Raw genomic sequence first — 49,556 nt, forward strand, 5'->3', positions numbered from 1 at the left:
GATGGTGATTTTAGGTTTGAGTTTCATACAGGTAAACCCTAATTAAATATTTTGTAGTTACTCAACAATTCTTCTCCAATATACCATATTCTGTTAATATAAAGTTTAGATGCGTTCGCCCTGGGAGGGCGAGGCCGTGACAATGTATCCAGACTGGCGTTCACCCGATCGCTATTCTACCAAACTGCAATTGGATTTGCAAAATGGCGATCGCATAGTACAGAAAATCACTTTTGGCAGCAATGGTAACGTTATCAGTTCTAGCGGCAGCATAGACGGTTCTGTGATTAATTTTAACGAAGGTGCAACACCCGTGCAAGTTTTGCTGCTTCCCGATGGAGGTTCTTGCACTTTTCCTGTGAAAATTGAATCCAGAAAACCTATATTTTTTGAGGCCGGTTGGTTGGTAGAACCTGACTTGCGATTTCGGATGATTCGCAGTTACAATGACAAGGGTGAATGGGTAAGTTTGACTTTAGTTACTGAACGCAAAATTAGTCATTAGTCAACTCGTACCACTAAACTACGTTTGTAGTGAGGACTTTAGTCCGCATCTTTAATCAGAGGACTAAAGTCCTCACTACAAACCTTTTTGATTATTTTATTGTGAACAAAAGCGAAGGTTATTCGCCGACCTTTGTTTCCTGCGTTTGCGATTGAATCACCGCACTCCAATCATCATCATTATTAACCACAGCTTCCAGATGCTTGTGTCCTTCCCCATCACTTTTAGCTGCTGTTTCCAACTCTTTGCTAAGAGTAGAATCTGCCATTGCTTTCCGCAATTTTAGCTTCTTTTCCTCATAAGCTTGTTGCTCCGCAGCCGACATTGCCGATCGCGCTGCTTGACCCACCGTACTCGCCCACATCTCGCTCTGTGCGCCATTTCCAGGCGGAATACTGCCGAGTTCTGCTATCCAAGCATCCCGCAAACTTTCCATTTCTTCCCGTTTTGGGAATTTAAAAGTTTGCACCCGCACAAAAGCACAATTTTCCGCGCCGTTTTGGGCAATGTGACCGTTGATTGAAAGCAGAATGTTTCGCGAATAACCTACATATTGAGTGTTGCCAGAACAGTCCGTAACAGCGTAAACACCGGCAACTTTCGCATTACTTGCTAGAGCGCGCCAAGTATCCATCGACATTACTTGCGTACCGTCATTTTCTAATTCAGAAATAGCAGTAGATGCGCTGTGTTCTGAGTCTGAACTGTATAAAAAGTTGTGCAGTCCTTCATGGGCGACAGGTACATTTTGATGTTCAATTGCTACGTCTCGATCGGCATTCACTTGATTGGCTTCCATAAAACTCAATTTCTCACAAAGGGGTAATTTTACTAATGAAATCTGTCGTATTATAAGCTACTCTGCATTCAAATTGTATATCAAGAAATCATCAAAATATTGTGGGGCGATGCTCAGAGCATCACCCCAAATATGCAACTTAAATGCGTAACAGCTTATCAGTGGAGTTTCTAACTTGCTGCAATTTGTAGCAATTCATCGTCAGTCAATTTAACTTCGATCGCCTTTACAGAGTCCTCAATGCTCGATAATTTTGTGGCGCCGGGAATCGGAACGACACAGGGCGATTTTGCCATCAACCAAGCTAATACTATACAGTAAACTGAAACGTTTTTTTCGGCAGCTAATTTGGCGATCGCAGGCATATCTTGCAAGCTAGTGGCCCGACGGCTTCCCCCCAAAGGACTCCAGGGGAAAAATGTCAGTTTTTCGGCTTCGCAATATTCCAGTACGCCGTCGGATTCCGGCTGTCTGTGCCACGGATTGTACTGATTCTGCACCGAGACAATTTCTACTGTATCGCGGGCGCGTTTGATCTGCTCTACAGAAAAGTTGGAAACTCCGATAAATCGAACCATTCCTGCTTCTACTGCTTCTTTTGCGGGTGCTAGGGCTGCTTCGATTGTATAGGCTGGATCGGGCGAGTGGTACTGCCAAAGGTCGATCGGCTTTTGAGCTCCCAAAGCCTCAAAACTTTCGCGAATTGCCTGCCGTAAATGGTGGGGATTACCGTTGCGCGTCCAGGCACCTTGAGGGCGCATCAAGCCACCTTTCGTTGCCACAGTAACGGCCCGAATATCTCCCGTATACTCTTGCAAAGCTTTGGCAATCAAATGCTCGTTGTGGTGTTTGTCAGATTCATCTTGGCAATAAGAATCTGCGGTGTCAATCAGAGTAACGCCCAAATCGAGGGCACGGTGAATTACCGCAATTGCTTGCGCTTCTGGCGGTCGGCCGCTTAACGACATCGGCATACCACCCAGACCGATCGCACTGATATTAAAATTACTGTTGCCCAGTTTTTTTCTTTTCATTCGTTGGCCCTCGTTTGTGTGGTTGATTGAGAGTTTAGATTTTAAGGATATGTAGAAATTTTACTGTTTTTTTTAGAATATAACTAGATAGGGAAAAAAAATATTTATCCGTCGGCTGTACTGCATTCAAAATGTAGATTTTCATGTATAATTCCCGACTGGTCAAACCTTCTCTCGTTTTTTACCAAAAATAATTGGTTTGAAGCCGAAACCGCGATCGGAAGAAATCAAAAAAAGACGATTCATTACTCAAATCCTTTTCCTTCTTTCTCAAATGCTGTCAGCCGTCAACTGTCAGCCGTCAACTGTCAACTGTCAACCGTCAACTGTCAACTGTCAACTGTCAACCGTCAACTGTCAACTGTCAACTATCAACTGTCAACTGTCAACTGTCAACTGTCAACTGTCAACTGAATGAATTAACTCGAAGCACTGGTGTAAAAGCGGAGTGCAAATTGCCAGAAGTACCGGGAGAAAAATAAAAGCCCGATCGCCAAAAATCCTGCCCCTGCGATCCAAACAATTTCACCTCTGCCCAGCATGGCTTCTGCCGGCACAGTCGTCAAGAAGGCAACAGGAACTACAAAGGTAAAGAAAAATCGATAAGCTGCGGGATAAGCTGCCATCGGAAATCTACCCGCTTCTAACAATCCTCTCAGGACTTCGGTAACATTGTAAATCTTGACAAACCAAATGCTGGTTGCACCTAACATAAACCAGATACTGTAAAGAGTAATTGTTCCGAATAACAGCGGTATTGCTGTTAAAAAATAGTTACCTATTCCTACTCCCAATTTATTCGCAGCATACAGCAGCAATACAGTGCCGAAGATTAAATCCGGGATTCCCCAAGGAGAAACAGTGTTTGCAGATAGCCAGAATTGCGAACTGATGGGTTTGAGGAGGACAAAATCGAGAGTACCTTGCTGGACTCGATCGACAATACGGCTGAGGTTGGGCGCCAGAAAAGTTGACGAAAACCCCTGCAAAACCGTAAAAATGCCGAGTACAACTAAAGCTTCTTCCCACGAATAGCCAGAAAAGCTGTAGCCAGTACGGTAAAACAGCGACAGGCCAAACCAACTACCAGCAAGGTTTCCGAGGCTGCTGAGGGTTGCGAGGACAAAGTTGATCCGGTATTCGAGCTCCGCTGCGATCGCTGCACCCCAGAACAATTTCAGTACGTGCAAATATCGTCCCATGTTTATCGCCATTTTTTGCCGTTGAAATACTTAAATTCCTTCATATTTTAAAGGTTGTGTGAAGTTAAATGCTTTATGGCCCACACACTTCATTATAACTTTAAGTTATTGGTACTGCATACTTAAGTAATTTCACTGAGAATAATTATTAAGTTATTTAACAAATCTTCAGTAAAATTTACAATTTATTAATTTAAGTCAATTTCAGGCTGATACTTTCTGCCACTTATTAAGCAGAATTCATCTTTAAACACAAATAATCACTTGATACATTTGAAATACTGATATGTTACAATACTTCATATTATAAATTTTTTAAAATCATCTACCTATATCCAAAAGAGACGATTAGGATGGTGCATACGTATTCAAAAGTACGTAATCAAAAGAAATAGGTAACGAGGAATACGTAACCATACTTACCAAGCTCGATTCCATAATATTGACTTAAGTAACAACACCTAAGGTAACAAAAACATGGATGCTTTAACTTTATCCAGACTGGGCGTCAAACACACCAAGAGTGCAGTAGCCGAATCGCTGCGGATTAATACAGGGGTAGACATGACAACCCCAGTTACTTTTTACGGGATTGTCAACGAGCACTGCAACGTGAAATGCCGTCAATGCGAGTATTGGCGGCTTAAAGAATATAAAGACGAAATGACCATCGAAGATTGGCAAAATGCCCTGTTGAGTGTCAAAGAATTTATCGGCGAATTTTCCATCAACTTTAGCGGTGGCGAACCTTATATTAAGAAAGGTTTTCTAGACTTGCTGACATTTGCCAACAAAAATGGCATCCACGCCGGTGTCACCACAAACGGCTACTGCATGACTCGGGAAAATGCAGCGAAAACTGTAGCGGCGCGTCCTTTTAATGTGAATATGTCCGTTGACGGGCCGAACGCAGAATTGCACGATTATTTGCGCGGTCAACCCGGATTGTTTGACAGACTTTCCAAAGGAATCGGTTATCTGCGGGAAGAACAAGAAAAACAAAACGTCCTGTTTCCAATCAACGTCAAACCAACTATCAATCGGCTCAACTTCCGCCACCTAGAGGAAATTGTAACGTGGGCGAAAGGAATTGGAGCCACGACGGTGAACTTCCAACCAGTCAACCGCTGGACACCAGAAACCTATTCGGAATTGTGGGTAGAAGAAGAAGACAGGGAAGAATTTTCACAGGTAATTGAGCGCTTAATAGATATGAAGAAAAACGGCGCACCAATTATGAACAGCGATGAAGTATTGCGTTTGATGGTTCCTCACTTCCAGGAACAAAAAGCTCCTGATTCGACTCGGCCTTGTCGTGTTGGACTCCGCAATTACTGGATTGATACGCGCGGCGATGTAAAATTGTGCGATGAATATCCGGTGATTGGGAATGTGAAAGAAGCCAGTGCTCGCGAGATTTGGTACGGCGAAAAAGCTCAGGAAGTCCGCCGCGATACTTTGAATTGTGGCAAGTTGTGTCTGATTACTTGTGTGTCGCAAAAGACGATTTTTGACAAGGTGAAAATGGGCATGAAGTTATTGAAGAATTGAGGTTTGAGAGTGTTAAAATTGCTGGTGTTCATGGTAGCCGGGTTTTGGTAAAAAACCCGGTTTTTTGTTTGATTAATTGTATTGAGGTTTGTAGTAAGGACTTTAGTCCTCAATTTTTTAAAGAGTTATAGTTGTAGTGTGTGTGACCGCGAAAAATCCTGATACATACCAGGGACTATGAATTGTCACGCACCCTTTTCTACCATTTTTACATAGTTTTCTGAGATTGGGTAAGTTTAATTCTCTCGCTGCGTGGCGAGAAACCGGGTTTCTGCGACAATTTTCGGTGGAGTACGAGAAATAAGGGAATCAACCCGGTTTCTGGGATTTGGATGCGTTGAATTCTCTCGTTGGGTGGCGAGAAACCGGGTTTCTGCGACAATTTTCGGTGAAGTACGAGAGCTCGGGGAATCAACCCGGTTTCTGGGATTTGGATGCGTTGAATTCTCTCGTTGGGTGGCGAGAAACCGGGTTTCTGCGACAATTTTCGGTGAAGTACGAGAGCTCGGGGAAGAAACCCGGTTTCTGGGATTTGGATGCGTTTAATTCTCTGGCTGGGTGGCGAGAAACCGGGTTTCTGCGACAATTTTCGGTGAAGTACGAGAGCTCGGGGAAGAAACCCGGTTTCTGGGATTTAGGTAGTTTAATTCTCTGGCTGGGTGGCGAGAAACCGGGTTTCTGCGACAATTTTCGGTGAAATACGAGAGCTCGGGGAAGAAACCCGGTTTCTGGGATTTGGGTGGTCAAAAAGAATTATATAAATGCGACTTGATTATTATTAAAAACAAGAATATCTCCCGATTAACAATCGGGAGAACATCAAAACTACTCCACAGTCCAAGGACTCAAACAAGGAGTCCAAGCACTTAATTCTTCAGGTTTAAACCAGAGACTAATTTCCTGATTTGCAGTTTCCACAGCATCAGAACCGTGAATAATATTGCGACCAACATTCACAGCCAAATCGCCGCGAATTGTTCCCGGTTCAGAATTCAGAGGATTTGTCGCGCCAATCATTTTTCTCGCCGACGCCACAACGCCGTCCCCTTCCCACACCATCGCCACCATCGGCCCGGAAGTGATGAAGTCTACCAGTCCCGCAAAAAACGGTCTTTCTTTGTGCACAGCGTAATGCTGTTCGGCTAGTTCGCGACTCGCCGTGATTAGCTTCATCCCAACTAGGGTAAAGCCTTTGGCTTCAAAACGACCGATAATTTCGCCGACGAGTCCGCGCTGTACGCCGTCGGGCTTAATCGCTAAAAAAGTCCGTTCCAAGATTAACTCCTATTGTTTTCTTAACCGATCCAAAAGACAGAGTAGCTCACAATGCACCTAAAGGCAATTCTGGGAAGAGCAAATTGTTATTTGTAGACTTACAGGACTCACGCATTAATTAGGTATTTCTGTCACGGCCAGCTACCCCTTGCGATCGCAAAATCTGTGTGTTTATCGCAGGATCTATTTTTCATCGGTTCTGCTTAAGTTCTGACTTAGATCGTGTCCGTCTAAATACTTACCTGGGCTACGGTTATCACAGCAGAGAAAAGTAGTCTCAGACCCCTGCGATTGCTTCACTTCAATGCCTTAGGTTCGCAATCAGAGCTTGTAATTTCACCTGATATGATGCAAATCACATTGTTTGGTGACGGAAAACACGCTGAATATACGATCAAAAATACAAAAATGTATGATCGCAAACACAATTACTTAGACTCACAAACATAGATAATTAATGAAGGGATCGAGATTATCTTGATAACAGGCACTTCGAGGAAAAAGCTATGAAAGAGATTATGGCATTCATTGCACAAAAAAAAGATGAGTTTGCAAAATTGCCGTTATTTGAATTTCTAGCTAATAAACACATTCACCCGAATCAACGACTAATTTTTGCACCTGTACTGGATCCTTTGGCTATGGGCTTGAGTGATTTAAACAAGTACGTTCTCCGAGACTCTTCCAGCAATAACAAGGTTCAGGAACTGATCAACAAATATACTTACAAAGAAAACTACTACTGGTACGGGTATCTGCAACATCTAGAGACATTGGGTTTCAACAAATTAATGAGTTACGGCGACTTCAGGCTGCTTTGGGGTGAAGAAACTAAAAAAACTCGATCGCTCTGTTCCGTCCTCGAACGCTATGCTTGGAAAGCCTCTCCCATTCAGAAACTGGTGTTAGCCGAAGCCTTGGAAGGAACCGCCACAGTTTTTTGTGAGGCGGCGCTAGCAGTGATCGTGGAATTAGAGAAAATCAATAAAAAAGAATATGTTTATTTGGGAGAAAGTTATGTTGGTTTGGAAAATCATCAAATTTTAAATACACCGGAGATGTTGCAAGTTTTAGCAGAGATAAAACTTTCTGATGCGGAACGCCAAGCAGCTTTAGAGTTAGCACAAAATGTATTTGAACTATTTACTGAAGCGATGCACGAGCTATTTGGACACAGCACAACAAATTCTTGCAAAACTGTGCTACAAGTATCCTCGATTTCTGCGTTCGATCGCACTCTTGACTGTTTAGACGTTTGTTAAGAAGACCGTTGAAACCGCGTCTATACAAGCACTCACCCCACGAGAGAAGACGCTCGCGAATGGAATTCGCACGCCAAACAAACAAAACCCGATCTCAGAGGGGTTGAAGAGCCGGCAGTTAAAATTATGTTACCTTCTTCAGTCCGCGGAGGCGGACATCGTTTGTGTAGATGCGAATTCCATTCGTAAGTCTTATTTTGATAATTAAACAATCACTAAGTTATCTCGGTGTACTGCGGTTTCTACGCCTGCATAGCCTAAAATTTCAGCAATTTTATCTGATTTGCAGCCTTTGATTTGTCTCAACTCTAAGCTGCTATAATTCACAAGTCCCCTGGCAATTTGTTTGCCTTCTCCGTCGCACAATTGCACGGAATCATCAGCTTGAAATTCTCCTTCTACTCGAGCAATTCCCGCAGCTAACAGCGATTTTCCACCGTGGGAAATTGCCTTGACAGCACCCGGATCTAAATACAGTTTTCCGGCTGGAATTAAGACGTTGGCTATCCAGTGTTTTCTAGCGTTGACTGGGCGCGGTTGCGGCTCGAATTGAGTGCCGATCGCCTCGCCGTTCAATATTTTCTCAATATTACCAGGAAAGCAGCCGTTGGTGATGACTGTGCGTACTCCTGATGCTGTGGCGATTCTGGCGGCTTCAATTTTTGTCACCATTCCGCCGGTTCCCCAACCGCTGCGGGAATCTCCTGTTTGTACGTCCAATTCTGTGAGTTGTGCCATACTTTCTACTAGGGCGATCGGCTGTGCGTCGGGATTGCTGCGCGGATCTGCTGAATACAGTCGATCGACATCCGTGAGCACAAACAACCAATCTGCTTCAACCAAACTCGCTACTAGCGCCGAAAGCGTGTCGTTATCCCCAAATTTGAGCTCGTCTACTGCTACTGTATCGTTCTCATTGACGATCGGAATTACGCCCAATTTGAGCAGTTGCTGAAACGTATTGCAGGCATTAACATACCCGTTACGGTGTACTAAATCGCCTCTGGTGAGCAATACTTGGGCGATCGGCTGTTGTAGAGTAGTGAACAAGTCATCGTACACGCGCATCAGCCGCCCTTGTCCGACGGCGGCCACAGCCTGTTTCAGAGCGATATTTCGCGGGCGTTCCGTCAAGCCCAAGCGCGCGCAGCCCACTCCCACCGCACCGGAAGAAACCAACACTACTCGATGGCCTTGTTGCTGCAAACCGGCCAAAATCTCGACTAATGTAGCAATCGTTGAGAGAGCTAAGTTCCCGGTAGTCGATCGAGTAAGTGTCGAAGTTCCTATTTTAACAACAATAGTTTGGGTCATCGGTTATTAGTTATTAGTTATTAGTTATTACTTATTAGTTATATTATCTGCGATCGCAGGCCCGCAATCAAATTAATTAATTTGTAGTGAAGAATGCAAGTCTGCATAGTGAGCATCCCCGACCATTGTATAATTGCCGAGCGGGGACAGCACTAATTTCAACTGTCAACTGTCAACTGTCAACTGTCAACTGTCAACTGTCAACTGTCAACTGACTAATTTCTGCTATCAAGAGAAGCACCCAAAGCTTGAGACACCCAAACTTCAAAAGAACGCACCGGATACTTGCGAAGCGCATAGCCAGCATCAACCATTGGCTCAACTAAAATAGTAAACATACCCAAACGATTTCCCGCCAAAACATCAGTAAAAAGTCGATCGCCCACCATCGCCACCTGTTCCACCGGCAAATTCATCGCCGTCACCGCTTTTCGCAACTTGCGGCGCGACGGCTTAGCCGCACCAGTGATGTAAGGTAGATTCAAAGACTCAGCAATTCGACCGATCCGAGTCTGACTTAAATTATTGCTCGCCAACCACAGCGATACTATGGGTTTAATTTCTGCCACCCACAGGCTGAGTTCCTCAGAAGCATTCATTGCTGTAATGGGAACGAGGGTTTCATCCACATCCAACACTAATCCTTTAATATGATATTTCTCAAGAATATCAGCCGTTAAATTTACGATCGAATTGCCTAGAACTAAGTCTGGCTGTAGTAGTTTTCCCCAAGTCATAATGATTTTAGATTTTAGATTTTAGATTTTAGATTGAGAAATAAGAAGCGGGAAGTTAAACATTCAAAAAGTCAAAAGTCAAAAGTCAATAATTATGGCTTTTGCTTTGTAATATCGTTTTCGTTTGCATCCGAATCAGCATTTTCGGAGTGTAGTGTTCTCCCGCTTGCTCATGAGAAGCCTCAAACGCTCGGTATAATTCCGATGTGCCCGAATCCGATCTAACTTTTGACTTTTTACTGATGTATAGCCTTTCTTACAAAGATGAGGTATGACTAACAGCTTGTATAACCAGTTAGAACTAAGAGGGCCCAAGCCCAACAACGTACCTCATCTTTCGCTAGATCCGCTGTATTAGTCGTTGCTCATCTATTGACCCGATCGCACTTTCTGGTCAACTTGAGCCACAGCAGCATCGTGTTCCGCCTGAGTGCGGCTGAAAATGTGAGTGCCGTCGTATCGAGCCATAAAATACAGGTATTCTGTATTTTCAGGAGCCAGAGTTGCTTCGAGACTTGCGATTCCCGGAGCTGCAATAGGAGTTGGCGGCAGCCCTACATTCATATAGGTATTGTAGGGAGAAGGCGTTTCTACCTGCTTAAAAGTCAGAGGTTTCTCCTTCGTTTGTCTGATGCCGAGGGCGTATTCCACCGTCGGATCGGAACCCAATTTCATGCCCTTATTCAAGCGGCTGGTAAATACCCCAGAAATGCGATGGCGCTCGGAAGCAACCACAGCTTCTTTTTCCACAATACTCGCCAGCGTCACCCACTCTTTCAAAGAAAGCTTAGTATTGTTCTGATTTTTTTGAAAGACCGGCAAAGCCAGCCGCTCGAAACGGCCTAGCATTTGTTTGATCACAGCTTCCGGGCTGACTGCATCGCCGTCTAGCTGATAAGTATCCGGGTACAAAAACCCTTCCAAATGAGGCAAGCCACTGGGCAGCCAAGGGTAATCAGCGTAGGGAACTTGACTCGCCGCCGCCATAAAATCCTTAGCGGGAAAAAAACCTTGGGCTTCAAAATAAGTGCTCATTTGTTGCAATGACCACCCTTCGGGAATCGTGAAACTCTGCTGTACGACTTCACCCTTCCAAATTTTTTCAGCAACCGCACTCAGAGGCTGAGTCGGTGATAGTTGGTAAGTTCCGGCTTTAAAATCTCCGTCGCGGTTTTGCATAGTCAGCCAGCGGGCCCACATATTCCATGCTGCTGACGATCGAATTAAGCCCGCCGCTTCTAAATCTTGCCCAATTTTTTGACTGGAAGTACCGGGGGGGATTTGAATGGAAACAGCAGGATCCTTTCCTGGGGTAGTTGACTCGGCGGCTGTTTTAGGAGGGGCAGAAGCCCAGCTCCACCAAGCCCAGCCCTGCCAAGCGCAAACTCCCCAAATTGCAGGCAGTAACGCCAGATAAAACAACCATTTAGAGACTTTCGGGGATTTTTTTTTGCCCTCGCGCGCGCTGCCTTTGGTCAGTTGTTCTTTACTCATAATTCCGTTGTCCTCGATAAGCGGCGATTAAGTAGCGACTAATGACTGATGACTTGCGATTGATGACCGAAAAGTTACGGATACCAGCCCTTGAAAATATGCCATTCACGCTGCCCAATTCTATAGCCCGAGCTGACAGGAAGGCGCAATCGGGAAAAAAGTTCTATCGACCGAGCAGTTGACTTTTGTCTAAAATAGTCAAATATTCTGCTTTTTGCCATCATGCCTTCTGCAATTAGAGATTGCAGGTCGATCGAGCATACGTCATCAACCCGAAGCGGGCGGGCACTCTTGACACCGCCCCTACTCTAAACCAGTTTCTTTGCACTTAACAAGTCCTGCACCACTGCACTTAATATCTAATCAAGCTCGTCAAAAAACTGATCTTCTAGCATCGGCAACATCGGTTCCAGCCTTTGGAACTCTTCTTCCGAGAGCAATTCAGGCTTGCCGTCATCATTCATTCGAGCCAAGATAAAAAACGGGTCGAGAGGTGTATAAATGGCATATTCCTGTTCTTCGTGATAGAAGCTGGTCAACCACATTAGTTCCTCGAACTCTGACTCCTCATCGGGATCGGCATTAGGTTCCAAATCCTCGTCAGGAAATTCCGGCAATTCACCAACTACAGTCAGTGTCACCGCCGTGCGCCGGAGTGTCAAGTTCTGCTCTTGCAGGACAACTTTAGCAGTCTCAAAAATTGTGTCTATTTCGGTCTCGTCTTCTACAGGAATTGCTGCTTCGTCGGTATCGTCTCCGTGCCAAGTAAAAATTTCTACAGGAGAGTCGATCGGCAACAGCAAGGCGTATTCTTGACCTTCTAGGTTCATCGAATATTCTATGTTGCAAGTTAGCGATCGCCCAAATTCATCCGTCAGGGTGACGGACGTTTCGTGGGAATTACCATTCTCTTTGCGGTATGGGGATGAGGACATCGCGTGTATCTTAATTTTCCGTCAATAATTCAGTAATCTTTGCTTGACAATTGGGGATTTTCGTGGCGATATTGGGCCTCTTCGGGCGATCGCCAGTCCACAAACTTAAACCGCGAGACTCGCGACATTTTCCACAGGCGAGGATTGCAGCGTTTAAATCTCAGCCGAGTCCAGAGCGACACTGAGGGCAAATCACAATTATGTGCTGCTTCAGTACCGAGGTTCTGGGGATTTTTCTCCCATGTGTCAACGCTTACAGGTGTGCGTAGCAAACTTGCACAACTAGGATATCACGCCTCTGTTACCACCTAATCGGGATTGGGAATTGCGCCGATCTTTTGCCTCCGCTCGTCCAGCCACTGCTGCAAAATCAGGGCCGCTGCTTTGCGATCGATCAAACCCTTATTTCGCGAAGGGGACATCCCTTGGGCTTGAATCAGTTCCTCTGCACCCACAGAAGTGAGGCGCTCGTCGGCGTATTCTAGGGGGAGTTCTAAGGCGGCGGCGATGCGAGTGGCGTATTTCTGGACTTTTCGGGCTTGAGCGCCCACTTCTCCGTTGAGGGAGTAGGGCAGGCCAGCCACCAAAATTTGCACTCTTCGCTCGGACACGAGTTCTCTGAGATAAGCTACATCTCGATCGAAGGACGATCGTACCAGAGTAGTAATCCCCGTAGCGATTAAACCAGTGCCGTCACATCCGGCGATGCCGACTCGTTTGCTGCCGATATCTAATCCTAGGGCGGAAATCCATAATTTTTGGTTGGACATTAATCTATTTGACTTTAAGGTTCGTAGTGAGGACTTTAGTCCGCATAAATAAGAGGACTAAAGTCTCACTACAAAATGTTAATTTAAGGTTTGTAGTGAGGACTTTAGTCCGCATAAAATAAGAGGACTAAAGTCCTCACTACAAACCTTTTATTGAGCGGACATCGTATCAGGAATTAAGTCCTATTCTTGGGCGTCTCCGTCTAGAGGCAATTCCGGCAAATTCAGAGGCAAAATGCTGCTAGCATCTGTTGCTCCAGATTCGGGATTCTGGCTGTTCAAAGGGTTCACTCGATCGGCTTGATTTTTTCCGGAGTCCAACAAAAAGGGCTTAATCTCAGACGACGCGGGCCCGGTTGTGGCTTCTCCAGCCATCGGGCCGAGCCAAGACATCCGACCCGGTACGGGTTTGCGAGTTGGCTGAAAGCTTTGCAGCATTTCTGATAGCTGGAGTCCTTCGAGGGAGACTAACTTGGACTCGCGCAATTTGTGCCACACCGATCGCGACATCAGCAAGCTGTGTTCCAAACGCACGGCTCCAAATTGCTCTAAATAAGCTTCCCTTTCCGGCTGATAGTCGGCGGAAGCCAGTTGCAGGCTTTGGACTGGAAAATCTTGAACCAGGCGCGCCATTTGGGATAGCAGTTCGGGGTACAGCCAAGTGTAGGCCGGGTGCACTGTTAGCTGCGCCACGTGGGGCTGTTGGCCGTTGCGGGATAGCTGTATCTGAAAATAGCCGATCGCGGCTTTGCGCTGCGGTTCAAATACGTAGGCGCTGACTACTTCTGTTTTGCTCAGCCATTGTTTGACACCTTCAAATAAGGCGCCGAAAAAACTGGTTTTGAAGTCTTGAATGTGCCGATCGAATACTTGACGTACTAACGGCGGCATAGATGCGGTATCGAGTTGATACAGGAATTGAGCGTCGGCGTTGCTTACGGGCAGCAGGTTGGGCAAATCTGGCGTCGCGGAGGCCATTTCTTGGAGGCGTTCCGGGGCGATCGACCAATAAGTCATCTGGGCCAAGGGCTGAAACCCGTTCTGCCGGTACAAAGCCAGGGAAGTTTTATCGCCGACATTCACCTCTAGCAGCCAGGTGCGTGCCTCCCACACAGCCTCGAAGCAGTACCGCATCAGCATCGAACCAATGCCTTTGCTGCGGGCTTCTGGGTCTACCCCGACGCGATCGATCCGCCAAGTGCTGCGGGTGCGGTTGAAAGGAGAAATCTGAATTACGCCCTTAACTGTCCCCTCTTCTTCGGCAACATGGGCTCGAAACAGCGACTGACCAGGGTTGGGAAACAAGCTAAACAGCTTTAGCAGTCCGTACCAGCGACGAATCTGCTGAAACTTTTTGCCTAGTACCAAGTCGCAGCTTGCGCCCTTGCGTTTTTCTGGTTGTTCGGCTGTTTCCGCGCACAATTGTTCCATCGCTTCGATGTCGCGGTACTGAAACGGGCGAATCACAACCTGGTTTTGGTTTTGGGAGGGAAATGAAGTCATATAGAAATTCTCAAGTAAGGTATAAATTGGTTATTCGTTATTCGTTATTCGTTATTCGTTATTCGTTATTCGTTATTCGTTATTCGTTATTCGTTATTGGTTATTCGTTATTGGTTATTCGTTATTGGTTATTCGTTATTCGTTATTGATCTTGACAACCTTTGGCAATTATTTATTGGTAATTGGTTGGCGAGTCTCTAATAAAAGCTGATAACCGTAACAACACGAAAGTGGTGAATAGAAATTGAAAAATCAAACATTCTTAAGAAAGGGGAAGAGTCAGGGAAGTTTTGGGTTTTAAACTTATAACTTTTAATTCTTCACCTTTCTCGATCGATCTAAAATTAAAAATTTCAAATCATTAGTTTGATTTTTTAATTTTCAGTCTTCAACTCAAGATTTTGCTCGGCAGAGGTCGAATTAACACAACCGGTGTTCGTTCGTCAGCATTCCCGGCGGGGTTGCTGCGTAAGGCTTGCTCTAAAAATGCGATCGATAAATCGGAGGTCGCTGCTAATATCTTAACTGCTTTCAAGTCATTAGCGTCTACGATCGCCGCCGCAAGTCCGGTTTCTCGTTGAATTTCTTCTACAACTTGCTGCGGATTGTCCGGGCCGAGGACAATAAATTGGTCGAAGGGAGGCAAAGTCCCGGTAACGTCGTCAATTAGTCTGGCTTGTTCCCCTGCTAGTTGGTAAAAGACTCCCGGTTTACCGAATATTTTAGCTATAGAGCCGATCGCAAATGCGGCCACTACACGCCAAGGCCCAACTACATCAACTAATGTCTGCATTCCGCAAGCCGTGGCCAAACTCGACATCGGCAAGAAAAACAAGCAGACTCGCTTAGCTACCCATCCGGGTTTGACTTCGCTGGGATGGCGGTAGCGTCCCTGCATTAAGGCTAGGGGAGTTTCGGCGAGGGCGACAATATCGCCTTTGTTGGCGCGCGGTAACACGTAACGCTTGACAATTTCGACGGGATTGTCGAGTTCGGCGAGGATGTGGGTGCGAATTGGGAAGACTTCTGCAACGCCGACATTGCGGGCTGTGGGTACGGTGTCGGAGTTGGGAAATTGCAGCGGGACTACTACATTGCGGACTCTGGGGATGCGCCCGCTTGGGCCGTAGGTGATGAAATGTATTTGCACCCAAGCTGACTGCAATTTGTTTAAATCTTGCCCTTGAATGTCTACGGAAACTTTAATTTTCGTGGTTTTTTTGGCTTTAACAATATAGCCGAACCAGTAATCGTCTGCTCTTGCTTCTGCGTCTTCGTGGCAAGGAATGACTTTTGTCTGGGAAGTCACGCCGTCTAAACTTCCGTCTGACAGCAGTTTCACCTGAGCCCGCACATCTGGCAACATAATCTCGAACCGCTGTGTCAGATTGCGGAATTCCATTTCGCCAACCAACAGATAGCGGTTGGGTTCGTTTATAGCTAAGTGCCATTCTCCGGCTGTAAGTTCTAGTTTATTTGCACTCCCAGTCCGGCGATAGTTCAACTCTAGGCCCAATCCGCCCAATGCCAGCAGCGAACCGGCTGCTGCGATTCCTGTTGCTAAAGTCTCAATCACTTAAATCACCGCCAATAATATTTTGTGTTTACTGTAGTCGATCTCGGGCACTTCGAGATCCGATCCGGCAGTAATTGGATTGGCAGGCTTAGTTGGCGGCGATTCCTGCGTCTGTGGCGGGCTGTGGGGATGGGATGCGCGATTCCCTACGTGATAGCTTTGCTCGCGCGTACTTTGGGATGCAGCTCCCGGGCGCTCGCCAATCTAACTATCTCATCTAATTCGTTTAAAATCTAGATAAAAAGCAGCGATGATCCCTATGACACTAGCCATCAGTCCAACAAAGCAGTATATCGAACAACGCAACGGAGGGTATTGGATTCAAGGAACTCGCATTTCCTTCGATTCAGTCGTTTATTCCTTCTTGAATGGAGAAGCACCCGAAAGCATTGCCCAAAATTTTCCACTTCTTTCGCTAGAACAGGTTTATGGTGCGATCGCCTTTTATCTTGCCAACCGAGAAATCGTTGATGCGTACTTAGAAGAAGGTGAAGCAGAATTTAAGGAATTGCAACAGTCTTTGAGACAAAAAAGTCCACTTCTGTACCAACAATTGATAACTGCTCAAAATCGGAAAAAAGGCGCATTATGATGAAAGTTCGATTTCAGGCAGATGCCGATCTAAAGCAAGCAATTGTAGCTGGCACCATCCGCAGAGAAGCAGATATAGATTTTAAGTCAGCCAACGCAGCAGGATTTGAAGGCAAGAAAGACGAGGAAGTTTTGGCAATTACAGCGCGAGATGGCAGAGTTATTGTAACGCACGATCGCCAGACTATGCCGATCGAGTTTGGTGAGTTCATACTGTCGCAAAACAGTTCAGGAGTTCTGATTATTTCTCAAAATCTCCCAATTAGCGATGCTATTGATGCACTCATCTTAGTCTGGGAAGCTTCTAACGCCGAGGAGTGGGTCAATCAGATAATGTCTATTCCATTATGAGGAACGCTCGTTTGTGGCAGTGAGGTACCGGATTGGATATGCGTGCGATCGCGATTGGGATGCAGCTCCCGGGCGATCGCACTTGAGCTAAAATGTAGAATATCAAATTACCTCGCCTCGCGATGCCAGTTCAAGATATCTACCACGATGCACTCAAGCAAGCTCTGATTGTCGCTCATCTTCAACTCATGAAACCTGTAAAAATTTGCGTTTTCGTATTTGTAGAAATCGCCACTCTCACTATATTTGCTCCACAATTTACTCAAAGTGTCAGCGCTCAATCTATCACAGACAAAAGCTGCGTTGCCGATATTGTAGGTGAAGATATTGGCTCACAAGTTAATATCAGATCGGGTGCGGGAAGCATTTTTAGCGTTGTAGGCACTGTATCGGTAGGAAATCTAGTCATTGTCGCTAATGATGACCAAAATAAAAGTGCTGTCGTATCTCCACTCAGTCGCAAAGATAGTGAAGGAAATGTCTGGTATTTGACGACAAGATTGAGAGCAAGTGAGTACAAAGGTTGGATCAAAGCAGACTTTTTGAAACTCAGATGTCCTAATCCCTAGGTGTGGCGCTCAAAAAGAGGAGGCACTCTGCACGGACTTTCTCTTTTATTTTACTTTAAATATACGATCGCCCAAACAACTCTCGATCGCACTTATCCGATTCTATGTACTTAAGTATTTACCACCAAATTTCAAGTATCAATTCGGCACAAATCCTACGAGAATTTCCTGATATTTATTTACCAGGACAGCGCGAACAACACCTCAAAAACGCGCTTACCTCATCAACCCGGTTTCTCCGAGGAACTTAGAGAAACTTCTAGAAGTGCTGCTGTGCGGGCGAGGTATTAAATTCATTGGGAAAAATATTAGCTTAAACCATTTTTGGGTTAATATCGATACATAACCACAAATTAGGTGATACTCAAATAAAGGCGATCGCCCGATCGATGTCTATAAAAAAACAGCTCACCTAAGTGTAGTCGAGCAAAAAGAATATCCGCCTCGCTGCAATAGCGAATTGTCATATGCCATCATCCCAGGCTTCAATCTTTAACAAACTCATAGGTAGCGCGCCGCTGCGAGCTGTTTTGATTGTCCCCTTCGTGTTACAAATCATGGGGGCGGTCGGTATTGTTGGCTACTTATCTTTTCGCAACGGACAGAAAGCAGTCAACGATTTGGCGTCTCAACTGCGGACAGAAGTCAGCAGTCGCATTGACCAGCACTTAGACGGTCAACTCGACACAGCACGCCACCTTGCTCAGGTGAATGGTGATGCTTTTGACGTGGGATTGCTAGATCCCAAAGATTTAGATAATATGGCTCGTTTCTTCTGGAAACAAATGCAATTGTTTCATGTCGGCTACATCAGCTTTGGTGCTCCCGGAGGCGAGTATGCGGGTGCTGGATATCAAACAGATCAAAATATTATTTCTGGCATCAGCAATCCAAAGCAACGTGGCAATCGAGATCATTACTTTTACAATACAGATAGTCAGGGCAATCCCACTAAGCTTGCTGAGATATTTAAAAATTTTGAGTTCGAGAAAGAACCGTGGTACTCAAACACGGTTAAAGCTGGAAAACAGACATGGGTTTTATATCAGTGGACAACCACGCCTTATCCTCTGTCTGTTTCTGCAAACAGACCGATTTATGACAAGAACAATCAACTAATTGGTGTCATCGTCATCGACCAGCGTCTTTCGGAAATTAGCGATTTTTTGCGTAAATTGAAAGTCAGTAAATCGGGCAAAACGTTTATTTTGGAACGCAGCGGGCTAATTGTTGCGAGTTCCAGCACCGAGCAACCTTTTAAATTGATTGATGGCAAGCCTAAACGGTTAAATGCATCAGAAAGTAGCGATGTGCTGATCCGATCGACATCTCAATATTTAGTTAAGCATTTTGGCGATCTCAACAATATTAAAGATAATCAACAGCTTGATTTCTTGCTGAATAAAGAACACCAGTTTGTCCAAGTTTTACCCTGGAAAGATGAGTGGGGATTGGATTGGTTGGTAGTTGTGGCGGTTCCTGAATCGGATTTCATGGGGCAAATTAATGCTAATACTCGCACCACGATTCTATTCTGTATCGGCGCTTTAATTGTGGCGACGATTGTTGGTTTTTATACTTCCCGCCTGATTGCTGAGCCGATCGCACTATTGAGCAAAGCATCACAGGATTTCGCCTCCGGGAAATTCGATCGCACTGTGGAAGTCTCCGGTAAGAATGAACTCGGCGTGCTTTCGGAATCCTTCAACGATATGGCGCAGCAACTGCGCGACTCTTTTACAACCCTGGAAAATACCAACGCGGAACTCGAAAAGCGGGTCGAAGAACGCACTGTAGAACTCAAACAAGCAAAAGAAATGGCAGACGGTGCTAACCGCGCTAAAAGCGAATTTTTGGCTAACATGAGCCACGAATTGCGAACTCCCCTCAACGGCATTTTAGGCTACGCACAAATTCTCCAGCGCAGCGAACCCATGACGCAAAAAGGACGCGGCGGCGTTGATATCATTTATCAGTGCGGTTCGCACCTGCTAACGCTGATTAATGATGTCTTGGATTTGTCGAAAATTGAAGCCCGGAAACTCGAATTGCATCCCACAGCTTTTCACCTACCTTCATTCATCCAAGGTGTTGCCGAAATCTGCATGATTCGCGCTCAGGAAAAGGCAATTACCTTTGATTTGCAGATTGATTCGCAACTCCCGACGGGTGTTTGCGGTGATGAGAAACGTTTGCGCCAAGTGCTGCTAAATTTGCTGGGAAATGCGATTAAGTTTACGGAAAAAGGTGGAGTTGTTTTTCAGGTTGATGTGATTAAAGATGCTGAGTTTTCCGATTCAATTTCTCCGTTAGATGGAATTGAAAAAATATACAAAATTAGCTTTCGAGTTGAAGATACAGGTCCGGGAATGACCGCAGTACAAGTTCAGAAAATATTCTTGCCTTTTGAGCAAGTAGGTGATGTGAAAAAACAATCAGAAGGCACTGGATTGGGACTTGCGATCAGTCAAAAGATTGTGGGTTTGATGCAGAGTGAAATTGCGATCGACAGTCGTGCAGGAGTTGGCAGTATTTTTTCCTTTGAAGTGTCACTCCCCGAGGCGCAAAATTGGGCCCAGAGTTCGAGAATTGTCGAACAGGGCGCTGTTTTGGGTTACGAAGGCGACAAACGCAAAATTTTGGTGGTGGATGACAGGTGGGAAAATCGGGCTGTGTTGGTGAACTTGCTGGAACCGATCGGCTTTAAAATGATTGAAGCGGCTGATGGTAAGGAAGGACTCGATATCGCTTTAGCCACCGCACCGGATTTAATCCTCACCGATTTAGCCATGCCGGTGATGGACGGATTCGGGTTTTTGCGCGAAATCCGCACTCATCCTCAACTGCGAGATGCGATCGTGCTAGTGTCGTCTGCAAGCGTGTTTGAGATCGATCGCCAAAAGAGCCTGGATGCAGGCGGAAATGATTTTTTGCCAAAACCAGTACAAGCAGATGTATTGCTAGGCTTACTTCAAAAATATTTGCAATTGGACTGGGTATATGACGACACAGTAACTGCGCGTAAAAAAGCGCAAAATGCGATGCCAAATGAAATGCAGATTCCGGCGATCGAGATTTTACAGTTATTAGATGAACAAGCTCAATCTGGCGATTTAGATGCGGTAATCGAGATTGCCGAGGAAATCCAAACAGCGAATCCAGAACACGCGATTTTTTCCCAAAAAATACTCGTTTTGGCAGAAGGTTTTCAAGTCAAAGAGCTGCGGGCATTGATTCAAGAACATTTATCAAAAGTTTAAGGGGGAAAAATCATGATTGAGTCTGATAAAAAATTTATTTTCATAGTAGATGACAGTTCCACCAATTTGTCTGTGCTGTCGCAAGCCTTAAAAACAGCAGGCTACAAAGTGCGGGTAGCCGTGGATGGAGAATCGGCGCTCGCTATGCTAGAAAAATGTGCGGTCAATTCGGCAAAAAACCCTTTTCCCGAACTAATTTTGCTAGATGTGCAAATGCCGGGAATCGACGGCTTTGAAACCTGTCGCCGAATTAAAGAGAACCAGCTAACAAAGGCAATTCCAGTCATTTTTATGACTGCTTTAGCAGATGCCGAAAGTAAGATGAAAGGATTGTCATTAGGTGCGGTGGATTACATCACAAAACCTTTTGAACAAGACGAAGTAATTGCGAGAGTTAACATTCACTGGCGGCTCAAAGAGTTGACCGACAATCTGGAACAGCAAGTTACAGAACGCACCTGCGCTTTACAAAAAGCCCAAGTCAAGGTAGTGCAGCAAGAAAAACTGTCCGCCCTGGGACAACTCGTGGCAGGAGTCGCCCATGAAATTAACAACCCGCTGAGTTTTATGGTCAGCAACATTGCGCCTGCCAAGGAATATCTTACTGAGATTACAGAACTTCTTAGCCTTTATCAAAAATATTATCCTGAACCTCCATCAGATATCGCTAGCAAGATTGAAGACATAGATTTGGAGTTTGTGATCGAGGATTTTTCTCACTTGTTGAATTCCATGGAAGTAGGCACTGAGCGCATTAAAGATATTTCGCTGTCGCTGCGAAACTTTGCTCGTTCGGATGGAGATAGTGTGAGCGCGATTGATCTGCACCAAACTCTAGATAGTACGCTGTTGCTGTTAAAACACCGACTCAAGGATCAAGGATGTCGCCCCGCCATTGAAGTTATCCAAAACTACGGTAATTTGCCCCTAATTAAATGCTATCCAGGCCCGATGAACCAAGTGTTTATGAATTTGCTAGCAAATGCGATCGATGCTGTGGAAGAGGGTTGGGAAAAAGACCAGCGTCCTCTGAATATTACCATTACCACGGAAGTTTTGCGCGAAAGTGCGATCGTCCGAATTGCCGATAACGGGTTGGGAATGACGGAGGAGATTCAACAACATTTGTTTGAACCTTTGTTTACCACAAAAGCGGTGGGTAAGGGCACTGGGCTGGGATTGTCGATTGCTAAGCAGATTGTGAGCGACAAGCACGGCGGTCAATTGTTCTGCAAGTCTATCCCCGGGAAAGGTACTGAATTTGCGATCGAACTTCCTATTTAAAATTAATCTTATATTCGCTCAAATTAATATCCTAAAACTGGTTCGTAGTGAGGACTTTAGTCCGCATCAAATTCTGCGGACTAAAGTCCTCACTACGAACCCTGAATTAATAGCTAATCTGCAAAGTAACAGAAGCTTCTATTTGCTGTTCCCCTCCCACTACTGGGGTTGGAAATAATCCAAAATTAGCACTACCGCGAGCTTCAACAATGTCTCTGCGATTGATGGGAGGCGGTGCGAAAGCACCGTTGACTTGAATGCTGAGAATTTCTCCCCGCTTGAAGTTGAGCGAGTTTAAGACTGCATCTGCTTGCGATTGAGCGTCTTGAGTTGCTTTTTTGAGTGCTTGTTTTTGAGCTTGGACGATCGCACTTTCGGCGGCCACAAAACTCACACCTTGAATTCGGGTTGCTCCGACTTTCACCGCATCGTCGAGCAAAGTGCCGGCAGATTGAGTATTGATGCGAAAACTAACGGTATTCGTAGCAGTATACCCTATTAAGCGCTGTTGGTTGTTTTCGTAGCTGTAATTCGGGTTGAGGGAGATGCCGGTAGTTTCGAGTTTTTCTACTTGGCGCGATCGCAGCAATTCTACCACAGCGGACGATCGCTTTGCCGCTTCCTGCTGCACCTCGGCCGCCGTTTTTCCCTGCACCTCAACTCCCAAACTAACTTGAGTTTGAGTAGTGGGAATTGTTTCTATCCCGCGCCCAGTAACTGTTAGCGTTCTGATCCGCTGTTCTTGAGCCTGTACCGGATCTAATCTCACAAAACTCACGAGAGTTAAGGTTAAACATAACGCTGTTATCAGGTTGCGAAAATTGATTCTAGTATTGCGTTGCAAATTTGAATTCATAAACTCGATGCTCCTCACATACAACAGATGATATACTTGACCTTCGCACTGGAATTGCTAAAGATTCAGCCTGTTACGTTTTTAGCAACTAAAAATTTTAGTCATTGGTCATTAGTCATTAGTCGTTAGTCATTAGTCATTAGTCATTAGTCATTAGTCATTAGTTTTTATAGCGGTTCTCAAGCGTGCCGAGGTATGCCCTATGCCCTATGCCCTATGCCCTATGCCCTATGCCCTATGCCCAATTAGTCATTAGTTTTTATATGCAATCCTTAAAACAAGCTGCCCGCCAACTAAAAAAAGAAACTTACGCTGTTTATTTAGCCAGTAGAGACCAGAGAGTGCCTTGGTATGCGAGAGTTTTAGCAGGTGTTACAGTTGCCTATGCTTTTAGCCCGATCGACTTAATTCCTGACTTCATCCCAATTCTCGGTTACTTAGACGATTTAATAATTGTACCATTAGGAATTTGGCTGGTAATCAAGATGATTCCGCCACAGGTTTTAGCCGAGTGTCGGGAAAAAGCAGTCGCTGAAATAGAGCGAGGAAAACCGATAAATCGGACAGTTGCTGCTGTAATTATTGCCATCTGGATCGGTTTGGGAATATTAGCTGCAATTTGGATAAAACAAATATTTAAACGTTAAAAACTAAAACTGGATAAGGTTCGTAGTGAGGACTTCAGTCCTTCTTAAGGTTCGTAGTGAGGACTTCAGTCCTTCTTAAGGTTCGTAGTGAGGACTTCAGTCCTTCTTAAGGTTCGTAGTGAGGACTTCAGTCCGCTCTCCGGTTTATAATCAAATCAGGACTAAAGTCCCGACTACAAACAAAAAAAAATGCAGATAATTAACTTAAACTGATATTATATTGTAGGGCGATCGCGCTCTACGTTAAAAAAACTCCCCGTATCAAACACTAAGTATTATTTATCCCTTAAAAAAATCCAACAACTAACTATCCAACTATGACTCAAACTACCGATCACCTCAGCCACCTCAACCCATCCCAGCGCCAAGCAGTCGTCCATTACAACGGGCCGCTGTTAGTAGTAGCGGGCGCCGGTTCCGGGAAAACCCGAGCTCTAACTTACCGCGTAGCTAACTTAGTACGCACCCACAGAGTCGATCCTGAAAATATTCTGGCGGTGACATTTACGAATAAAGCTGCTAGGGAGATGAAAGAAAGAATTGAGAAATTGCTGGCGACTCAGCAAGCTGAAGTGGAATATGGCAAACCTTTGGCAGATTTAGCGCCGGAAATACAGACGAAATTGCGATCGCAAATTTACCACAGAATTACCAAACAGATTTGGATGGGAACCTTTCACTCTCTGTGCGGCCGCATTCTCCGCTACGACATTGAGAAATATCAAGATGAAAAAGGCCGCCAGTGGAAGAAGAATTTTTCGATTTTTGACGAGTCAGATGCTCAAAGTCTCGTCAAACAAATCGTCACCAAAGTCCTCAACCTCGATGATAAGAAATTCGACCCGCGCAAAGTTCGCTACGCCATCAGCAACGCTAAAAATCAAGGTTTGTCGCCTCAAGAATTCCTCGCTGCCGAACCGGATTACAGGGGGCGCGTAATTGCCGATGTTTACAGCCGCTACCAAGATGCTTTAGCAGCTAACAACGGCTTAGATTTTGACGATTTAATTCTGGTTCCGGTGAAACTTTTGCGCCAAAACGAGCAAGTTTTGAGTTATTGGCATCACAAGTTTCGACATATTTTAGTAGACGAATATCAAGATACCAACCGCACTCAATACGATTTGATTCGGATGTTGGTTACGAATAATGTTGACCCGAAACAGTTTGATAAATGGCAAAACCGCTCGATTTTTGTGGTAGGCGATGTCGATCAATCAATTTACAGTTTTCGGATGGCAGATTATACCATCTTGCTGGAATTTCAACAGGATTTCGGCGACGGTTTGTCGGACGAGAAGACTCAGACAATGGTCAAATTAGAGGAGAATTATCGATCGCGCGAAAACATCCTGCAAGTCGCGAACCACTTGATCGAACACAATACCGAACGCATCGAGAAGGTTCTGCGCCCGACTCGCGAACCCGGATCTCCGATTGTGGTGTGGCGCGCTGACAACGAGTTAGATGAAGGACAATTTGTGGCTGGTCAAATTCAAACGCTGAAGCGCCAAAACTCGGAATACGAACACGGCAGTAACTTTGCGATTCTCTACCGCACAAATGCTCAATCTCGCTCCTTTGAAGAAGCGTTAATGTACTTGGATATTCCCTACAATATTGTCGGCGGTCTGAAGTTTTACGATCGCAAAGAAATCAAAGATATCCTAGCATACCTGCGGACGATCGCCAATCCCGACGATAGCGTCAGCCTCAAACGCATCATCAACACTCCCCGCCGCGGCATTGGCGACACCACATTTGGTAAAATCGAAGATGCTGGAACCCAGTTGGGGATTCCGTTGTGGGAAATCCTCAGCGATGAGTCTTCTGTAAATACTCTAGCAGGGCGATCGGCAAAAGCTATTATTAAATTTGCCCAAATGATCGATCGTTGGCAACAAAAACTTGAAACCACGCCCGCCTCGCAAATTGTCCAAGGAATTATCGAAGATTCTGGTTACATTGACGATTTAAAAAACCAAGGAACCGAAGAAGCCGAAAACCGGATCGAAAACGTTCGAGAATTGTACAACGCGGTGCTACAATTTGAAGAACAAAACGAAGAACCGACACTAACATCGTTCTTAGCCAAAGCATCTTTAGCATCCGATTTAGATGACTTGAAAGAAGACGATTCCCGCGTATCGCTGATGACGCTGCACTCAGCAAAAGGGTTAGAATTTCCCGTAGTATTTCTAGTCGGAATGGAACAGGGTTTATTTCCCAATTTCCGCAGTTTGGATGACCCGAAAGCGATAGAAGAAGAACGCCGTTTGTGCTACGTCGGCATCACTCGCGCCCAGGAATTGCTATTTCTCACTCACACTCGCGAACGGCGCCTCTGGGGAGGATACCGCGAACACTGCACGCCTTCGCTATTCTTGGGCGAGTTACCAACACATTTATTGGCTGGAAGTACGAAGAAAACTAAGACGGGAAAAACGGCTGCATCTCAGGGAAAAACTAATACTTCAGCAGCCAAGTCCGGGAATTATCAATCGGGGAATAACGGACAATTTGCAGAGTGGAAAGCGGGCGATAAAGTTTTTCATCATGCCTTTGGAGTTGGAGAAATTACGCACGTTTTGGGAGTAGGCGATAAAATTAATCTAGCAATTAAGTTTTCGGGTTTGGGCAGAAAAATTATCGATCCGAGAACAGCGAAATTGCAGCCAATCTAAGCAAAAACGTAGAATAAAAACATCAGCTTTTATGCTTTACCGGGTTCGTAGTGAGGACTTTAGTCCTTCTTTGTTGCGGACTAAAGTCCTCACTACGAACCTTTTTTACTATGGTAATCGAGCGGACATGATATCAACGTGTTTTCGGGTGAAGAATTTAATGTCGATATTGCTGTTGGACTTACAGGAGTTTGCGATTTTCTTATCAGCCGTTCCCCCGAACAATTAGACATTGAAGCCCCAGCAGTTGTGATGGTAGAAGCTAAAAAAGGAGATTTGAAAGTAGGTTTGGGTCAATGTATTGCTGAAATGGTGGCAGCCCAGAAGTTTAATGAAGCGAAAGGGCGATCGATCTGGGCCATCTACGGTAGCATTTCCAGCGGCACAGCTTGGCGGTTTCTCAAGCTAGAAGGGCAAAAAGTGACGATCGATCTTAGCGACTATCCCCTACCTCCCGTCGATAAAATATTGGGATTTTTAGTCTGGATGGTACAGCAAAATTAGGATTAGATTAAATCTGCTTCTCTTTTAACAGGCAAGATGCCTGTTCCACAAGAAAATTCACTCTTTGTGGAACAGGCATCTTGCCTGTTCCTAAAAGACTTATTAAGAATGATGCAACATCTCATATCTTATTCGATTACTTGAGATTCGACACGCCTGTATTTACCCGCCAAACGTTCTCGACGCTGGCGGCGGTTGTCAGCTTCAAATATAGCGATTAATTCATCCAGGTTTAGAGTCAAAGCGTCCAACTGTTCGCAGACTTCACGCATTTTTTCAACGTGTCGCTTTCTGGTTTCAGCATCGGGGATTCTAGGTTGTTGATTCATGGCAAATTCCAATCGATTTTAATTTCTCGGATAGTTGCTTCTGAGGCATCGACAGTCGCCTCTGTTTGTTCTATCGTTCTATACAGAAAGTTTAACGTATCCGCAGTCGCAGCGGGTTGAGATTCTGCCACTTGCTGCAAAAGCCTGTACAAACGATTGTAAGGGTTTCTCAACCTTTCCTTAACATTATCCAGGGATTCAAGTTCGGGGAGTGTCGCTTCTGTCTCGCCAAACTGCTGCATTAAAATATATTCTGTGGCGGTTGTCTCGTTGAGGAGTTCCACTAGCCGTCGCTGCAATGTGAAAATTGTGTTCAGGATGTCATCAGGTAGCTTTGCCATTGTCCTTACTTTTTAGGGATAACAACTTAACACAATATATCAGAAGGTTTGGGTGCATTTCATTTTAGTTGCGATCGAGAGCGATTGTACTCCTAATTTACCAGATATCAATCTGACTAAAATCATTCAGAGTATAAACCATCGAATCGATCGTGAAGTCGCCTTGTTGAATCCTCGAATCAAAAGTCCAAAGCCCCCTTAGGGAGCATCTCAGTTTTGTAAAAAGCATTTTTTATTTTAGTGCTGTCCCCGCTCGCCTATTGTACAATAGGCGAGCGGGGACGCTCGCACTGTAAGGGATAAAAATTAAATAATTTACAATTTCATGCTTCTTCTGCCCATCCCACAAACTTGTGTAAATTATTAAATTTGCGCTTCTAAATGCAAAAATTAGATGCTCCCGTCTCAACTCTCAACTCTCAACTCTCAAATTGATTGACTTCCCTGCTTCGCCAATAATGCACTTCCATAGGCAGCCGCAGTATGAATCGGCGTTTCAACAGGCACTTTCAAATACCGCTGACGAATCGCACTCCAAGTCGCATTTTTTGCACCACCGCCAGCAGTATAAACTTTAGTCAAAGGAGTTGCGCCCAACTCCTGTAATAATTGATATCCCCGCGCTTCAATCCGCGCGATGCTTTCTAGCAAACCGTGCAGAAATTCCACTGAATCAGTCGGACGCGGTTCGAGTTTTGGCGCCAAATTCGGGTCATTAATTGGAAAGCGATCGCCATTTTTTAACAACGGGTAATAATCCAGCAAACTCTCTTGTTTAGCATCGATTTTTTGGCTCAAACTATCCAACTCAGCATCAGTAAAAAAGTGTCGCAGCACCGCACCTCCCGTATTAGAAGCGCCTCCAACTAACCACAAATCGCCTGCCTGGGCGGGCATGGGGAGGGCGGGCACGGGGGCACCGCCCCTACAAAGGGGGGGGAAACGATGGCTGTAAATTCCGTATCTCGAATCATCTACGCGGGTATGACTTAACAGTTTCACAGCTAAAGTTGAACCGAGAGAAGTTACTGCTTCCCCGGGTGAATTGACACCGCTGGCTAAAAAGGCTGCGATGCTATCGGTTGTACCAGCACAAACTGTACAATCGCGGGGAAAACCGAAGCGATCGCCCACTTGAGCCCTCAATTCCCCCACAGGCGTACCCGGTGCGACAACTTCCGGCAATTTCGGCGTTACAGCGCCAGCAATTCCCTCGATTAGCCAATCGGGATAGCACAAAGTATCAACATCGAAACCGAGTTTTAAAGCATTGTGATAGTCGCTAATTCCTAATTTTCCGTGCAGCAAAAACGCCAGCCAATCGGCTTGATGCAGGAAATAAAGCTGGCTGGTAAACCCTCGAAAGTCTTGCCACCACAGGAGTTTGGCGAAGCTGGATGTAGCGCTTAATACTGTGTGGTTGGCTGGTGCGATCGCCCGTAACGTCTCTGTCACCGCTGCACCGCGCCCATCGTTGTATAAAATCGGCTCACATACGGGTACACCGTCAGTATCGCACAACATGACTGTGGAAGATGTGCCGTCAAGGGCGATCGCGCTTACCTGATTGCGGATGGTTGCGGGGATTTGCTCAATTAAAGCCCACAGCGCGTTTTGCCACACCGAGGGCAATTCCGGCTGTTGTGCGCCGGCAAAAGTGCATTCTGTCTCGCAATGGATTGTACCCTGGGAGTCGATGATTGTCGATCGAGCGCCCGTGGTACCGAAATCTATTCCCAAATAAAGATTCATTTATCACTCCCGCGAATTTTCCCATATCTCAGAAACCGGGTTTTTTTACGAAAATTTTTCGTTGTCACCCACAGATTATATAAAAAACCCGGTTTCTTTGGCCTTAGTGCGTAAGTTCACGGGTTAAGCATGGGGGCGAGAAACCCGGTTTCTACGAGTTTTGCGTTGAGTGACGAGAAATATAGAAAGAAACCGGGTTTCTGAGATTATCGTGCTTCGACATATTCACATAGCGTAGTTGGTTCGGGAATGGGTAAACCTTCCTCTCGCAACCCTTCTAAGTGAAATTCTATTGCTTCTTTAATTTGCTGCTGTATTTCGGCAAGGGTTGCGCCTGTGGCTGCACATCCGGGTAAATCTGGCGCGTAAGCTGAATAGTTATTGGGTGTTTTTTCAATCACAATGGCATAACGCATTAGTTGAGATCCTCATCTTGATGATTGGTTTCGACTTCGTTAGGTTTTTGTTGCTCTTTAACTTCTTTGAATTGAGCTTGTTTGAGAATATTATTGGATGTACCAGGAGCCAAATCGTCAGATAGTTTACCGGGAACTGTAACTAAACCGGATTTGGTAGGATGTTTGTACTGGCGGTGACTTCCTCGCGTTCTAGCTAGATACCAACCGTCTGCCTCTAGTTGTTTAATGATATCTCTGACTTTTGTTGGCATTTATTATTAATGTAAGTAACAGGTATTGAAATGACTAAAAGCCGATTACTTCGTAGAAAAAGGTTCGAGAATAAATACTTAAAAAGGGGCTGAAATTGCTATAGATTACAGCTTACAGCTCTTGATGCGAAAGAAGAGAGAACCACACAACCAACCCCAACCACCCCAACACCCCAACAACCCAACCCAATCCTTCTCCCCCCCACGCAAACACACGCGCACACGACGGGAGATGACCCCGTGGTGCTTCCAGATTAAAGGTTAAATCATCGTACTCCAACCAACCTTTCCTCCCCTTTCTCCTCTTTCGCCAACCGACACGATCGCCTAGCTTGCATTCAGTATCCCAATCAACTTTACCGCCTACTTCCAACCAGATTTTTTTCTGGACGCTAAAGCCAAAGTGACCCTGACTGTATTTTACCCACAATTGGTCGAGCGTCCGCAAATCATCGCCAGGAAAATTCTCGATCGAGTTCGTATCGAACCAACCTTCCTTCTCCCGTCTAGCAGCTATTAACATCACCTTGAATGTTTCCTGATCCGCCTCTTTCCACTTTCCTGCTGCTAATAAATCCCGCAGACGAGTATAGTCAACACCCTGCGCTGATTTAAGCGAGTCTGGTGGCGGTGGAGGTGTTTGAGGTGATAATTGAGGTGATTGAGAAGCAAGATCCTGCAAAACTTCAGTAGCAGATTGATAACGTTTTTTAATAGCAGGTTGTATCATTTTATCTAAAATCTGACCCAGTTCCGAACTGACAGATGTTTTTAAGTGTTCTCGCCACACCCACTCAAACTCGCTATCATCGAATAAATCAATCGGTTCAACCTCAGTTAACAGACACAGACAAGTGACACCGAGACTATAAATATCACTCGCATGAATAGCTTTGCCCTTGGCTTGTTCTGGTGCCGTATATCCAGCCGTCCCGATCCTCGTTCCCGTTACCGCTAGAGCCGTTTGTGTCGCATATTTCGCGGCACCAAAGTCAACGAGAACCAGTTGACCATCTTGCCGAAAAATAATATTTTCTGGCTTGATATCTCGGTGAATAACTTGGCGAGAGTGAATGAACTCGAATACGGGCAGTAAGTTATTAAGCAAGTTGCGAATCTGCGTTTCGCTAAAATATCCATGAGATTTTAATGTTTGGGCTAAATTTTCACCGTCGATGAATTCTTGGACTAAATACTGCCGTTCATCTTGACTAAAATATGCTAATAATTCGGGAATTTGAGAATGTTTACCCAACTGTTCTAGGCGGACTGCTTCAAGCTCAAATAATTCAGCAGCTTTCTGGATACTAGAAGTGCCTTGAAGTTGGGGGTAGAATTGTTTAATAACGCAGGGAGGTTTTGAGGGTTTATACTCGTCAATAGCTAGAAAAGTGCGCCCAAATCCCCCTTGTCCAATAATTTTTTTGGCTGCGTAGCGATCGCCCAATAGCAGTTTATTCCCACATTTTTGACATAATTTTGTAGAGCCCGACGGGTTTTGGAATAAGCAATCAGGGTTTAGACACTGGCTCATAAAATATGCTTATAAATTACAGATTCAAGCTCTCGATGCGATGCCAGCGGACATGGTTTTAAATGTGAAACAGCAGAGCCGGGTAAGGACATCGCATTGCCGATATGTGTCAACTTAAGTCTGAAACCTTTGTATCTCTCGCTTTTATCCTCTTGCCAGATCCCCCTAAATCCCCCTTAAGAAGGGGGACTTTGAGATCGCTCCGGTTCCCCCCTTCTTAAGGGGGGCTAGGGGGGATCAGACCTCGGCGATTGTTAGCAATCTATGACTGAGTTTGACCTTAAGTTGAGACTAATAAGCAATGCCTGAGTCCCCACTCAAAACAGAGTTAAACTTTCGTCCCGCACTCAGGACAAAACTTATTGCTCGAAACATTCTTCGCGCCGCAACTCGGACAATAAATCAACTCCGCAGATTCCAATTTACTGCGTTCCGGCAAACCAACCATTTGAGCGTTGCTCTTACCTGGAACTACCATCGGATAGCAGTTTTCGTCCCTCGTTACCTTGACGTTCATCAACACAGGGCCGTCGTAAGCAAGCATTTCGCCGATCGCACTTTGCAACTCATCCGGCCGCGAAACCAGCATCCCCTTCACGCCGTAAGCTTCGGCCAGCATCACAAAATCCGGCATTCCTACAGTCATGTTCGACGACGAATAACGCTCGCCGTAGAACGCCTGCTGCCACTGCCGCACCATGCCCTGCCAGCCATTATTTACGATCGCAATCTTGACATTAATGCCATATTGTGCTAGGGTTCCCAGCTCTTGAATATTCATTTGGATGCTAGCATCGCCAGCAATACAAATCACTTGCTCGTTGGGTAGCGCCATTTTCGCGCCCATCGCCGCCGGCAACCCAAAACCCATTGTTCCCAAACCAGCGCTCGAAATCCAGCGGCGCGGCCCGTTGTTTAAGAATTGAGCCGACCACATTTGATGTTGACCGACATCCGTTGTGTAGTAAGCATTCGGCGCTTGAGTCGCCAACTCCCAAATCACCTCTTGCGGAGACAAAATCTCTGGATAGTGCGGTACAACTAACGGATAGTCCTGTTTCCAGCGATCGATCCTGTGCAGCCATTCCCCAGTTTGTCCGGGAGTTCCCGAAACACCAGTTTCCCGACAGCGACGCAGCATATCCATCAAAACTTGCCGGACATCTCCGACAATCGGCACGTCTGGGCCGCGATTTTTGCCGACTTCCGCCGGATCGATATCGATGTGAATCACCTTAGCCCGCGCGGCAAACTCGTCTAGTTTTCCCGTCACCCGATCGTCAAACCGAGCTCCGACAGCAATCAACAAATCGCACTCGGTAACGGCAAAATTAGCGTATGCAGTGCCGTGCATCCCCAGCATTTTCACAGACAGAGGATGGTTTTCATCAAAGGCACCTTTGCCCATCAGCGTTGTCGTCACCGGCAGTTGGAACATCTCGGCGAGTTCCTTAATTTCCTCGTGGGCCCCGGCTGCGATCGCCCCGCCGCCCACATACAGCAAAGGACGCTTCGCCTCCGTCAGCAAATGAATCGCTTGACTGATTTGCCGGGGATTTCCCTTGACTGTCGGGCGGTAGCCAGGAATTCTCACAGATCCGGGTGTGACGGGGAGATAGTCAAACTCTTCTAAACCAACATCCTTGGGCACATCAATCAACACCGGGCCCGGGCGTCCCGTACTCGCGATGTGGAAAGCTTCAGCGACAATTCGCGCCATATCTCTCGGATCGCGCACTACATAGGAATGCTTGACAATTGGCAGCGTAATGCCGTAAATATCAGTTTCCTGAAACGCATCAGTGCCGATCGCCGGACGCGGAACTTGACCGGTAACAACCACCATCGGGATAGAATCCATGTGGGCCGTCGCAATCCCCGTCACCAAATTAGTTGCACCCGGCCCGGAAGTCGCGAAACAAACCCCAACTTGTCCGGTAGCGCGGGCGTAGCCGTCAGCCGCGTGGGCTGCGCCTTGTTCGTGCCGCACCAGAATGTGTTTGATCCCGCCGCTTTCTTCAGCGCGGTAGAGCTCGTCGTAAAGCGGCAAAATTGCGCCACCGGGATAACCAAAAATATGCTTGACGCCGTGGCGGATCAAGCTGTCGATCAAAGCAAATCCACCAGTTGCACGTTTGACGGCTACTTTAGTTTTTAGTTGCACAGAATTTTCGTCCTTAAAGTAATTATGATTTTTAATGAAAGCTTGGATACTACTTTAATCTCAATAATCAAACTCTCATAATTTAACTGCTAATATTTTACAAAAAGTTTCGCGAGCGATGTGCGATCGTCCGATCGCGAAATTGTGAAACAGCAGAGGAAGGAAAGAAACAGGAAAATTGCCGAAGCAGAACAGCGGGCGGTTGGAAACCGCTGCGACACAGACAAAACCCGCCTCCGTTGGTTAAAAAACTGACGGTTAAAGTTACCTTATTTTCGACCGTTGGCGTCCGGCGGACATTGTTTGTGTAGACGCAGTTTCAACCCTACGTCGGATCTAGAGATACTCTTAAGTCTTTAATACTTTGCGGGTATGGTACCAAGCTGCCAGGCCCATCACTGGAACTAAAAAGCCCAAACTCAGCAGCACGATCCGCAAGCCGAGGTCATCCGACCCGACGGCTTTGCTGACAGCATCCGTCAGCGGGCCAGTCAGTGCTAAAGGCAAGCTGAGAGCAATATTAATCGCATTGTTCTCCAAGCCAAAGACTTTTCCCCGCATAGATTCGGGAGTTTTTTCTTGAATCAAAGCTTGCATCGGGCCGTTAATTAAGGAAGCGCCAAAACCGAACAGAGCACTCAATCCGAATCCCAGCCAAAGCTGTCTGACAAAGGCAAACATTCCCAACACAAAACCCATCATTACGAAACCAATTAATGGCAAAGGTTTGTTGTGCATTCGATCGCCCCAGTGGCCCAAAAACGCCGCACCGAAGACCATTCCGATGCCCGCTGCAGCCAGCAAAAATCCAAATTGAGTTTCTTTGAGACCTATTTTGCCCGAAAGTGCGATCGCCAGAACTTGCAGCGCCGCAAACACCGAATACAAAATCGTCAACTGCACCATCGCGTTGCTAATCAGGCGATTGTGCTTCAAATACCGCAAACCTTCTTTAAAGTCTTGCCAAGGATGAACATTTTTGCCACTGCTACCGCCGCGATTTTCTTTAATGTGCATCAAGTAGAGCAAACCTGCTGAGATCAGGTACAACCCGCCCAGGAAAAACTCTTGAGAAGCTGGCCCGTAGCTGTGTTTGAGCCAACTAAATATCGGTTCGCCGATCGTCATTCCGACAATTATCCCGCCCATGGTGGACGAGGCGAACAGAGCATTTGCCGACATCAGTCCCTCTCGCCCCACAGCCAGCGGGATTGCCGCCGCCTCTGCGGGAGCAAAAAATTGCGTTACGGTAGACACTAAAAACGTGAGTACCAACAACACCACAAAAGTTTTGGGCAAAAACGGCAAAGATCCAATCAACACCGCTCGGATCGCGTTGCAGCCGATCAGCATTTGCTTTTTGGAAAAGCGGTCTACCACGATACCGGCCGCCGAACCAAAGACGATCGCCGGCAGCGTGTAGGCGATCATCACCGCTGACAGCATCGAATTTTCCGAATGTTGCCAAGAAACGGGCCAGGGTCGGTAGTCGCCTGTTTTAAGCAGAATAATCAGCAATACGTAAAAGATTTTATCCGCCACTTGGGCCAACAACTGGCCAGTCCACAAGGTGAGGAAGGGGCGATTTCTCAGTAGGGCATCAAGCCCGCTGCGGTCAGGGGGAGGGCTAGCTGGGTGCATAGGAATAGTTTAACTGACCGCTTCTGGCAATTATAGTTTTCAGCAATACGTGCAAATCTGACTTGTGCAAAGCGGAAACCGGGGAAAAATCCTGTCTCCTGCGTTCTTTTTCTGTTTTAGCAGATCGGCGACGGAGGGCTTGGGTCTTTTTCACTCTAGCGCGATCGGTCTATCCCCGAGCTCCCGCACCCCGGAAAATCCGAGAACATTGTTAAAGGTTGGCGTGCGTTCGATCGCGAGTACAACATAAGGTAGTATATTTGACAAAATACTTGCTATTGGCAGCGATCTTAAAAGATGTCACGCCGATTAAGTAATATAACGAAAGTAGTAATGTTAGGAGTGAGAAACTTGAAAAAGGTTGAAGCTATTATTCGCCCGTTTAAACTTGACGAAGTGAAAATCGCACTCGTCAATGCTGGGATTGTGGGGATGACTGTTTCTGAAGTTAGAGGTTTTGGCCGTCAAAAGGGCATGACAGAACGCTATCGTGGCTCTGAGTACACCGTTGAGTTCTTGCAAAAGCTCAAGGTCGAGATTGTTGTCGAAAACGATCAGGTTGACATGGTGGTTGATAAAATTATCGCTGCTTCCCGCACGGGCGAGATTGGCGACGGCAAGATTTTCATCTCTCCTGTAGAACAAATTATCCGCATTCGGACAGGAGAAAAGAACCTGGAAGCAATCTAATATACTGGGGCATTGGCTTGCGCAGGGCATTGATCGTCTGTCAATTGACCACAATAAATAAGTAAGGTTCGTAGTGCGTCCTGGCGTCCGTAGTTTCAGAGCGTCCTGGCGTCCGCACTACGAACTGTTTTTGTTATGACTTGAGTCCGCAGTCTTAGAGCGGACTGAAGTCCGCACTACGAACTAATGACTAATGACTCCATTTGTGGTAATAGAGCCTGGAATGCTCGGCCACGGTGTGAGTGCGATCGCTTAATTTCCGGTGTCATTTCCGCAAAAGTCTGTTGCTGTTGAGGCACGTAGAAAATCGGGTCATATCCGAAACCTCCCGTACCGCGAGGAGAGTGCAGGATTTCGCCGCGACAAATTCCTTCTACTTGCAGGGCAATTGTACCGTCGGGACGGGCGATCGCGATCGCGCACACAAATTGTGCTCCCCGGTTTGGTTCGGTTCCCAATTCTTTAAGCAGCCGAGATATCCTGTCAGCATCGGTTTTTCCGTAGCGCGCCGAGTAAATCCCAGGTTGACCGTCAAGTGCATCTACCATTAAACCAGAATCATCGGCGATCGACCATTCACCTATTGCTTTAGCGATTTCCGAAGCCTTCAAGCAAGCATTAGCGATAAAAGTCTCCCCAGTCTCCTCAATTTCCAACTCTTCCGGTTTCAGTTGCAACTCCCACCCCAAATCCTGAAGATAAGCCTGCATTTCCTTAACTTTGCCGGGATTGCTGGTGGCGACAACGAGTAATTTGCGATCGGTCATAATTTCAATTAAAACTTTCCATAGACATTAACTCACATTTTATAGCATTCTCAATAAGTCTTTTATGGTCGGGCTAGAAGCCCAACCCACAAATAAGAAAATTCATTGCTTGTGGAACAGGCCGGAAAGCCTGTTGCTGACAATGGTGAAACATCTCAGTATTAACTCACATTTTGGGAAAATGGTTGCAGCAAAATCCCCAAAATCTTATCAACCTCTTTAATATAGTATTCAACCGGATCGATAAACAGAGTAGTTCCTTCCAAAATCAAGAATTTCCAGTTAGTACCAGTCGTCACAGCACCGGCGATCGACCTCAGTACCTTGATTTTGATTAAAGCATTGAGCAGCCACCATTGCCGCCGCGCATTGTCCCAACCCGCCAATAATATCTTCTTTTTTCGCTTCAAAGATAGTCACAACGGTCGCACTGATAAACAATTGTTCCTGAGAACCGCTAATCAAATAATCACAAAATCCTTGCAATCCCCTGGCTGGATCTACAGTAAAATCCTTGCCGGAAAATAGCGAAACACGCTTGTTTAACAGCCACCTAGCTTCTGCCAAAATCGGAGCAATTAAAAATTCCGATCGAGCCTTTTCTGTCGAAATAGCAATTGCTAAAGGCACTTCAACAGTTGACAGTTGACAGTTGACAGTTGACAGTTGACAGTTGACAGTTGACCTCGGCCTAAAAGTCAGAGGATTGGAGTAATGAATAGTCTGATTTTAATTTCTACGCCCATGGGTTTCGGCTTTCAACCAATTCTTTCTGGTAATCATCCAAAGTAGTTGTTAAAATTTCCGACGGTGCAACAGAAGGTGTAGCAGCAAATAAATCGCGCGTCTCATCCAAAGTTAAGCCAAAATCGTCTTTAACTCTAGCAAGGCTGAAATCGCTGTATGCCATCTTTTTAGCTCCCAAAATTAATTGCGATCGCCAAATATGACAGTCGAGGGATTGTCACAATAAAATTATATATCTCAGGCTTAAATTATAGCATGAAAAATATGCGATCGTCATAAATTATGCGCCTTTCTAAAATTCACCTTTTAGCTTTTTTTATAATTGCAGCAATCTCCGTTCATAGCTGTACAATGCCCGATGAATATGCAGCCTATGAGGTTATGGGCCCACCAGTCTGGTCGCCGGATAGTCAGCAAATTGCTTTTGTAGCAACCCACGGCAAAAATGAAAAACCGTTTATGAACTGGGAAATCTATAAAGTCAACGCCAACGGTACAGGATTGACTAGACTTACCGACGATCCAGAAGCGGATGTTGACCCAGCTTGGTCGCCTGATAGTCGGCAGATTATCTTCTATTCAAATCGCAATTTCAAGCAACAAGAAGGAAATAAAAATTGCTGCGGTAGCCTTTATACAATCAATTCCGACGGTTCAGAACTCACGCAAATTACCAAAGATATTGGCTGGGCAAAAAATCCCCAATGGTCGCGCAGCAGCAATCGGATTGCCTTTGAAGCAGAAGGAAAAATTTATGCAATCAATCCAGATGGTAGCGGTTTGGTGAAGCTAGTTGATTTGGGAAATAACAAAGGTGAGTCAATTACCAATTACTCTCCTATATGGTCGCCAGATGGAAAAAAAGTTGCTTTCACAAACACTAAAATTGAAATAATTAATTCAGACAAAACCAATAGAATTTCGCTTTTGTCAACCAGTCAAGATTATGCACCGTCTTGGTCGCCAGACGGCAAAAAAATCGTCTACAATCGCGGCATACATACAAGCGATGGCAAACGACAAAAAACTATTAGTCAAGTTTGGCTTGCTAATGCCGACGGTTCGGGAAAACCTCAAAAGATAGCCGATGGTGCTAGTGCTGTGTGGTTGTCTGACGGTCGAATTTCCTTTAGCTGTCCTTCAAAAATTCAGCAAGATGGTACCGAAGAATCGTTTATTTGTGCGATGAATGCCGACGGCTCGAATTTGACTAAATTAAAACCTAAAGTTCGTTTTTTGCATGGTCACCTGATGGTAAAAAGATTGCATTTATTCCTGATTCATATCCCGATGTCAGGCTTTATGTGATGAATGCAGATAGTTCTGGGTTATTACAATTAGCCGGAAAACCTGAATCATCTAAGCAGGATAAGACTGGCGACAACTAGGAATATTTTTTTTGACCGCAGAGGACGCAGAGAACACAGAGAAGATGAAGGGAGAAACAAGTGAAAATAAATCTTTTATTTCAAAAACTTTTGCTATTAATTGTCGGGTTGTTAATAAATCTAATGGTTTTTTTGATTATAGATTTTATTTTAAAATACGGCTTTGCTGCACTGTTCAATTTTGCAGCTATTTATCCTTTCTTGGGTGTTCCTATTTTTCTGATTGTATTGATTGCTTTGTGTAGTTTAGTTTATGTTTTGTTGAAGAAGGACTAAAGTCCTTACTACAAACAATCTATTAAACTAACTGTTTCTGCTGCTTCGATCGCAGAATCTTCCAAAAACTTGTAGAATTGTACAAATTGTTCGACAAAATTAATGACCACAAAACCCTGCTCGTGTCCGGGTTTTAACGTGCCAGCGTTTATAATAGTTAAGTTGCCAAAGTGTCGAACCATCTTACGATTTGTATGACCGTTGATGACATATCTATATTTTCCATCTCGAATTAAGTTTTGCAGATCTGTATTTGCTTGAATGGCATACCCATAATCATCAGGATTGAGGCGAACCATATCATTTTCCCCAAGCCCGTGACATAAAAGTGCTAAACCATGAGGTGTTGGAAATTCCCTGGTTGCAGGAAGAGAACTTAAAAATGAATGGGAAGCAATCGAAAGGGAATCGGGCTGTGTAGCATTTTTTAGATCTCGCAGTTGATTGTTTAATAACCATCGATCGTGATTTCCTGAAACTGTTAAAATTGCTTCGCGCCTCAAGATATCGCAGCATTGATTAGCGTCACCTAAACCATCAACAATATCTCCGACAGAAAGGATCTTGTCAACATTTTGGGATTTGAGAAAATCTACAGATTTCTTTAACAACTGTTCCTCAGTGTGGATATCACCGATCGCACCTATAACATTGAAGTTTTTGTTTGCAATCATAGTTAGTAAAGATATTACTCACCGACGATTAAATTTTAACAGCGGACAATTAACAGCAAAATCATTTGTATAATTCTTGTAGGGGCAATCCCCCCGTGGTTGCCCGATCGATCGGAGAGGGCGGGCACGGGGGCACCGCCCCTACACATATTCATGAATGATTTAGACTCGCTATAGATTGGGTTTTCGTTGTCAACTGTCAACTGTCAACTGTCAACTGTCAACTGTTTAACCTTTCTGCGCCCAATCCTTTGCCCAATTCAAGTTTTGCATCACTTCTTTCAAAGTCGCAGCTTCCGAATACAAGCGCAACACTGGTTCAGTACCGCTAAACCGAATTAACAGCCAACTTCCGTCAGCTAAACGAAATTTATATCCGTCAACTTTGTTGCAATCTACAACTGCTTTCCCCGCTATTTCTGTGAGAGGTTGATTTTGCAGCAGCGACAGCAAACGCGCTCTTTCTGCCATGCTTGCTAGATGCAAGTCAATGCGATCGTAAGCTGAAGTAAAATTAGTCTCTGTTTGCAGTCGGCGATAGATGTCGCTCAAATCTTCCCCGGATTTGACAACGGCTTCTAACAAATACAGCGCCGATAGCAAAGCGTCTCTTTCGGGAATGTGGGTTCCGTAGCCGATTCCGCCGGATTCTTCGCCGCCGACTAGGACTTGGGTGGTTAACATTCGATCGGCTATATACTTGTAACCGATCGGCGTTTCAAACATTGGTAAGCCGTAAAGTTCGGCAATTTTGGGCATGATGTCGGAACCGCTGACTGTTTTGATGACTTCTCCGCTCAAGCCGCGCCGTTTGGCTAAGTGTTCGATTAATATAGGAACTAGGATTTGCGAACTGAGGAAGTTTCCGCTAGAGTCAACGGCTGCAATTCGATCGCTATCTCCGTCAAATACAAATCCGATCGACAAACCAGATGCTTTTCGCTGGTGAGTCCGCATCAGGCGGAACAATTGCGACAGGTAGCGTGGCAAAGGTTCCGGTGCACCGCCTCCAAACAGCGGATCGCGATCGCTGTTGACTTCTTGCACAGTTTCTTCTAATATTTGAGCTAATCCGCCCGCCGCGGCGCCGTGCATTACATCTACAAATACCGTAATTTTCCCAGATGCGATCGCCCCCTTAATCGCTTCAATATCCACCATTTCCCGCAAGGTTTTGCAGTAAGCCGGCCAAGGATTGAAATTTTCCAATTTTCCGGGAGTTGCTGAAAGTGCCGCCGGATTTTCGAGTTTTGCTTCTATCTGTTGCGTAACTTCGGGCGAAACTGAACCGCCAAATCCGCCCTTGACTTTTAATCCTAAATATGCACCGGGATTGTGGCTGGCTGTCAGGACGATCGCACCCAAAGCATTTAACTGTTTTGCCGCCAAACTAAAAGCCGGAGTTGGGGCGTAGGATTCGCTGAGGAGCACGTCAAATCCGGCGTTTTGGACTGCCACAGCCGCGTTTTTGGCAAAATCTTCAGCCAGAAATCGGCGGTCGTAACCGACAATTACAGTCCCACTGGTGGCATTATTGCCGCCAGTTTGTGCGAGAACTTGTGCTGCTAGGGGAGCTACCAACGCTACGCGATCGAATGTAAAATCGTCAGCAATGATGCCGCGCCAGCCATCTGTACCGAATTTAATAGGATTCATTTAGTCACAAGCCATAAGTCACTCGTCTATTTTATGAGCTTATTTGGCGATCGTCAGTCGATTTTAGATTTTAGATTTTAGATTTTAGATTTACTTGCAGCCTTGAATCTGGCAGCTTGAACAACACTCTAAAATTTTGGGAGCTCCATTTATGGACTGTACGTGGTACGGTACCCGTTTTGGGGCTGGTGAAAAGTCATCATTAGTCAGCAGTCATCAGCCCAATCACAACTGTCAACTGTTAACCGACAGCCGACAACTGATATCAATTCCGGCTGTACCGGAATGATTTAACCGCAGAGAACGCAGAGAACGCAGAGGAAGAGAAGAGAGAGATGAATACAGGACGACACTAACGGATTTGATATGACAACTGTCAACCGACAACTGACAACTGACAACTGTCAACCGACAACTGTCAACTGTCAACTGTCAACTGTCAACTGTCAACTGACTAAAAGAATGCCGGTTGGTGGCGGATCAAATTCAGGAATTCTTCGCGAGTTTTTTGTTCCTCCTGAAACACGCCCAACATCGCACTCGTCACTGTCCAAGCACCGGGTTTTTGCACGCCCCGCATCGTCATGCACATATGGCTAGCTTCCATTACTACAGCCACTCCCTGTGGTTCCAATATTGTCTGAACTGCTTCGGCAATTTGGCGCGTCAAACGTTCTTGTACCTGCAATCGCCGGCTGTACATTTCGACAATTCTCGCTAGTTTGCTCAGTCCCACTACTTTTTGGTTGGGAATGTAAGCTACGTGAACTCGACCCATAAATGGCAGCATATGGTGTTCGCACATACTGAAGGCGCTGATATCTCGCACCAGTACCATTTCGTTGTGACCTTCGTCAAAGATAGCGCCGTTGAGGAGTTCTTCGAGGGATTGACTGTAACCGCTGGTGAGAAACCGCATTGCTTCTGCTACCCGCTTCGGGGTTTTGAGCAATCCTTCGCGTTCGGGATCTTCTCCTATTCCCAGCAGCATTGTCCGAACGGCTTCCATCATTTCTTCCTGACCTATTTCTGAGGCTACGGGAACGTTGGATTCTTGACCGTGGGAGGAATTGCGATCGGGTCGAGTGGCGATGCGGGGCAAGTTGTTATCGGCGGTTGCGGGCTGTTTCATGGTGTCAGTTGAGATTGAGTTTGAGCCGTTCGTACCGTTATTCGATGCAATTGTCATAAAAAGTTGGTGTGAGGATGAATCTATTTTCGATTTTCGATTTTCGATTCGGCATATACCTATCGATTTTCGATTTTCGATTTTCGATTGAGGGATAGAACGAGAGATTTAAAGATTGTTGAATTCGATAAAAATCCAGCTTTCTACAATCTCAAGTTCACAAAATTCCGGCGTTGGACATGAGCGTCATTTCTTCAATGACTGCACTTGCCGGTAACTGAACTGCGTGCAGGATTGATTGGGCGACGATTTCTGGAGTTAACATCGCGCTGCGATCGAAGTCGGCTTGCACGCTGTCTGTGTCCCACATGGGAGTGTTGACAGAACCCGGACAGATGGCTGTGACGCGAATTCCGCCAGCCCGTTCTTCGGCGGCTAATGTCTTGGACAAAGCCATGAGACCGAATTTGCTGACGCAGTATGCTCCCCAGTTGGGGAAGGTTTGGGTGCCTGCGATCGAGGAAATGTTGATGATGATTCCCGATCGCCGATCGCGCATTCCCGGCAAAATTCCTAAAATACACTGCCAAACGCTAGTAAGATTGAGGTCTAGAACGTTCTGCCAGTCGGCTAGGGGCGTTTCGGTCAACGAGCCGGTGTAGCCCATGCCAGCGCTGTTGACCAGGATATCTACGGGGCCGAATTGAGCTGCGATCGCGCTGATGCTGCTTTGCACTTGCTCAATTTTTGCCAAGTCTAAGGGATAAGCTTCTGCTTTCACTCCGAATTCTCGGGCTGCTGCGGCAACGGCTTCTAGGTTTTCTGACTCTCGGCTAACTAAGGCCAGATTTATGCCAACGGCAGCGAACGCTAGAGCCGTCGCTTTGCCAATACCGCTGCTGGCTCCGGTAATCAGAGCCTGCTTTGTTGTTCGATCGTTCATGAGCGTGTCCTGATCGTTCCTAATTTTACGGAAAAACACGGAAATTAGTTGGCAAGTGCTACCTTGACGCCCGCGAACTACTAAACCTTTTATCCCATTGCCAAGGCATCTGGGACTACTTTTCGCATATTTTCGATCGGCAACTACCCGTCAAGCGTTGCAGTCTGTTTCGGCAAATCAGACAACTGTCTGCTGCGGGTGATAACAATTGATTATGAGAGAAACATTAAGAACTGTTAAGCCGATCTCACCTGAGAAATTATAACACTGCTGACAGATTCGCAGAACAGTCAGCAGTGAGTTATTAGTTATGAGTGCGAAGTTAAGAAATTTGTAATTCACAACTAATAACTCAAAAGAGCGATCGGCTCAAGCAACCTTTTCAGTGAACACACCGATGTCGCGGAATTTTTGATACCGGAGATCGCGCCGCTGCTGGCCGGTGAGCTGTGTCAGTTCTGCTAAGTTTTCCAACAAAGCTCCTTTGAGCATAGCCGCAGCTTTCAGGGGATTGGAGTGCGCGCCACCAACGGGTTCGGGTACTATCTGATCGAGAACGCCGAGGTTTTTCAAATCCCAGGAAGTAATTTTGAGGGCTTCGGCGGCTAAGTTGGCTTTACCGGAGTCTTTCCAGAGGATGGCCGCACAAGCTTCGGGGGTGGCTACGGTATACACGGAATGTTCTAACATTAACAGCCGCTCGCCGACGCCGATACCTAATGCGCCGCCGGAACCGCCTTCGCCGATGACAGTGCAAATAATCGGAACGTCGAGGCGAAACATTTCTCGGAGGTTGCAGGCGATCGCCTCTCCCTGTCCGAGCTGTTCGGCTTCTAAGCCCGCCCAAGCCCCCGGAGTGTCGATAAAGGTGAAAATTGGCATACTGAAGCGATCGGCGTGTTCCATCAACCGCAGGGCTTTGCGGTAGCCGCCGGGAGCTGCCATCCCGAAGTTGCGGGCGATATTGTCTTTGGTGTCGCGTCCTTTTTGATGGCCGATGATGACTGTAGGACGCCCGTCTATGCGGGCAATTCCGCCGACGAGGGCGGGGTCGTCTCCCCCGCGCCGATCGCCGTGAAGCTCGATCCACTCGTCGCTAATTGCCTGAATGTAGTCGAGGGTGCTGGGGCGGCGCGGGTGACGGGCGAGTTGCAGGCGCTGCATGGGGGACAAGCTGCTGAAAATTTCTTGTCGCAGTTGGGCGGAACGAGCTTCGAGTTTGCGAATTTCGTCGGTGACATCGACGCTGTTTTCTGCGGCAAGTTCGCGAATCTGGTGAATTCGGGTTTCGAGTTCGGCCAGTGGCTTTTCAAAATCTAGGAGTAGTGGTTTGCGGTCTGGGTTTGCCACGCTGATAATTTCTATAGGGTTTTTAACGTGAAAGTCGATCGACTGTTTCCCGATCCTACCCTGTCAGGTGTTGCTGAAAAAGAGGGTTTATCGGAAGTTTTGAATTTTGAATTGTGCTTTGCTTCGCAACCAGAGTTGAAAACCTGAGGCTTGAGCCTCGTTTTTTGCTACACTATTTTTGCTTAATCCCAGAGTTTTACCAGAAAGAATTGGTTTAAAGCCAGAACTCTTGTAGGTAGAAATTAAAATCAGACTATTCATTAATCCAATCCTCTTGCTTCCAGGTAGCTGTCAACTGCTTTCGGAGTCAACTGTCAAACGATTTTGGATTGGGGAGTGAAGATTTTTGATTGTCAACTGTCCCGGCTCAACAGTCAACTCTTCCTTCTTCCCTCTTCCTTCTTCCTTCTTCCTTCGTGACAACTGTCAACTGTCAACTGTCAACTGTCAACTGTTTAAGCTACCCCTATGCCCGCCCACAGCCACAAAAGACCTAACCCTGCTGAATTGTTCCAAAGCGCAAAAAGCGATACAAGTGCGATCGAACTCAGTCCGTCGGAAGCTTTGACAGCTATTTCAGTCTTAGCTGTTGCCGCCGACGGTGAAATATCCGAAGCCGAAAGACAAACCCTTGCCGCCAATCACATTCGCTTGTTCGGCTCTTATTCTGGCGAACACTTCCAAGAACTATTTAAGAAAGTTCTGAAATTGAGCAGTCAGTACACTCCGGCCGAAGTATTTGCCGCAGCTAAAAACGCATTGAATGCTCAGCTTCGAGAAACAGCTTTTGCAATTGCCACAGATTTGGTTTTGGTAGATGGAGTTTTCACAACCGAGGAAAAAGATTTCTTAGTTGAACTTTCCCAAGCTCTCGACATCTCAGAGGCAATGGGCAAAAAAATCATCGAAGTCATGACCATCAAAAACTGCGGGGACAATTTGATGCCAGCTCAATCTATTGAATAAGTTGAGCGATATACTACTAGATCGTGTCTGTTAAATAAACGTTAGCTGTATATTTTTGACCGAGGGGCACTCTTTGTGCTGGCTGCCAAAAACTTTTCTTCGAGTTGTGCGATCGAACACAATCTTAACTCTTAACTCTCAAAAAAAAGTTACTGGTTATTGTCAGAAAAACTTTCCTCAATAACCAATAACCTCAACAAATTACATCAAAATGACATCAAAGGTCGGAAACCGTGCTTAACGGAAATTGCGCCGATTTGCTCCATCTTTTCTACAGTAATTTGATTCCGTCCCCAAGAAAAATTGGTGTACAACTTTTCAAATTCCAGCAGCATGGATTCGGCAAAACAGGCAAATAACTGCCGGCCCGGCACATCCATATTCACAATCTTCATAATCTTCCACTCAATATCGAGGGAATGCTCCACAATCCCGCCATTGAGTACGTAAATTTCGGGATGCTGAACCTGAGTTGCCAGATTTTTCGGATAACCACCGTCAATCAACAAACAGGGTTGCTTCAATGTCTTCGGGTCAATTTCTACTCCCTTTGGCATACTGGCTACCCAGACTACAATATCCGCTTGGGGGAGAGCTTCTTCCAAATCCATGATTTTGCCTCGTCCCAATTCCGATTGCAAATCTTGCAATCGTTCTTTGTCGCGGGCAATGAGCAACAATTCTGCTACATTAGTTTTAACATTCAGCCAGCGGCAGACAGCACTGCCAATATCCCCAGTAGCACCACAAACCGCCACAGTAGCTTTTGAAAGTTCAATCCCCAATTTGGGGGCTGCTTCTTCTACTTGGCGGCAGAGGATGTAAGCCGTGTGGGTGTTACCAGTGGTGAAGCGTTCAAACTCCAACTTTAGATTGCGGATTTGCTTAATTTGCTGCAAGTTGAAGGTTTCAAAAATGATCGAAGAAAAGCCGCCTAAAGCAGTGATATTAATCCCGTTTTTTTGAGCGTGTGCCATCGCGTTAATGATTTTGCGAGTGGCTGCTTTGATCCGGCGAGTGGCTAGCATTTCTGGTAGAAAACACGACTCCACATAGCGGCCTTCTATTTTTTGCCCGGTAATGCTAGTGACAGTGATATGATCGACTATCTGGGGCGGTGCGCTGCACCAAAAATCGAGCCCTTGATCGGCATATTCTGGATAGCCCAGCTCGTTAGCTACTGATTGGGCGTGTTCTAAGCTGGTTAAGTGACCGATTAGACCAAACATTAAGTTGTCAAATGAAGGAAGAAGAAAGATGTCAGTTGACAGTTGACAGTTGACAGTTGACAGTTGACAGTTGTTAGTTGTCAGTTGTTAGTTGTTAGTTGTCTGTTGTCAGTTGTTAGTTGTCAGAAGGGAAATTAATTTTTTTTAATTTAGTTCCCGTTCTTTATTTCCAACTTGATTGGGGTACAAGACCTTGTAATGCAGAAGGAAGAAGGGAAAATTAAAAGGTTTTAATTTTTAATTTTTATCCCATTCCTTATTTCCAAATTGATTAGGCTGCGAGGCCTTGTGCTGACATCCGCATGATGTCGCGGTTGTTAAACCCTATGTTACCCAGGGCTTCGCCGTAGGCAATCATGAAGTCTTCGATTAAGGCGTCTTTTTCCATTCCCAAAACGCTAGCATCGTCTGCGACAGAGTTTAGCAGCCTCCAGATGATGGGCAGGTTTTGGCGGTTGGCGGCTTCGAGTTCAGCTTTGGATTCTTCAAAGTGAGCTTGCAGCCAGACTTCCCCAAAGTTGAGGTGGCTGTATTCTTCTTTGACGACGCCTTCGGTGATTTTGCGGGCAAAGTCATCGGCGACGGGAATGTAGATGTTGTAGGCTGCGATCGCAAAACACTCGATAATGAGTGATTGAATCAGCAAGCAAGTTACAACCTTACCTTGGGCGGATGCCGTTTGGAAGTTGCTGTGCAATTCCGAAAAGAACTCTTTGGCAAATACCATATCCGGCGTGACTTTGAGATTCCGGCCGCAAGCTTGGAAGCCTTTCATGTGGCGGTTCTCCATCTTGGACAAGCCAATTAACTCACTTTTTTTGTCAGCCAACATTTCTGCCAGTTGCAGGTAATTGTCGTGAGCTTCTTGTTCGCCTTCAATCACTATGGCGTTGATGCGGCTGTAAGCGTCTTTGTAAGTTTCGGTTTGAAAGTCAATTGTTGGGCTGGCCTCAAGCTGGGGCATAGATATGTCGTCTCCTCGTATAACCTTGTAGGATGTTTGGAAACCCCTTTAAATTTTGGGGTCGCGTGCACTACACTTTACCTATTTTCGACTAAAAATTTACGGTTGTGTGGGAATCTGGAAGGCGATCGGGTTTGAGAGCCTCACAAGCTTATTATTTTAGGTTAATTCACAAGTTTATGCGTAAATCGTGGGACAGGTCTCAAGCACTGGAACTGCTGAGTTTTATTTTGTTGCTAGTGGGGGCTGGGCTGGTGCTGCTGCCGCTGGCTGCTGTTTTTTGGGCTTCTATATCACCATCGGGTGTGGATGTCAAGGCCACAGGTCTGACTTTTGGGAACTATCAGGAGGCTTGGCGCCGGGGTAATTTTTTGTTGGCATTTCTTAATTCTACTCTAGTGGCGATCGCAGTTACTGCTTTTCAGGTAGTGACTTCTGCTTTAGCTGGTTATGCTTTGGCCAGGCTGAAATTTCGGGGGCGAAAAGCCTTTGTTTTGGTGGTTTTAGCGACGCTAGTGATTCCGTTTCAGCTTTTGGTGATTCCAATTTTCATGGTTTTGAAGTGGGGCCATTTGCTGAATACTTACGGGGCGCTGATTTTACCGACGGCGGTTAACGGTTTCGGAATTTTTCTGCTGCGCCAGTATTTTCTGACAATTCCGGTGGAGTTGGAGGAAGCGGCAATGCTGGATGGGGCTAACCGCTGGCAGGTATTGTGGCAGGTGATGTTGCCGTTGGCGCGCCCTGCTTTGGTGACGCTGTTTTTGTTTACCTTTATCGGCGAGTGGAATGATTTGTTTAAGCCGCTAGTTTTTACGACGAGGCCGGAGTTGCGGACTGTGCAGTTAGTGTTGGCTGAGTTTCAGGAACAGTTTACTAGCAGTTGGCAGTTGTTGATGGCGGCGGTGGTAATTGGGACTGTGCCGGTGGTGTTGCTGTTTTTGGCGGGCCAGCGGCAGTTTATTCGGGGAATTGCAGCGACGGGAATTAAGAATTGAGTTGGAAATGGAAGGCAAACCGTAGATGCTATAGCCTTTCGAGATCCCATATTAGGTACGACTGGGCATAGGGAATTGGGCATAGGGCATAGGGAATTGGGCATACATCACTTTTTTTGAGAACTGCTATAGATTAATGCAGATAATTTCTAGATACTTGGAGACTTTGGCGAGACTTTCTCTATAATTTCAGTTAGGGCTACCGCCGTGCAATATAAAATTATCCAGTAAATGAAATCTATGCAGAATCTGCAAAAGCTGGGTTGGTTTTTATTTATTGCATCTTTTTTGCCCTGGCTGGCAATCTTGTTTGTTATACCATTCCTACCGCTGAGCATAGCCGAAAAAACACAAATAGATGTTGTTTTAGCTGTGCTAGCCGAAGTTTGTTTTTGGCTGAGCGTGGTAATTTTGGGAAAAGAAGTAGTTACCAAATATCGGCGTTATTTGAATCCCCGCTATCTTTGGAACAAAATTAGAAACTTTAACCGCAGATAAACAGGAATTGACGCAAATTTGGTTCGTAGTGAGGACTTTAGTCGAATGGCACTGAAAAAGGCTTAATCACCTTCGTAGTTTAGCTTTCAAGACAGAGCGAGGTTCTTGCATTCGAGGATACGGTTTCGGCCTTCGTTTTAAAACTCT

General features: G+C 45.7%; 53 protein-coding genes and 1 pseudogene. 20 read left to right on the forward strand and 34 right to left on the reverse strand.

Annotated features, from left to right (window positions below; translation table 11 throughout):
- Window positions 1-109 precede the first annotated feature (109 nt).
- On the forward strand, window positions 110-505 hold the full coding sequence (locus QZ918_RS21910; protein ID WP_293338327.1) for a DUF3598 family protein: 396 nt from the start codon (window positions 110-112) through the stop codon (window positions 503-505).
- A 118-nt stretch (window positions 506-623) separates the two neighbouring features.
- Here the strand turns inward: QZ918_RS21910 and QZ918_RS21915 are convergent, their stop codons facing one another.
- Together QZ918_RS21915 and QZ918_RS21920 are read right to left on the reverse strand one after the other, a co-directional pair.
- Window positions 624-1,304, reverse strand: coding sequence for a GIY-YIG nuclease family protein (locus tag QZ918_RS21915; RefSeq protein ID WP_293338329.1), 681 nt, complete (start codon window positions 1,302-1,304; stop codon window positions 624-626).
- Window positions 1,305-1,474: 170 nt separating this feature from the next.
- The gene (locus tag QZ918_RS21920; RefSeq protein WP_293338331.1) at window positions 1,475-2,338 is read right to left on the reverse strand and encodes an aldo/keto reductase; all 864 of its coding nucleotides are present in this window, start codon (window positions 2,336-2,338) and stop codon (window positions 1,475-1,477) included.
- Between the two features lie 199 nt (window positions 2,339-2,537).
- Between QZ918_RS21920 and QZ918_RS21925 the strand changes: the two genes are divergently transcribed.
- The gene (locus QZ918_RS21925) at window positions 2,538-2,756 is read left to right on the forward strand and encodes a hypothetical protein (protein WP_293338333.1); all 219 of its coding nucleotides are present in this window, start codon (window positions 2,538-2,540) and stop codon (window positions 2,754-2,756) included.
- 1 nt (window position 2,757) lies between these two features.
- On the opposite strand, the gene QZ918_RS21930 is transcribed toward QZ918_RS21925, so the two are convergent.
- Complete coding sequence (locus QZ918_RS21930; RefSeq protein ID WP_527250423.1) at window positions 2,758-3,552, reverse strand: ABC transporter permease; 795 nt, start codon at window positions 3,550-3,552, stop codon at window positions 2,758-2,760.
- Window positions 3,553-4,017: 465 nt separating this feature from the next.
- Between QZ918_RS21930 and QZ918_RS21935 the strand changes: the two genes are divergently transcribed.
- Both QZ918_RS21935 and QZ918_RS21940 read left to right on the forward strand, forming a co-directional pair.
- The gene (locus QZ918_RS21935) at window positions 4,018-5,091 is read left to right on the forward strand and encodes a radical SAM protein (RefSeq protein WP_293142702.1); all 1,074 of its coding nucleotides are present in this window, start codon (window positions 4,018-4,020) and stop codon (window positions 5,089-5,091) included.
- A gap of 337 nt (window positions 5,092-5,428) precedes the next feature.
- Complete coding sequence (locus tag QZ918_RS21940; protein WP_293338335.1) at window positions 5,429-5,788, forward strand: hypothetical protein; 360 nt, start codon at window positions 5,429-5,431, stop codon at window positions 5,786-5,788.
- A gap of 128 nt (window positions 5,789-5,916) precedes the next feature.
- Here QZ918_RS21940 and ndk read toward each other — a convergent pair whose 3' ends face one another.
- Window positions 5,917-6,366: a nucleoside-diphosphate kinase gene (gene ndk, locus QZ918_RS21945; protein ID WP_293142696.1), complete on the reverse strand. Its 450-nt coding sequence runs from the start codon at window positions 6,364-6,366 to the stop codon at window positions 5,917-5,919.
- Between the two features lie 506 nt (window positions 6,367-6,872).
- Here ndk and QZ918_RS21950 point away from each other — a divergent pair.
- Window positions 6,873-7,628, forward strand: coding sequence for a hypothetical protein (locus tag QZ918_RS21950; protein ID WP_293338337.1), 756 nt, complete (start codon window positions 6,873-6,875; stop codon window positions 7,626-7,628).
- A gap of 204 nt (window positions 7,629-7,832) precedes the next feature.
- Here QZ918_RS21950 and proB read toward each other — a convergent pair whose 3' ends face one another.
- The 8 genes from proB to QZ918_RS21990 all read right to left on the reverse strand — a co-directional run bounded on the left by proB (window position 7,833) and on the right by QZ918_RS21990 (window position 15,957).
- Window positions 7,833-8,942: a glutamate 5-kinase gene (proB, locus tag QZ918_RS21955; RefSeq protein ID WP_293338339.1), complete on the reverse strand. Its 1,110-nt coding sequence runs from the start codon at window positions 8,940-8,942 to the stop codon at window positions 7,833-7,835.
- 215 nt (window positions 8,943-9,157) lie between these two features.
- The gene (locus QZ918_RS21960) at window positions 9,158-9,679 is read right to left on the reverse strand and encodes a YqeG family HAD IIIA-type phosphatase (protein WP_293338341.1); all 522 of its coding nucleotides are present in this window, start codon (window positions 9,677-9,679) and stop codon (window positions 9,158-9,160) included.
- 369 nt (window positions 9,680-10,048) lie between these two features.
- Window positions 10,049-11,173 (reverse strand): endolytic transglycosylase MltG, encoded by a 1,125-nt coding sequence (mltG, locus tag QZ918_RS21965; RefSeq protein WP_293338343.1) that lies wholly within the window; start codon window positions 11,171-11,173, stop codon window positions 10,049-10,051.
- A gap of 359 nt (window positions 11,174-11,532) precedes the next feature.
- Window positions 11,533-12,108, reverse strand: coding sequence for a DUF3727 domain-containing protein (locus QZ918_RS21970; protein WP_293142684.1), 576 nt, complete (start codon window positions 12,106-12,108; stop codon window positions 11,533-11,535).
- Window positions 12,109-12,137: 29 nt separating this feature from the next.
- Window positions 12,138-12,380 carry a hypothetical protein gene (locus QZ918_RS21975; protein ID WP_293338345.1) on the reverse strand — a complete coding sequence of 81 codons (243 nt, stop codon included), beginning with the start codon at window positions 12,378-12,380 and terminating at the stop codon, window positions 12,138-12,140.
- Between the two features lie 36 nt (window positions 12,381-12,416).
- The gene (ruvX, locus tag QZ918_RS21980; protein WP_293338347.1) at window positions 12,417-12,878 is read right to left on the reverse strand and encodes a Holliday junction resolvase RuvX; all 462 of its coding nucleotides are present in this window, start codon (window positions 12,876-12,878) and stop codon (window positions 12,417-12,419) included.
- Between the two features lie 183 nt (window positions 12,879-13,061).
- On the reverse strand, window positions 13,062-14,381 hold the full coding sequence (locus QZ918_RS21985; protein WP_293338349.1) for a GNAT family N-acetyltransferase: 1,320 nt from the start codon (window positions 14,379-14,381) through the stop codon (window positions 13,062-13,064).
- A 388-nt stretch (window positions 14,382-14,769) separates the two neighbouring features.
- On the reverse strand, window positions 14,770-15,957 hold the full coding sequence (locus QZ918_RS21990; protein WP_293338351.1) for a F420-0:Gamma-glutamyl ligase: 1,188 nt from the start codon (window positions 15,955-15,957) through the stop codon (window positions 14,770-14,772).
- A 259-nt stretch (window positions 15,958-16,216) separates the two neighbouring features.
- On the opposite strand from QZ918_RS21990, the gene QZ918_RS21995 reads away from it, so the two are divergent.
- The 5 genes from QZ918_RS21995 to QZ918_RS22015 all read left to right on the forward strand — a co-directional run bounded on the left by QZ918_RS21995 (window position 16,217) and on the right by QZ918_RS22015 (window position 22,012).
- Complete coding sequence (locus QZ918_RS21995) at window positions 16,217-16,549, forward strand: DUF433 domain-containing protein (RefSeq protein ID WP_293142666.1); 333 nt, start codon at window positions 16,217-16,219, stop codon at window positions 16,547-16,549.
- The gene (locus QZ918_RS22000) at window positions 16,546-16,899 is read left to right on the forward strand and encodes a DUF5615 family PIN-like protein (protein WP_293338353.1); all 354 of its coding nucleotides are present in this window, start codon (window positions 16,546-16,548) and stop codon (window positions 16,897-16,899) included. The genes QZ918_RS21995 and QZ918_RS22000 overlap by 4 nt, the downstream gene beginning before the upstream one ends.
- Window positions 16,900-17,021: 122 nt before the next feature.
- The gene (locus tag QZ918_RS22005; protein ID WP_293142660.1) at window positions 17,022-17,468 is read left to right on the forward strand and encodes an SH3 domain-containing protein; all 447 of its coding nucleotides are present in this window, start codon (window positions 17,022-17,024) and stop codon (window positions 17,466-17,468) included.
- A gap of 467 nt (window positions 17,469-17,935) precedes the next feature.
- Window positions 17,936-20,728: a hybrid sensor histidine kinase/response regulator gene (locus QZ918_RS22010; RefSeq protein ID WP_293338355.1), complete on the forward strand. Its 2,793-nt coding sequence runs from the start codon at window positions 17,936-17,938 to the stop codon at window positions 20,726-20,728.
- 12 nt (window positions 20,729-20,740) lie between these two features.
- Window positions 20,741-22,012 (forward strand): hybrid sensor histidine kinase/response regulator, encoded by a 1,272-nt coding sequence (locus QZ918_RS22015; protein ID WP_293142655.1) that lies wholly within the window; start codon window positions 20,741-20,743, stop codon window positions 22,010-22,012.
- Between the two features lie 106 nt (window positions 22,013-22,118).
- Here QZ918_RS22015 and QZ918_RS22020 read toward each other — a convergent pair whose 3' ends face one another.
- Window positions 22,119-22,868 carry an SIMPL domain-containing protein gene (locus QZ918_RS22020; RefSeq protein WP_293338357.1) on the reverse strand — a complete coding sequence of 250 codons (750 nt, stop codon included), beginning with the start codon at window positions 22,866-22,868 and terminating at the stop codon, window positions 22,119-22,121.
- A gap of 311 nt (window positions 22,869-23,179) precedes the next feature.
- On the opposite strand from QZ918_RS22020, the pseudogene QZ918_RS33295 reads away from it, so the two are divergent.
- The 3 genes and pseudogenes from QZ918_RS33295 to QZ918_RS22035 all read left to right on the forward strand — a co-directional run.
- Window positions 23,180-23,372, forward strand: a pseudogene (locus QZ918_RS33295) (YkvA family protein); the annotation flags it as partial.
- Window positions 23,373-23,832: 460 nt separating this feature from the next.
- A complete protein-coding gene (gene pcrA / locus QZ918_RS22030; protein WP_293338359.1) occupies window positions 23,833-26,199 on the forward strand; it encodes a DNA helicase PcrA in 2,367 nt (788 codons plus the stop codon).
- 138 nt (window positions 26,200-26,337) lie between these two features.
- A complete protein-coding gene (locus QZ918_RS22035) occupies window positions 26,338-26,703 on the forward strand; it encodes a hypothetical protein (RefSeq protein ID WP_367275405.1) in 366 nt (121 codons plus the stop codon).
- Window positions 26,704-26,831: 128 nt separating this feature from the next.
- Here the strand turns inward: QZ918_RS22035 and QZ918_RS22040 are convergent, their stop codons facing one another.
- The 9 genes from QZ918_RS22040 to QZ918_RS22080 all read right to left on the reverse strand — a co-directional run bounded on the left by QZ918_RS22040 (window position 26,832) and on the right by QZ918_RS22080 (window position 35,288).
- Window positions 26,832-27,032, reverse strand: a complete 201-nt coding sequence (locus QZ918_RS22040) for a hypothetical protein (protein ID WP_293338361.1) — start codon at window positions 27,030-27,032, stop codon at window positions 26,832-26,834.
- Window positions 27,029-27,373, reverse strand: coding sequence for a hypothetical protein (locus QZ918_RS22045; RefSeq protein ID WP_293338363.1), 345 nt, complete (start codon window positions 27,371-27,373; stop codon window positions 27,029-27,031). Before QZ918_RS22045 ends, QZ918_RS22040 begins: the two co-directional genes overlap by 4 nt.
- A 426-nt stretch (window positions 27,374-27,799) precedes the next feature.
- Window positions 27,800-29,125 (reverse strand): FGGY-family carbohydrate kinase, encoded by a 1,326-nt coding sequence (locus QZ918_RS22050; protein ID WP_293338365.1) that lies wholly within the window; start codon window positions 29,123-29,125, stop codon window positions 27,800-27,802.
- Between the two features lie 206 nt (window positions 29,126-29,331).
- A complete protein-coding gene (locus tag QZ918_RS22055; RefSeq protein ID WP_265234576.1) occupies window positions 29,332-29,541 on the reverse strand; it encodes a type II toxin-antitoxin system HicB family antitoxin in 210 nt (69 codons plus the stop codon).
- Window positions 29,541-29,795 carry a type II toxin-antitoxin system HicA family toxin gene (locus QZ918_RS22060; protein WP_293338367.1) on the reverse strand — a complete coding sequence of 85 codons (255 nt, stop codon included), beginning with the start codon at window positions 29,793-29,795 and terminating at the stop codon, window positions 29,541-29,543. Before QZ918_RS22060 ends, QZ918_RS22055 begins: the two co-directional genes overlap by 1 nt.
- Window positions 29,796-29,907: 112 nt before the next feature.
- Window positions 29,908-31,329, reverse strand: a complete 1,422-nt coding sequence (locus tag QZ918_RS22065; protein ID WP_293338369.1) for a serine/threonine-protein kinase — start codon at window positions 31,327-31,329, stop codon at window positions 29,908-29,910.
- 328 nt (window positions 31,330-31,657) lie between these two features.
- Complete coding sequence (gene ilvB / locus QZ918_RS22070; RefSeq protein ID WP_293338371.1) at window positions 31,658-33,493, reverse strand: biosynthetic-type acetolactate synthase large subunit; 1,836 nt, start codon at window positions 33,491-33,493, stop codon at window positions 31,658-31,660.
- A gap of 348 nt (window positions 33,494-33,841) precedes the next feature.
- Window positions 33,842-35,134: an MFS transporter gene (locus QZ918_RS22075; protein WP_293142623.1), complete on the reverse strand. Its 1,293-nt coding sequence runs from the start codon at window positions 35,132-35,134 to the stop codon at window positions 33,842-33,844.
- Window positions 35,121-35,288 carry a hypothetical protein gene (locus QZ918_RS22080; RefSeq protein WP_293338373.1) on the reverse strand — a complete coding sequence of 56 codons (168 nt, stop codon included), beginning with the start codon at window positions 35,286-35,288 and terminating at the stop codon, window positions 35,121-35,123. Before QZ918_RS22080 ends, QZ918_RS22075 begins: the two co-directional genes overlap by 14 nt.
- A 197-nt stretch (window positions 35,289-35,485) precedes the next feature.
- Between QZ918_RS22080 and QZ918_RS22085 the strand changes: the two genes are divergently transcribed.
- Entirely contained in the window at window positions 35,486-35,824 is a 339-nt protein-coding gene (locus QZ918_RS22085; protein ID WP_006633346.1) for a P-II family nitrogen regulator, read from the forward strand.
- Between the two features lie 176 nt (window positions 35,825-36,000).
- Here the strand turns inward: QZ918_RS22085 and rdgB are convergent, their stop codons facing one another.
- The 4 genes from rdgB to QZ918_RS22100 all read right to left on the reverse strand — a co-directional run bounded on the left by rdgB (window position 36,001) and on the right by QZ918_RS22100 (window position 37,501).
- Complete coding sequence (rdgB, locus tag QZ918_RS22090; protein WP_293338375.1) at window positions 36,001-36,591, reverse strand: RdgB/HAM1 family non-canonical purine NTP pyrophosphatase; 591 nt, start codon at window positions 36,589-36,591, stop codon at window positions 36,001-36,003.
- A 161-nt stretch (window positions 36,592-36,752) separates the two neighbouring features.
- Window positions 36,753-36,890 carry a hypothetical protein gene (locus tag QZ918_RS33160; protein WP_367275408.1) on the reverse strand — a complete coding sequence of 46 codons (138 nt, stop codon included), beginning with the start codon at window positions 36,888-36,890 and terminating at the stop codon, window positions 36,753-36,755.
- Window positions 36,874-37,221 (reverse strand): thioredoxin domain-containing protein, encoded by a 348-nt coding sequence (locus QZ918_RS22095; protein ID WP_367275409.1) that lies wholly within the window; start codon window positions 37,219-37,221, stop codon window positions 36,874-36,876. The genes QZ918_RS33160 and QZ918_RS22095 overlap by 17 nt, the downstream gene beginning before the upstream one ends.
- Window positions 37,222-37,327: 106 nt before the next feature.
- Window positions 37,328-37,501, reverse strand: a complete 174-nt coding sequence (locus QZ918_RS22100; protein WP_293338377.1) for a hypothetical protein — start codon at window positions 37,499-37,501, stop codon at window positions 37,328-37,330.
- A gap of 188 nt (window positions 37,502-37,689) precedes the next feature.
- On the opposite strand from QZ918_RS22100, the gene QZ918_RS22105 reads away from it, so the two are divergent.
- Window positions 37,690-38,646: a TolB family protein gene (locus tag QZ918_RS22105; protein ID WP_293338379.1), complete on the forward strand. Its 957-nt coding sequence runs from the start codon at window positions 37,690-37,692 to the stop codon at window positions 38,644-38,646.
- A gap of 364 nt (window positions 38,647-39,010) precedes the next feature.
- Here QZ918_RS22105 and QZ918_RS22110 read toward each other — a convergent pair whose 3' ends face one another.
- Window positions 39,011-39,676 (reverse strand): metallophosphoesterase family protein, encoded by a 666-nt coding sequence (locus QZ918_RS22110; RefSeq protein WP_293338381.1) that lies wholly within the window; start codon window positions 39,674-39,676, stop codon window positions 39,011-39,013.
- 228 nt (window positions 39,677-39,904) lie between these two features.
- Window positions 39,905-41,332 carry a phosphoglucomutase/phosphomannomutase family protein gene (locus QZ918_RS22115; RefSeq protein WP_293338383.1) on the reverse strand — a complete coding sequence of 476 codons (1,428 nt, stop codon included), beginning with the start codon at window positions 41,330-41,332 and terminating at the stop codon, window positions 39,905-39,907.
- A gap of 151 nt (window positions 41,333-41,483) precedes the next feature.
- Between QZ918_RS22115 and QZ918_RS22120 the strand changes: the two genes are divergently transcribed.
- The gene (locus QZ918_RS22120; protein WP_293338385.1) at window positions 41,484-41,621 is read left to right on the forward strand and encodes a hypothetical protein; all 138 of its coding nucleotides are present in this window, start codon (window positions 41,484-41,486) and stop codon (window positions 41,619-41,621) included.
- A gap of 165 nt (window positions 41,622-41,786) precedes the next feature.
- On the opposite strand, the gene folE is transcribed toward QZ918_RS22120, so the two are convergent.
- From folE to QZ918_RS22140, 4 genes are all read right to left on the reverse strand, one after another.
- Window positions 41,787-42,521: a GTP cyclohydrolase I FolE gene (folE, locus tag QZ918_RS22125; protein WP_293142608.1), complete on the reverse strand. Its 735-nt coding sequence runs from the start codon at window positions 42,519-42,521 to the stop codon at window positions 41,787-41,789.
- A gap of 157 nt (window positions 42,522-42,678) precedes the next feature.
- Window positions 42,679-43,404: an SDR family oxidoreductase gene (locus QZ918_RS22130; RefSeq protein WP_293338387.1), complete on the reverse strand. Its 726-nt coding sequence runs from the start codon at window positions 43,402-43,404 to the stop codon at window positions 42,679-42,681.
- Window positions 43,405-43,773: 369 nt separating this feature from the next.
- Window positions 43,774-44,754, reverse strand: coding sequence for an acetyl-CoA carboxylase carboxyl transferase subunit alpha (gene accA, locus QZ918_RS22135; RefSeq protein WP_293142602.1), 981 nt, complete (start codon window positions 44,752-44,754; stop codon window positions 43,774-43,776).
- 87 nt (window positions 44,755-44,841) lie between these two features.
- Window positions 44,842-45,015, reverse strand: coding sequence for a hypothetical protein (locus QZ918_RS22140; RefSeq protein WP_293338389.1), 174 nt, complete (start codon window positions 45,013-45,015; stop codon window positions 44,842-44,844).
- Window positions 45,016-45,104: 89 nt separating this feature from the next.
- Here QZ918_RS22140 and QZ918_RS22145 point away from each other — a divergent pair, with 89 nt between their 5' ends.
- Both QZ918_RS22145 and QZ918_RS22150 read left to right on the forward strand, forming a co-directional pair.
- Window positions 45,105-45,251, forward strand: a complete 147-nt coding sequence (locus tag QZ918_RS22145) for a hypothetical protein (protein ID WP_293338391.1) — start codon at window positions 45,105-45,107, stop codon at window positions 45,249-45,251.
- A complete protein-coding gene (locus QZ918_RS22150; RefSeq protein WP_293142596.1) occupies window positions 45,223-45,720 on the forward strand; it encodes a tellurite resistance TerB family protein in 498 nt (165 codons plus the stop codon). The genes QZ918_RS22145 and QZ918_RS22150 overlap by 29 nt, the downstream gene beginning before the upstream one ends.
- 206 nt (window positions 45,721-45,926) lie before the next feature.
- Here the strand turns inward: QZ918_RS22150 and QZ918_RS22155 are convergent, their stop codons facing one another.
- Complete coding sequence (locus tag QZ918_RS22155) at window positions 45,927-46,949, reverse strand: long-chain acyl-[acyl-carrier-protein] reductase (RefSeq protein WP_293142593.1); 1,023 nt, start codon at window positions 46,947-46,949, stop codon at window positions 45,927-45,929.
- A gap of 271 nt (window positions 46,950-47,220) precedes the next feature.
- Window positions 47,221-47,913: an aldehyde oxygenase (deformylating) gene (locus QZ918_RS22160; protein ID WP_293142590.1), complete on the reverse strand. Its 693-nt coding sequence runs from the start codon at window positions 47,911-47,913 to the stop codon at window positions 47,221-47,223.
- Window positions 47,914-48,092: 179 nt separating this feature from the next.
- Here QZ918_RS22160 and QZ918_RS22165 point away from each other — a divergent pair, with 179 nt between their 5' ends.
- Together QZ918_RS22165 and QZ918_RS22170 are read left to right on the forward strand one after the other, a co-directional pair.
- The gene (locus QZ918_RS22165) at window positions 48,093-48,911 is read left to right on the forward strand and encodes a carbohydrate ABC transporter permease (RefSeq protein WP_293338393.1); all 819 of its coding nucleotides are present in this window, start codon (window positions 48,093-48,095) and stop codon (window positions 48,909-48,911) included.
- A 240-nt stretch (window positions 48,912-49,151) separates the two neighbouring features.
- A complete protein-coding gene (locus tag QZ918_RS22170; RefSeq protein ID WP_293338395.1) occupies window positions 49,152-49,409 on the forward strand; it encodes a transporter suffix domain-containing protein in 258 nt (85 codons plus the stop codon).
- The last annotated feature ends 147 nt before the right edge of the window (window positions 49,410-49,556 follow it).

Source organism: Microcoleus sp. CAWBG58, assembly GCF_020883045.1.
Taxonomy (GTDB): Bacteria; Cyanobacteriota; Cyanobacteriia; order Cyanobacteriales; family Microcoleaceae; genus Microcoleus.

Coding starts and splice junctions, on each gene's coding strand:
- QZ918_RS22170 (WP_293338395.1), top strand. CDS start 49,152: ATGCAGAATCTGCAAAAGCTGGGTTGGTTTTTATTTATTGCATCTTTT.
- QZ918_RS21970 (WP_293142684.1), bottom strand. CDS start 12,108: ATGTCCTCATCCCCATACCGCAAAGAGAATGGTAATTCCCACGAAACG.
- QZ918_RS22155 (WP_293142593.1), bottom strand. CDS start 46,949: ATGTTTGGTCTAATCGGTCACTTAACCAGCTTAGAACACGCCCAATCA.
- QZ918_RS22120 (WP_293338385.1), top strand. CDS start 41,484: ATGGACTGTACGTGGTACGGTACCCGTTTTGGGGCTGGTGAAAAGTCA.
- folE (WP_293142608.1), bottom strand. CDS start 42,521: ATGACAATTGCATCGAATAACGGTACGAACGGCTCAAACTCAATCTCA.
- QZ918_RS21920 (WP_293338331.1), bottom strand. CDS start 2,338: ATGAAAAGAAAAAAACTGGGCAACAGTAATTTTAATATCAGTGCGATC.
- QZ918_RS21915 (WP_293338329.1), bottom strand. CDS start 1,304: ATGGAAGCCAATCAAGTGAATGCCGATCGAGACGTAGCAATTGAACAT.
- QZ918_RS22060 (WP_293338367.1), bottom strand. CDS start 29,795: ATGCCAACAAAAGTCAGAGATATCATTAAACAACTAGAGGCAGACGGT.
- QZ918_RS22040 (WP_293338361.1), bottom strand. CDS start 27,032: ATGAATCAACAACCTAGAATCCCCGATGCTGAAACCAGAAAGCGACAC.
- QZ918_RS21935 (WP_293142702.1), top strand. CDS start 4,018: ATGGATGCTTTAACTTTATCCAGACTGGGCGTCAAACACACCAAGAGT.
- QZ918_RS22140 (WP_293338389.1), bottom strand. CDS start 45,015: ATGAATAGTCTGATTTTAATTTCTACCTACAAGAGTTCTGGCTTTAAA.
- QZ918_RS21995 (WP_293142666.1), top strand. CDS start 16,217: ATGACACTAGCCATCAGTCCAACAAAGCAGTATATCGAACAACGCAAC.
- QZ918_RS22115 (WP_293338383.1), bottom strand. CDS start 41,332: ATGAATCCTATTAAATTCGGTACAGATGGCTGGCGCGGCATCATTGCT.
- QZ918_RS21930 (WP_527250423.1), bottom strand. CDS start 3,552: ATGGCGATAAACATGGGACGATATTTGCACGTACTGAAATTGTTCTGG.
- QZ918_RS22015 (WP_293142655.1), top strand. CDS start 20,741: ATGATTGAGTCTGATAAAAAATTTATTTTCATAGTAGATGACAGTTCC.
- QZ918_RS22150 (WP_293142596.1), top strand. CDS start 45,223: ATGCCCGCCCACAGCCACAAAAGACCTAACCCTGCTGAATTGTTCCAA.
- QZ918_RS22065 (WP_293338369.1), bottom strand. CDS start 31,329: ATGAGCCAGTGTCTAAACCCTGATTGCTTATTCCAAAACCCGTCGGGC.
- QZ918_RS22000 (WP_293338353.1), top strand. CDS start 16,546: ATGATGAAAGTTCGATTTCAGGCAGATGCCGATCTAAAGCAAGCAATT.
- QZ918_RS22045 (WP_293338363.1), bottom strand. CDS start 27,373: ATGGCAAAGCTACCTGATGACATCCTGAACACAATTTTCACATTGCAG.
- rdgB (WP_293338375.1), bottom strand. CDS start 36,591: ATGACCGATCGCAAATTACTCGTTGTCGCCACCAGCAATCCCGGCAAA.
- QZ918_RS22165 (WP_293338393.1), top strand. CDS start 48,093: ATGCGTAAATCGTGGGACAGGTCTCAAGCACTGGAACTGCTGAGTTTT.
- QZ918_RS22105 (WP_293338379.1), top strand. CDS start 37,690: ATGCCCGATGAATATGCAGCCTATGAGGTTATGGGCCCACCAGTCTGG.
- QZ918_RS22010 (WP_293338355.1), top strand. CDS start 17,936: ATGCCATCATCCCAGGCTTCAATCTTTAACAAACTCATAGGTAGCGCG.
- QZ918_RS22100 (WP_293338377.1), bottom strand. CDS start 37,501: ATGGCATACAGCGATTTCAGCCTTGCTAGAGTTAAAGACGATTTTGGC.
- QZ918_RS22005 (WP_293142660.1), top strand. CDS start 17,022: ATGCCAGTTCAAGATATCTACCACGATGCACTCAAGCAAGCTCTGATT.
- QZ918_RS21960 (WP_293338341.1), bottom strand. CDS start 9,679: ATGACTTGGGGAAAACTACTACAGCCAGACTTAGTTCTAGGCAATTCG.
- QZ918_RS22130 (WP_293338387.1), bottom strand. CDS start 43,404: ATGAACGATCGAACAACAAAGCAGGCTCTGATTACCGGAGCCAGCAGC.
- QZ918_RS22020 (WP_293338357.1), bottom strand. CDS start 22,868: ATGAATTCAAATTTGCAACGCAATACTAGAATCAATTTTCGCAACCTG.
- proB (WP_293338339.1), bottom strand. CDS start 8,942: ATGACCCAAACTATTGTTGTTAAAATAGGAACTTCGACACTTACTCGA.
- QZ918_RS21950 (WP_293338337.1), top strand. CDS start 6,873: ATGAAAGAGATTATGGCATTCATTGCACAAAAAAAAGATGAGTTTGCA.
- pcrA (WP_293338359.1), top strand. CDS start 23,833: ATGACTCAAACTACCGATCACCTCAGCCACCTCAACCCATCCCAGCGC.
- QZ918_RS22075 (WP_293142623.1), bottom strand. CDS start 35,134: ATGCACCCAGCTAGCCCTCCCCCTGACCGCAGCGGGCTTGATGCCCTA.
- QZ918_RS22110 (WP_293338381.1), bottom strand. CDS start 39,676: ATGATTGCAAACAAAAACTTCAATGTTATAGGTGCGATCGGTGATATC.
- mltG (WP_293338343.1), bottom strand. CDS start 11,173: ATGAGTAAAGAACAACTGACCAAAGGCAGCGCGCGCGAGGGCAAAAAA.
- QZ918_RS22050 (WP_293338365.1), bottom strand. CDS start 29,125: ATGAATCTTTATTTGGGAATAGATTTCGGTACCACGGGCGCTCGATCG.
- QZ918_RS22055 (WP_265234576.1), bottom strand. CDS start 29,541: ATGCGTTATGCCATTGTGATTGAAAAAACACCCAATAACTATTCAGCT.
- QZ918_RS21985 (WP_293338349.1), bottom strand. CDS start 14,381: ATGACTTCATTTCCCTCCCAAAACCAAAACCAGGTTGTGATTCGCCCG.
- QZ918_RS21910 (WP_293338327.1), top strand. CDS start 110: ATGCGTTCGCCCTGGGAGGGCGAGGCCGTGACAATGTATCCAGACTGG.
- ruvX (WP_293338347.1), bottom strand. CDS start 12,878: ATGTCCAACCAAAAATTATGGATTTCCGCCCTAGGATTAGATATCGGC.
- QZ918_RS22160 (WP_293142590.1), bottom strand. CDS start 47,913: ATGCCCCAGCTTGAGGCCAGCCCAACAATTGACTTTCAAACCGAAACT.